This is a genomic window from Nocardioides sp. (assembly GCF_014360585.1).
Classification (GTDB): Bacteria; Actinomycetota; Actinomycetes; order Propionibacteriales; family Nocardioidaceae; genus Nocardioides.
This window is the reverse complement of the sequence record NZ_JACIXG010000027.1, coordinates 1-57230: the sequence shown is the minus strand read 5'-3', so window position 1 is coordinate 57230 and position 57230 is coordinate 1. Positions and strand designations below refer to the sequence as shown.

At 68.8% G+C, this 57230-nt stretch carries 57 protein-coding genes (1 of these 57 running past the window's edge); 13 read left to right on the top strand and 44 right to left on the bottom strand.

The genetic code is table 11. The annotated features are described in order from the left end of the window. The 11 genes from H5T77_RS11325 to moeZ all read right to left on the bottom strand — a co-directional run. Positions 1–1327, bottom strand: the beginning of a protein-coding gene (locus H5T77_RS11325; protein WP_292649127.1) for an ATP-dependent helicase. It extends 1904 nt beyond the left edge of the window; only the first 1327 of its 3231 coding nucleotides appear in the window; the start codon lies at positions 1325–1327; its stop codon lies beyond the left edge, outside the window. Between the two features lie 20 nt (positions 1328–1347). After that, complete coding sequence (locus H5T77_RS11320; RefSeq protein WP_292649124.1) at positions 1348–4713, bottom strand: ATP-dependent helicase; 3366 nt, start codon at positions 4711–4713, stop codon at positions 1348–1350. 57 nt (positions 4714–4770) lie between these two features. Next, complete coding sequence (locus H5T77_RS11315; protein WP_292649121.1) at positions 4771–5061, bottom strand: DUF1905 domain-containing protein; 291 nt, start codon at positions 5059–5061, stop codon at positions 4771–4773. A gap of 5 nt (positions 5062–5066) precedes the next feature. After that, a complete protein-coding gene (locus H5T77_RS11310) occupies positions 5067–5516 on the bottom strand; it encodes a cupin domain-containing protein (protein WP_292649119.1) in 450 nt (149 codons plus the stop codon). Then, a complete protein-coding gene (locus H5T77_RS11305; protein WP_292649116.1) occupies positions 5497–6195 on the bottom strand; it encodes a hypothetical protein in 699 nt (232 codons plus the stop codon). Before H5T77_RS11305 ends, H5T77_RS11310 begins: the two co-directional genes overlap by 20 nt. A gap of 70 nt (positions 6196–6265) precedes the next feature. Next, entirely contained in the window at positions 6266–6931 is a 666-nt protein-coding gene (locus H5T77_RS11300; RefSeq protein WP_292649130.1) for a lysophospholipid acyltransferase family protein, read from the bottom strand. Next, on the bottom strand, positions 6931–7251 hold the full coding sequence (locus tag H5T77_RS11295; protein WP_292649113.1) for an MGMT family protein: 321 nt from the start codon (positions 7249–7251) through the stop codon (positions 6931–6933). Before H5T77_RS11295 ends, H5T77_RS11300 begins: the two co-directional genes overlap by 1 nt. Before the next feature lie 142 nt (positions 7252–7393). After that, on the bottom strand, positions 7394–8263 hold the full coding sequence (locus H5T77_RS11290) for a serine protease family protein (RefSeq protein ID WP_292649111.1): 870 nt from the start codon (positions 8261–8263) through the stop codon (positions 7394–7396). Positions 8264–8328: 65 nt separating this feature from the next. Further along, positions 8329–8991, bottom strand: a complete 663-nt coding sequence (locus H5T77_RS11285; protein WP_292649108.1) for a class F sortase — start codon at positions 8989–8991, stop codon at positions 8329–8331. Beyond that, positions 8988–9278: a hypothetical protein gene (locus H5T77_RS11280; RefSeq protein WP_292649105.1), complete on the bottom strand. Its 291-nt coding sequence runs from the start codon at positions 9276–9278 to the stop codon at positions 8988–8990. The genes H5T77_RS11285 and H5T77_RS11280 overlap by 4 nt, the downstream gene beginning before the upstream one ends. A gap of 174 nt (positions 9279–9452) precedes the next feature. After that, entirely contained in the window at positions 9453–10667 is a 1215-nt protein-coding gene (moeZ, locus tag H5T77_RS11275) for an adenylyltransferase/sulfurtransferase MoeZ (RefSeq protein ID WP_292649103.1), read from the bottom strand. A 127-nt stretch (positions 10668–10794) separates the two neighbouring features. On the opposite strand from moeZ, the gene H5T77_RS11270 reads away from it, so the two are divergent. The 3 genes from H5T77_RS11270 to H5T77_RS11260 all read left to right on the top strand — a co-directional run bounded on the left by H5T77_RS11270 (position 10795) and on the right by H5T77_RS11260 (position 12204). Beyond that, on the top strand, positions 10795–11427 hold the full coding sequence (locus tag H5T77_RS11270) for a TetR/AcrR family transcriptional regulator (RefSeq protein WP_179659520.1): 633 nt from the start codon (positions 10795–10797) through the stop codon (positions 11425–11427). 105 nt (positions 11428–11532) lie between these two features. After that, positions 11533–11754, top strand: a complete 222-nt coding sequence (locus H5T77_RS11265; protein WP_292649100.1) for a DUF3107 domain-containing protein — start codon at positions 11533–11535, stop codon at positions 11752–11754. A 138-nt stretch (positions 11755–11892) separates the two neighbouring features. After that, positions 11893–12204, top strand: a complete 312-nt coding sequence (locus H5T77_RS11260; RefSeq protein WP_292649098.1) for a hypothetical protein — start codon at positions 11893–11895, stop codon at positions 12202–12204. A gap of 113 nt (positions 12205–12317) precedes the next feature. Here H5T77_RS11260 and H5T77_RS11255 read toward each other — a convergent pair whose 3' ends face one another. Both H5T77_RS11255 and H5T77_RS11250 read right to left on the bottom strand, forming a co-directional pair. Further along, a complete protein-coding gene (locus H5T77_RS11255; RefSeq protein ID WP_292649095.1) occupies positions 12318–13391 on the bottom strand; it encodes a C39 family peptidase in 1074 nt (357 codons plus the stop codon). Continuing rightward, positions 13381–14082, bottom strand: a complete 702-nt coding sequence (locus tag H5T77_RS11250; protein ID WP_179659524.1) for a ferritin-like fold-containing protein — start codon at positions 14080–14082, stop codon at positions 13381–13383. The genes H5T77_RS11255 and H5T77_RS11250 overlap by 11 nt, the downstream gene beginning before the upstream one ends. A gap of 174 nt (positions 14083–14256) precedes the next feature. On the opposite strand from H5T77_RS11250, the gene H5T77_RS11245 reads away from it, so the two are divergent. Further along, positions 14257–15735: a DEAD/DEAH box helicase gene (locus H5T77_RS11245; protein ID WP_292649091.1), complete on the top strand. Its 1479-nt coding sequence runs from the start codon at positions 14257–14259 to the stop codon at positions 15733–15735. Positions 15736–15769: 34 nt separating this feature from the next. On the opposite strand, the gene H5T77_RS11240 is transcribed toward H5T77_RS11245, so the two are convergent. Then, entirely contained in the window at positions 15770–16387 is a 618-nt protein-coding gene (locus H5T77_RS11240; protein WP_292649088.1) for a L,D-transpeptidase, read from the bottom strand. A gap of 223 nt (positions 16388–16610) precedes the next feature. Here H5T77_RS11240 and H5T77_RS11235 point away from each other — a divergent pair, with 223 nt between their 5' ends. Beyond that, the gene (locus H5T77_RS11235) at positions 16611–17375 is read left to right on the top strand and encodes an SDR family NAD(P)-dependent oxidoreductase (protein ID WP_292649085.1); all 765 of its coding nucleotides are present in this window, start codon (positions 16611–16613) and stop codon (positions 17373–17375) included. Between the two features lie 11 nt (positions 17376–17386). On the opposite strand, the gene H5T77_RS11230 is transcribed toward H5T77_RS11235, so the two are convergent. From H5T77_RS11230 to H5T77_RS11175, 12 genes are all read right to left on the bottom strand, one after another. Further along, positions 17387–17986 (bottom strand): MarC family protein, encoded by a 600-nt coding sequence (locus H5T77_RS11230; RefSeq protein WP_292649082.1) that lies wholly within the window; start codon positions 17984–17986, stop codon positions 17387–17389. Continuing rightward, entirely contained in the window at positions 17983–18858 is an 876-nt protein-coding gene (locus H5T77_RS11225; protein WP_292649079.1) for a PHP domain-containing protein, read from the bottom strand. The genes H5T77_RS11230 and H5T77_RS11225 overlap by 4 nt, the downstream gene beginning before the upstream one ends. Positions 18859–18867: 9 nt before the next feature. Further along, positions 18868–19518, bottom strand: a complete 651-nt coding sequence (locus H5T77_RS11220) for a DUF6758 family protein (protein ID WP_292649076.1) — start codon at positions 19516–19518, stop codon at positions 18868–18870. A 31-nt stretch (positions 19519–19549) separates the two neighbouring features. Next, positions 19550–20734, bottom strand: a complete 1185-nt coding sequence (locus H5T77_RS11215; protein ID WP_292649073.1) for a hypothetical protein — start codon at positions 20732–20734, stop codon at positions 19550–19552. A gap of 94 nt (positions 20735–20828) precedes the next feature. After that, the gene (locus tag H5T77_RS11210) at positions 20829–21383 is read right to left on the bottom strand and encodes a histidine phosphatase family protein (RefSeq protein ID WP_292649070.1); all 555 of its coding nucleotides are present in this window, start codon (positions 21381–21383) and stop codon (positions 20829–20831) included. A 36-nt stretch (positions 21384–21419) separates the two neighbouring features. Continuing rightward, on the bottom strand, positions 21420–22211 hold the full coding sequence (locus tag H5T77_RS11205) for an SDR family oxidoreductase (protein WP_292649067.1): 792 nt from the start codon (positions 22209–22211) through the stop codon (positions 21420–21422). A 10-nt stretch (positions 22212–22221) separates the two neighbouring features. Further along, the gene (locus tag H5T77_RS11200) at positions 22222–23256 is read right to left on the bottom strand and encodes a MaoC family dehydratase (RefSeq protein WP_292649064.1); all 1035 of its coding nucleotides are present in this window, start codon (positions 23254–23256) and stop codon (positions 22222–22224) included. A 51-nt stretch (positions 23257–23307) separates the two neighbouring features. After that, the gene (locus tag H5T77_RS11195) at positions 23308–24243 is read right to left on the bottom strand and encodes a glycosyltransferase family 2 protein (protein WP_292649061.1); all 936 of its coding nucleotides are present in this window, start codon (positions 24241–24243) and stop codon (positions 23308–23310) included. Positions 24244–24269: 26 nt separating this feature from the next. Beyond that, a complete protein-coding gene (locus tag H5T77_RS11190) occupies positions 24270–25421 on the bottom strand; it encodes a hypothetical protein (protein WP_292649059.1) in 1152 nt (383 codons plus the stop codon). A 103-nt stretch (positions 25422–25524) separates the two neighbouring features. Further along, the gene (locus H5T77_RS11185; protein WP_292649056.1) at positions 25525–25695 is read right to left on the bottom strand and encodes a DUF5302 domain-containing protein; all 171 of its coding nucleotides are present in this window, start codon (positions 25693–25695) and stop codon (positions 25525–25527) included. A 109-nt stretch (positions 25696–25804) separates the two neighbouring features. Then, positions 25805–26998 (bottom strand): acyl-CoA dehydrogenase family protein, encoded by a 1194-nt coding sequence (locus tag H5T77_RS11180; protein ID WP_292649054.1) that lies wholly within the window; start codon positions 26996–26998, stop codon positions 25805–25807. 136 nt (positions 26999–27134) lie between these two features. Further along, entirely contained in the window at positions 27135–28532 is a 1398-nt protein-coding gene (locus H5T77_RS11175; RefSeq protein WP_292649052.1) for an endonuclease/exonuclease/phosphatase family protein, read from the bottom strand. A 273-nt stretch (positions 28533–28805) separates the two neighbouring features. On the opposite strand from H5T77_RS11175, the gene H5T77_RS11170 reads away from it, so the two are divergent. Beyond that, a complete protein-coding gene (locus tag H5T77_RS11170) occupies positions 28806–30134 on the top strand; it encodes a magnesium transporter MgtE N-terminal domain-containing protein (protein ID WP_292649051.1) in 1329 nt (442 codons plus the stop codon). After that, positions 30127–30642 (top strand): DUF1003 domain-containing protein, encoded by a 516-nt coding sequence (locus H5T77_RS11165; protein ID WP_292649048.1) that lies wholly within the window; start codon positions 30127–30129, stop codon positions 30640–30642. The genes H5T77_RS11170 and H5T77_RS11165 overlap by 8 nt, the downstream gene beginning before the upstream one ends. A gap of 25 nt (positions 30643–30667) precedes the next feature. On the opposite strand, the gene H5T77_RS11160 is transcribed toward H5T77_RS11165, so the two are convergent. After that, positions 30668–32272 (bottom strand): sulfatase-like hydrolase/transferase, encoded by a 1605-nt coding sequence (locus H5T77_RS11160; protein WP_292649045.1) that lies wholly within the window; start codon positions 32270–32272, stop codon positions 30668–30670. A 185-nt stretch (positions 32273–32457) separates the two neighbouring features. On the opposite strand from H5T77_RS11160, the gene H5T77_RS11155 reads away from it, so the two are divergent. The 3 genes from H5T77_RS11155 to H5T77_RS11145 all read left to right on the top strand — a co-directional run bounded on the left by H5T77_RS11155 (position 32458) and on the right by H5T77_RS11145 (position 34654). Next, on the top strand, positions 32458–33603 hold the full coding sequence (locus H5T77_RS11155; RefSeq protein ID WP_292649041.1) for an Mrp/NBP35 family ATP-binding protein: 1146 nt from the start codon (positions 32458–32460) through the stop codon (positions 33601–33603). An 18-nt stretch (positions 33604–33621) separates the two neighbouring features. After that, on the top strand, positions 33622–33951 hold the full coding sequence (locus H5T77_RS11150; RefSeq protein WP_292649039.1) for a sec-independent translocase: 330 nt from the start codon (positions 33622–33624) through the stop codon (positions 33949–33951). 133 nt (positions 33952–34084) lie between these two features. Then, entirely contained in the window at positions 34085–34654 is a 570-nt protein-coding gene (locus H5T77_RS11145; protein ID WP_292649036.1) for an Rv3235 family protein, read from the top strand. A gap of 57 nt (positions 34655–34711) precedes the next feature. Here the strand turns inward: H5T77_RS11145 and secA are convergent, their stop codons facing one another. From secA to ahcY, 10 genes are all read right to left on the bottom strand, one after another. Beyond that, positions 34712–37615: a preprotein translocase subunit SecA gene (secA, locus tag H5T77_RS11140; RefSeq protein WP_292649034.1), complete on the bottom strand. Its 2904-nt coding sequence runs from the start codon at positions 37613–37615 to the stop codon at positions 34712–34714. Positions 37616–37681: 66 nt separating this feature from the next. Then, positions 37682–38893: a winged helix-turn-helix domain-containing protein gene (locus H5T77_RS11135; RefSeq protein WP_292649031.1), complete on the bottom strand. Its 1212-nt coding sequence runs from the start codon at positions 38891–38893 to the stop codon at positions 37682–37684. 51 nt (positions 38894–38944) lie between these two features. Continuing rightward, positions 38945–39415: a hemerythrin domain-containing protein gene (locus H5T77_RS11130; RefSeq protein ID WP_292649028.1), complete on the bottom strand. Its 471-nt coding sequence runs from the start codon at positions 39413–39415 to the stop codon at positions 38945–38947. Between the two features lie 111 nt (positions 39416–39526). After that, positions 39527–40207 carry a response regulator gene (locus H5T77_RS11125; protein ID WP_292649025.1) on the bottom strand — a complete coding sequence of 227 codons (681 nt, stop codon included), beginning with the start codon at positions 40205–40207 and terminating at the stop codon, positions 39527–39529. A gap of 118 nt (positions 40208–40325) precedes the next feature. Further along, positions 40326–40967, bottom strand: coding sequence for a ribosome hibernation-promoting factor, HPF/YfiA family (gene hpf, locus H5T77_RS11120; RefSeq protein ID WP_292649023.1), 642 nt, complete (start codon positions 40965–40967; stop codon positions 40326–40328). Between the two features lie 391 nt (positions 40968–41358). Continuing rightward, a complete protein-coding gene (locus tag H5T77_RS11115; protein ID WP_292649021.1) occupies positions 41359–42084 on the bottom strand; it encodes a ComF family protein in 726 nt (241 codons plus the stop codon). An 80-nt stretch (positions 42085–42164) separates the two neighbouring features. Continuing rightward, positions 42165–43883 (bottom strand): LpqB family beta-propeller domain-containing protein, encoded by a 1719-nt coding sequence (locus H5T77_RS11110; protein WP_292649018.1) that lies wholly within the window; start codon positions 43881–43883, stop codon positions 42165–42167. Further along, the gene (gene mtrB, locus H5T77_RS11105; protein ID WP_292649016.1) at positions 43880–45499 is read right to left on the bottom strand and encodes an MtrAB system histidine kinase MtrB; all 1620 of its coding nucleotides are present in this window, start codon (positions 45497–45499) and stop codon (positions 43880–43882) included. The genes H5T77_RS11110 and mtrB overlap by 4 nt, the downstream gene beginning before the upstream one ends. Next, complete coding sequence (mtrA, locus tag H5T77_RS11100; RefSeq protein WP_292649013.1) at positions 45496–46203, bottom strand: MtrAB system response regulator MtrA; 708 nt, start codon at positions 46201–46203, stop codon at positions 45496–45498. The genes mtrB and mtrA overlap by 4 nt, the downstream gene beginning before the upstream one ends. Positions 46204–46372: 169 nt before the next feature. After that, complete coding sequence (gene ahcY / locus H5T77_RS11095; RefSeq protein WP_292649010.1) at positions 46373–47812, bottom strand: adenosylhomocysteinase; 1440 nt, start codon at positions 47810–47812, stop codon at positions 46373–46375. 175 nt (positions 47813–47987) lie between these two features. Here ahcY and H5T77_RS11090 point away from each other — a divergent pair, with 175 nt between their 5' ends. Both H5T77_RS11090 and H5T77_RS11085 read left to right on the top strand, forming a co-directional pair. Next, on the top strand, positions 47988–49142 hold the full coding sequence (locus tag H5T77_RS11090) for a serine hydrolase domain-containing protein (RefSeq protein ID WP_292649008.1): 1155 nt from the start codon (positions 47988–47990) through the stop codon (positions 49140–49142). Further along, complete coding sequence (locus tag H5T77_RS11085; protein WP_292649005.1) at positions 49139–50473, top strand: flavin-containing monooxygenase; 1335 nt, start codon at positions 49139–49141, stop codon at positions 50471–50473. Before H5T77_RS11090 ends, H5T77_RS11085 begins: the two co-directional genes overlap by 4 nt. 24 nt (positions 50474–50497) lie before the next feature. Here the strand turns inward: H5T77_RS11085 and H5T77_RS11080 are convergent, their stop codons facing one another. The 7 genes from H5T77_RS11080 to H5T77_RS11050 all read right to left on the bottom strand — a co-directional run bounded on the left by H5T77_RS11080 (position 50498) and on the right by H5T77_RS11050 (position 56565). Further along, a complete protein-coding gene (locus tag H5T77_RS11080; RefSeq protein WP_292649002.1) occupies positions 50498–51457 on the bottom strand; it encodes a DUF808 domain-containing protein in 960 nt (319 codons plus the stop codon). A 27-nt stretch (positions 51458–51484) separates the two neighbouring features. Then, on the bottom strand, positions 51485–52303 hold the full coding sequence (locus H5T77_RS11075; RefSeq protein ID WP_292648999.1) for a substrate-binding periplasmic protein: 819 nt from the start codon (positions 52301–52303) through the stop codon (positions 51485–51487). 115 nt (positions 52304–52418) lie between these two features. Next, positions 52419–53234: a substrate-binding periplasmic protein gene (locus H5T77_RS11070; protein WP_292648996.1), complete on the bottom strand. Its 816-nt coding sequence runs from the start codon at positions 53232–53234 to the stop codon at positions 52419–52421. A 214-nt stretch (positions 53235–53448) separates the two neighbouring features. Beyond that, a complete protein-coding gene (locus H5T77_RS11065; RefSeq protein WP_292648993.1) occupies positions 53449–54480 on the bottom strand; it encodes an SIS domain-containing protein in 1032 nt (343 codons plus the stop codon). A gap of 7 nt (positions 54481–54487) precedes the next feature. Further along, a complete protein-coding gene (locus tag H5T77_RS11060; protein WP_292648990.1) occupies positions 54488–54715 on the bottom strand; it encodes a Trm112 family protein in 228 nt (75 codons plus the stop codon). Then, complete coding sequence (locus H5T77_RS11055; protein WP_292648988.1) at positions 54712–56094, bottom strand: phosphomannomutase/phosphoglucomutase; 1383 nt, start codon at positions 56092–56094, stop codon at positions 54712–54714. The genes H5T77_RS11060 and H5T77_RS11055 overlap by 4 nt, the downstream gene beginning before the upstream one ends. 18 nt (positions 56095–56112) lie before the next feature. After that, entirely contained in the window at positions 56113–56565 is a 453-nt protein-coding gene (locus tag H5T77_RS11050; protein ID WP_292648986.1) for a DUF3499 domain-containing protein, read from the bottom strand. Here H5T77_RS11050 and H5T77_RS11045 point away from each other — a divergent pair. After that, positions 56564–56980, top strand: a complete 417-nt coding sequence (locus H5T77_RS11045) for a metallopeptidase family protein (RefSeq protein ID WP_292648984.1) — start codon at positions 56564–56566, stop codon at positions 56978–56980. The two genes, H5T77_RS11050 and H5T77_RS11045, sit on opposite strands and share 2 nt — an antisense overlap. Positions 56981–57230 lie beyond the last annotated feature (250 nt).

The following is a 57230-nucleotide window of genomic DNA, read 5'->3' as shown; positions in this document are numbered from 1 at the left end:
GCGAGTTGTCCCTGGTCAGCACGCCGATCTCCTTCCACTCCCCGACCGACTCGTGGGCCTCGATCACCTTGTCGGCGAGCCAGAGCAGCTCTTCGTCGTACGTCTCGTGGACATGCACCCGCACCTCACCGTCGCGCGCCCCCTCGGCGGCGACAAGCCGCTCCTTCTCGCGCCCTTCGTAGAGCTGGGCGGCCAGATGGTTGGCGGTGTCGAGGATGCGGGCGTCCGAGCGGCGGTTGACGGTCAGGGAGTACCCGGTGGTCGAGCTTGTCGAGGCCCCCTTGGGAGGGAAGTCCCTGCCGAACTCGAGAATGTTGCTCACCGAGGCACCGCGCCACCCGTAGATCGCCTGGTTGGGGTCGCCGACGGCGGTCACCGGATGCCCGTCGCCGAAGAGACGAGCGAGCATCTTGGCCTGGGCCACCGAGGTGTCCTGGTATTCGTCGAGCAGCACCACCTTGAACTTCCCACGCTCGATCTCCCCGACCTCGGGGGTCTCCTCGGCCAGGCGGGCTGCGAGAGCGATCTGGTCGGAGAAGTCCATCAGCCCGAGCCGGTCCTTGAGGCGGCGGTAGCCGTCGACCAGATCGAGCAGCTCGTAGCGCTTGTCGATCGCGTCGATCGCCTTCTCGACCTTGTTCAGCTTCGTCTTGACCCGCTTCCCGTCGGCGAGCTGCGCCTTGAGATCAGCCACCTCGAGGGCGAACAGCGCTCGCTCGTTGCGGTCGTAGGCACGCAACGTGGCGGGATCGACGAGGTGCTCGGACAGCTCGGAGTCGAGCGCGAGCAGCTGCTGGACGGCCAGCTTCGGGTAGTCGGTCAGCTTCTCCACCGGGTTGGGGTGCCGGGCCACGGCCCGCGCCGCCAGCTGGTAGCGGGTCGCATCGGCGATCAGCCGGGTGTCCGGCTCGTGCCCGATCCGCAGGCCGTGCTCGGAGAGCAGCCCGGAGGCGTAGGAGTGGTAGGTCGAAACCGTCGGCTCAGCGGGCTCCTCGTCCTCTTCCCCGGGCCGCGGTGGACCTTCGCGTCGCTCGGGCCACAGACCTGCCTTCTGCAGCGACTCCCGGATCCGGGTGGCCAGCTCGGCGGTCGCCTTCGTGGTGAAGGTCAGACCGAGCACCTCCCCAGGGAGTACGCGACCGGTGGCGACCAGCCAGACGACTCGAGCGGCCATCACCGCGGTCTTGCCGGAGCCGGCGCCGGCGATCACCACGGCCGGCTCCAGCGGAGCCGTGATCGCGCGGAACTGCTCCTCGCTGTAGAGCCAGTCGTGGCCCATCAGCTTGGCGAGCTCTTCGGGGGTCTCGACCGTCATCGCGGAGTTCATCGCTGGATTCGTCTCCGGGCTCACGACAGCACCGATCCCGAGGTCTGCGCCGGACAGAGCGCGACGAACTGGCACCGGTCGCACTGCTTGCCGGGCCTGGCCACGAACTCCTCGGCCCGCACCGTCGCCACCGCCTTCTCCAGCTGGGCGATGATCTCGGGCGGCTCGGGCGCCTGCACCTGCACCTTCGGCAGCCCGCTCCCCGAACCCGCCGGATGGCGCAGCTGGATCAGCTCCGCTCCCCCGGAGGTCGCACCCGGCGCCAGCGACGAGGCCGCGCCGTGCTCGACCGCCAGCTGGTAGAGGCCGAGCTGGCCGTGCTCCTTTACCTCCTGTGCGGTGGGCGGATACTTCCCGGTCTTCAGGTCGACCACCACGATCCTTCCGCTCTCGTCGAGCTCCAGCCGGTCCGCGTAGCCGTTGAGCCGCACCGTCTCCCCACTGGGAAGCGATATCTTCGCGGTCAGCTGCTCCTCGAACCCGATCACGGTCCGCGCACCGGGGCGCCGATGCCAGGTCAGGAACCGGGCGAGCACCTCGCGGACCGCCTCGCGCTCGCGGGCAGCCGACCAGGGCGTACGGAACTCGAGGCGGCCCCACACCTCGTCCACGAACGGCATCAGATCCTCGACCGTGGCAGCGTCGAGGACGCCGCGGGCGAGCTGCTCGGCGATCGCGTGCACCACCTTGCCGAATCCCTGCGAGGAGGAGTCGGTGACCGCGCCGCCTGCCTCGCGAGCCAGGAACCACTGCGCCGGGCAGGTCAAGATCGCCTCCAGCGCCGACGCGCTCAGCGTGATCGGACGGTCCTCGGGCCGGACCGGAGCCGAGGCGTACGTCGGGGCTCGCAGCCCCCACCAGGTCGACGGGTCGGCGGCGAGCGCGATCCGCTTCCCGCGCACCTCGGTGGCAGCCAGCTTCTGCAGCCGCCTCGCGGCCGCTTCCCGCAGCGCGTCGGGTTGAGCCGGGTCTGCCGCGGTGCGGCGCAGCTCGGCGACCAGACCGGCCAGCGACAGCGGTCTTGCCGGCCGGCCGATGCGGTGACGGATCTGGTCCTCGCGCAGGCCGAGCTCGTTGATGAACCGCGACGGCTGGTCGCCGTCGTCGTCGGGAGACTTCACCGCGGTCACGACGAGCCGGGACCGGGCGCGAGTGGCGGCGACGTAGAAGAGTCGGCGCTCCTCGGCGAGCATCGCCGAGCGGGTCAGCGGAGGCAGCAGCCCACCGTGATGACCGTCCGGGAGCGCCGGAGCGATCCGGTCGGGGCCGAGGAGCGAGTCGCGACGCCGCAGGTCGGGCCAGGCGCCCTCCTGGACGTGGGCGACCACCACGAGCCCCCACTCCAGCCCCTTGGACCGGTGGGCGGTGAGCAGCCGCACCGCCGAGCCGCGCACACCCTTGTCGGCCAGGGTGTCGGCCGGGATCTCCTGGGCGCGGAGAGTCGCGAGGAAGGTCTCCACCGAGGTGAACTCCTGACGGCCCTCGATCTTGGCAGCGGTGTCGAACAGCGCCACGACCGCATCCAGGTCTCGATGAGCCAGCCGCGCCGCCGAGCCACCCGACTCGACCTGCGCCCGCAGCCGCTGGCCCCAGTCGGCGCCCTCCCACAGTGTCCAGAGAACCTGCTCCGCCCCGGCACCGCCTGCCAGCACACGGCGCGCCTCGACAAGAAGGGCCGCAAGCCGGCGTACGCGCCCCAGCACCCGTTCCTCGCCGCGGCTGGTCGAGCCACCCCCGCTGGTCGAGCCGGATTCGTGAGGTACGAACGAATCCGTGTCGAGACCAACACGGTCCCCTGTCGCGCTCGAGGGGACTGTGTTGGTCTCGACACCGGCTCGCTGGCGCTCGCCGGGCTCGACCAACGGGAAGGTCCCGGGCTCGACCAGCGACGACGGATCGAGCACGGCGCGGCGTACGAGATCGCTCGCAGACACGTCGGGAAACCTTGCCCTGAGCGTGCGAGTCAGCGCACGGACGTCGGTCGCGTCGAGCCCGCCGAGCGGGCCGGTGAGCAGCTCCTCGCAGCGCTCGGAGCGTACGTAGCGTTCGTCGAGCTCCGACTCGACGGCGGCGTCGACGACGATCCCGAGCGCGTCGAGGAGGACCGCGGCGGCCGGCTCACGGACCAGCGGGGTCTCGTCGGAGGCGACCTCGACCGGGACACCGGCTGCGGTCAGCGACCGGCGCAGCTGCGGGATCGAGGTGCGGCCCGAACGCACCAGGACGGCCATGTCGGACCAGTCGATGCCGTCCTCGAGGTGAGCCCGGCGGAGCAGGTCGGCGATGTGCTCGGTCTCGGCCCGGTCGGTGTCGAAGGTGAGCACCTCGGCCCTTCCCGGGTCCTGGGCCAACGGGTGCGGGTTGCGGAAGGTGTCGTAGGCAGCGACCGGGATCGAGCCGCGCACGGAGATCCCCGCGGCGATCGACCGCGAGGTCCGCAGCAGCCGTGACCCGAAACGACGGGTCGTCCCCAGAGCCACCACCGGCGCATGCCGGCGTTCCCGGGTCAGGAACTGAGCGGGGAAGTCGAGGATTCCGTTGACGTCCGCGCCCCGGAAACCGTAGATGGACTGGTCGGGGTCGCCGACGACGATCAGGTCGCGGCCGTCGCCGGCCAGCGCCTGCAGCAGCGCGACCTGGCTCGGGTCGGTGTCCTGGTATTCGTCCACGAACACGCACGTGAACTCGGCCCGGAGCTCGGCCGCATGCCGCTCGGCCTCGATCACCCCGCGCATGATCAGGTCGGGGTAGTCGATGGCCGCCTGGGCGCCGAGCACGTCGAGATACTGCTCCAGGAACCATCCGGCCGCGACGAACTCCTCGATCCCCTCGTCACGGCCGAGCGTCACCAGCTGGTCGGGATCGAGCCCGCGCTCGCGTGCCCGCGCGATCACGGTCTGCACCTCGCGCGCGAACCCGCGGGTGCCGACCGCCATCCGGAACCGCTCCGGCCATCGCACCGACTCCGGGTGGTCGGACAGCAGCTCCTGCAGCACCACGTCAGCCTCGGGCGCGGAGAGCAGCGTCAGCGGCGCCGTGTAGAGCTCGGCCGGCGCATAGCGCCGCACCAGCCCGTAGGCGAAGGAGTGGAACGTCGAGGAGACCGCCCCCGAGAGGGTGCGCCCCAGCCGCGCCGTCACCCGGTCGCGCAGCTGCTCGGCGGCCTTGCGGGAGAAGGTCAGCGCCAGCAGCTGGTCGGGCCGTACGCCTCGGTTCTCGATCCGGTCGACGACCGCCTCCACCAGCGTGGTCGTCTTGCCCGTCCCGGGTCCGGCCAGCACCAGGAGCGGCCCGCCGGCGTGCTCCACGACCGAGCGCTGGTGCTCGTCGAGCACCGGCACGGCGGCTGCGCTCGGCGGCGGGGCTAGGCGGTAGGCGACACTCACGGGCCCTACCTAATCAGACGACACCGACAGTTTTCAGAGGTCCCTTCAGACGCCCGATCAGACGTCGTGACCCAGCCGCATCCGGACCCCCACGACGTCGTCGAGATCGATCCCTTCGGCCCGCCGGACGACGGCTTTCAGCGGAAGCAGGTAGGTGCCGTCCTTGGGGAAGAGCGCGGTGGTGAAGGTGGTCGCACCGATGGTGGCGGTGACGGCGACCTGACCCCAGTACTCCATCCCACGAGCGTCCTCCTTGAGGTCCTGGGCGTCCTCGACGGGCATGGGCACGTAGTAGAACGGCGCCGGACCGCGCCACTCGATGACGGCCCCTTCGAAGGTGTACTCCATCGGGCCTACTCCGCGCTTCCTGATTCTGAGGCGAGCTCGAAGTCGTCGAAGTCGAAGCCAGGCGAGACCACGCAGGAGACGAGCGCGTCATCGGACGAGGGGACCGTACGCTGCCACACCCCCGCCGGCACGACGGCCTGCGGCACCTGGCCGCCCGCGACGTCCACCCCGACGAGCACGGTCTCGCCCTCGACGGGGGCCGTGGCGGAGCCACCGAGCTGCAGTGACACCACACCGGTGTGCGCCAGCCAGATCTCGTCGGAGGTGACCCGGTGCCACGCGGACGACTCCCCCGCCAGGAGCCGGAAGTAGATCAGGGTCGCGGTCGGGCGAACCCGCCCGTCGGGCAGGGCGACGGTCTCGGCAGCAGCCCAGGTCTGCCGGAACGAGCCGCCTTCGGGGTGCGGCGCGAGGTCGAGTGCGGAGGTGATGGAGTCAGCGGTCACCCGGCTCATTGTGCCGGGTCTCTTTGGCCGGATCGTCGGGGAAGCGCGGGTCGCCGAGCAGGTACTGCCAGAACAGGCCCGGCTTCTTGTGCGGCAGCGGCTTCGGACCGCCGACCGAACGGTTCTCGAGCGCGTCGCAGATCGCGTCGACGGGACGGGCCACGCGGCGTACGACCTTGCCGGGCAGGCCCGTGTGCGGGAGGCGGGGATGGGGACGCGAGGGCGCCCTGCGCTCGGCCGCCATGAGCCGTTCGGCGACGAGCAGGAGCACGTCGCCGGAGGCTTCCTCAGCGAGGTGCGAGACCAGCTCGTCCTCCTTCTCGCGCTGAGCGTCGAGCGCCTCCTCGACCGCGCCCCACAGCGTCGGCCACGAGTGGGCGGTCTCCCAGGTGGAGCCGTACTCGTGCGCCTTCACGTGGAAGACCAGCACCTCCAGGTGCCGCGCGGTGGGGAGATAGGCAAGGACCAGACCGTCGCCGCCCTCGCAGTTGGCGGAGACCGCGGGCAGCAGCGCCTCGTCGACAGCGTGCAGATGTCGAGACGTGCTGGCGTTGAACCGGTCGATCGGTGGACAGCCCCGACGGGTCTGCTCCGGCCTGGCGATGATGCTCCGAGCGTGGGCCAGACGCTCAGCGAGCTCGTCGTGCTTGCGGCGCAGCTCGTCCTGCAACACGGTCGTGGTGGCCATCTGCCTCACCTCGGCGGCTAGGGGTCCACCTTCCAGGATGCGCCCGTTCGCCGCGCGACGCAATAGGCGATCAGACGTCGGCGGGCCGCTCGTTGTAGACCCCGGCCGCTTCCTGGCCGCTCAGCACCGCGATCGCCGCCATCACCTCGTCGGTGATCACCCGGCGGGCCTTGCCGAGAGGTACGCCGTCGAAGCGTCCAGCCACCTGGATCGGCTGTCCGAACGCGACGGTGACCTTCGCCAGGCGCGGCAGGCTCGATCCCACCGGCTGGAGCTGTGCGGTCCCGCGCAGACCCACCGGCACCACCGGGACGCCGGCGGTCAGCGCCAGGTGCGCCACCCCCGTACGGCCGCGATAGAGCCGGCCGTCGCGGGAGCGGGTGCCCTCCGGATAGATCCCGAACGCCTCGCCCTTGCCGAGGACCTCCAGGGCCACCTCGAGCGAGCCGAGCGCCGCCTGCGGGTCGTCGCGGTCCACCGGCAGCATCCCGAGCCCCTCGAACCACGCCTTCTGGGCCCCGCCCTTGAGCCCGGTGCCGGTGAAGTAGTCGGACTTGGCCAGGAAGTGCACCGGCCGGGGCGAGACCGACGGGATCACGATCGAGTCGGCGAAGCTGAGGTGGTTGCTGGCCAGGATCACCCCGCCGGTGCGCGGGACGTTCTCGGCCCCCGTCACCGTGGGGCGCCAGACGGCCCGGAGAAGGGGTGGCACGACGGCGTGGAGGACGCGATACATCACGTGATCATCGTAGGTGGCAGCCACAGCGCCTCGCGCAGGTCCACCGCCCCCGAGACTCGACGCGGGGTGCCCTCCTCGAGATAGGCCTGGCGGGCCTCCTCACCGTGGGAGGCGGGGAGCGAGCCGTCGGCCCGCACCACGCGCCACCACGGCATTCCGGCGCCTTCGCGTGCCATCACCGCGCCGACCTGCCGCGGACCGCCCCCGAACTCGTCGAAGAGGGCGTCCGCGATCGCGCCATAGGTCGTCACCTGCCCGCGTGGGATCTGCTCGACGAGACGCAGAACGGCTTCAACGTACGCCTCCCGGTCGGTCATACCCCTACTTTCGCTGGTCGAGCCCCGCGAGCGCTCGCGAGCGGGAGCCGAGACCAACACGGTCCCATCGGCACTCGACAGGACTGTGTTGGTCTCGACACGCTCGGCCGCAGGCGGCCTCACGGCTCGACCAGCGGTGTGCTCAGAGGATGGCGCTGAACGGCTCGGTGCCGTTGACCAGACGCAGACCGGAGATGCCCGAGTTCGCCTGGGCGTACTTCAGCTCGAGGTCCATGTCACCGATGTTGTTGGAACCCGCCAGCGGAGCCAGTCCCAGCGTCGACAGGGTGCCGACGGCCTTGCCCTCCGCGTTCAGGAAGCCGGAGCCGGAGTCACCGGGGATGCCCGGGGTGAGGTTGTAGAGCGGGTGCGACCACCGGGTGCCGTTGACGCTGTCCCCGAGGGAGAGACCGATCTTCGGCGAGAGCAGGTCGATGTCGGCACGGATCGAGGAGTTGCCGTAGGAGTAGACCTTGTCACCGGCCACGGTGCCGTCGGTGTCGATGCCCGTGGGGCCGCCCCAGATCGGCACGGTCGGGTTGACCTTGCCCGCGTCCGCGGCGTCCACCTTGACCAGCGCGAAGTCGTTGTAGGCGCACGTGTTCTCGTCCGTGGTGCCCTGCCTCTTCATGGTGAGCCAGGAGGAGTACGCCAGCTTCCCCTTCCCCAGGACGGTGCCCGCGCTCAGCAGCGAACCGCCCTCGTTGAAGGTCACCGGCGTGCCCAGCGGAAGCGACTCCGCGGCGCAGCCGTTGGTGTCGGTGGCCTCGCCGAGACCCGCGCAGTGAGCGGCGTAGCCGACGTAGACGTTCGCCGCCGAGTCGGCGAAGACGAAGTTGGCGGTGCACTGGGCACCGTTGGTGTACATCTGCACGCCAGGAGTGATGGTGGCCGTGTCGGCCGGCGCCCAGGCCTGGGCGGGAGCCGGGATCAGCGCGGGGACGAAGGCGGCGGCGAGAGCGCCGGCGGCGATGGCTGCGGCGCGGCGTGTCGAACGGCGGATACGGAGCATGTGGGGGCCTCGTTCGTTTCTATAGGTGATGTGACTCACAAGTAACGACGCTCCGGGGCTGCGGGTTACGGCACCGCAACGACCACGGTGTTGCCCTGGAAGGAAGTGCCGTCCCAGTCGTCGCACGTCACCACGACCAGCTTCGGCTTCCCATCGGGATCGAAGAGCTTCGCGCTCCGCTTGGCGACCTCCTCCTTGGAGAGGTCCCGCACCGACCGGACGGTGTAGCTGAACTCGCCCTTCTTGGTCCGCACGATGATCTCGTCGCCCTCGTTCACCTCACCCAGCCGGTCGAGGATGCCGCCTCCGTTGTGAAGGGTGTGGCCGACGATCAGCACCGAGCCGTCCTCGTCCCCTGGTTTGGCGCCGCCCTTCCACCAGCCCATGAGCGAGGCGTCCGCTGGCGGGGTGAGCGTGCCGCGTTCCATCGCCAGCGGCACCACGTCGGCGTGCACGTTGAGCGTGGGGATGGAGACGCCGCGTACCTTGCCCTTCTTCTTCGGCACCTCGGCCAGGGCCTCGGCCGGGATCGAGGAGGTGGTCCCCGGCGGGGTGGAGGTGCTCTTCTTCGCCTCGTCGAGCCTGGTGTAGTAGTCGTAGGCGGCATAGCCGAGCACCGCGACCGCGACCACGAGGACGACGACGAAGATCTCCCCGATGAAGGTCCTCAGGCTCGGCTGGCGCCGGCGAGGACGGGGAGGCTCGTGGTGGTTGTAGCCGTGACTCACTCGGCCGAGCGTGCCACAGCCTCAGCCCGCCGTCGTCGGACGGCCAGCCCGATGCCCGCTCCCATCAGCAGCGCACCGACCCCGGCGAAGACGTACGACGGAGGTACGCCGCGGGTCGGGTCCGCCACGTTCGACTCCAGCCGATCCGGGTCGATCGCCGATCCGACAGCCACTCCGGAGACAGGCTCCGGGGCTTGGCCGCTCGCGTTGGCAGGGGCTCCGAGAAACAGTCCGCCGGCCAGAGTGGCACCGGCGAGCGTCGCGCTGAGACGAGCGCGTGTGGACAACGTCGATCCTCCGGGGTTCGTGCACTTGTGCAACTCCGCCCCCCGCAGCTGCGCGGCAAAACTATCGGGTACGCCCTGCACATAGAAAGCCAGCGGCGGCCCCAGTGGGGCCACCGCTGGCCTACAGTTCAGTAACCCGGCCTCAGGCCTGTCCAGACCCACCGGGAGCGCCGATCAGTACGACGGCTGGCTGGGGTCGATCTGGTTGACCCACGCCACCACGCCACCGCCGACGTGGACCGCGTCCGCGTAGCCGGCGCCCTTGGCGATCGCGAGCACCTCGGCGCTGCGTACGCCGCTCTTGCAGTGGAACACGAGCGGCTTGGCGCCGTCGCCGGTGAGCTCGGCGACCTGCGGGATCGCGTTGCCGTTGAGGAAGTCGCCCTTCGGGATGAGCACGGCGCCGGGGATCTTGTTGATCTCGTACTCGTTCGGCTCGCGCACGTCGACGAGCACGAAGTCGCGGCTGCTCTCCTCGCGCTCCTTGATCATCTCGGCGAGCTGGGTGACCGAGATGGTGGAGCCGGCCGCGGCGTCCGCCGCCTCGGTCGAGAGCGCACCGCAGAAGGCGTCGTAGTCGATCAGGTCGGTGACGGTCGGGTTCTCACCGCACAGTGCGCAGTTGGGGTCCTTGCGGACCTTCAGCTTGCGGTACTCCATCTCGAGTGCGTCGTAGATCATCAGCTTGCCGACGAGCGGCTCACCGATGCCGGTCAGCATCTTGATGGCCTCGTTGACCTGGATGGACCCGATGGAGGCGCAGAGCACACCCAGTACGCCGCCCTCGGCGCAGGACGGAACCATGCCCGGGGGCGGGGGCTCCGGGTAGAGGCAGCGGTAGCAGGGGGCGTCCTCACCGATCGTCGGCGCGAAGACCGAGGCCTGGCCGTCGAAGCGGTAGATCGAGCCCCAGACGTAGGGGATGCCCAGGAAGTAGGCAGCGTCGTTGACCATGTAGCGGGTCGCGAAGTTGTCGGTGCCGTCGACGATCAGGTCGTAGCCGGCGAAGATCTCGCGCACGTTGTCGTTGTCGAGGCGCACGTCGTGCAGCACGATGTCGACGTACGGGTTCACCTCACGGATCGCAGCCGCGGCCGAGTCGGCCTTCGGCTGGCCGACCGTCGACTGCTTGTGGATGATCTGGCGCTGCAGGTTGGACTCGTCGACCTCGTCGAACTCGGCGATGCCGAGGGTGCCGACGCCGGCGGCGGCCAGGTAGAGCAGGGCGGGCGAGCCGAGACCGCCGGCACCGATGACCAGCACCTTGGCGTTCTTCAGGCGCTTCTGCCCGTCCATACCGACGTCGGGGATGATGAGGTGGCGGCTGTAGCGGCGCACCTCGTCGATCGTCAGCTCGTCAGCGGGCTCCACGAGCGGGGCTAGGGACACAACGGCTCCTCAGTTCGGACGTACGTATGCCTGCTTGAACACCGCGGGCACTTCTCCATGTTCCCTCATCCGTGGAGGAGGCGACGACGCGTCCCGCGATCCGAGTACCAGCGGGTAGGCTGCTCGGGTGACCACGCACCAATCCGAGCTCGACCCCACTCGACCGCGAGGGGCGCGACTGCCCCGGACGGAGCGACGAGCCCAGCTCCTCGATTCCGCTCTCGAGGTCTTCGTCGCCTACGGCTTCCACGCTGCTGCGATGGACGACATCGCCGAGAGGGCCGGGGTCTCCAAGCCCGTTCTCTACCAGCACTTCCCCGGCAAGCTCGACCTCTATCTCGCCCTGCTGGAGAAGTCCGCGAACGAGATCATCGATCGCACCCGGGAGGCGCTGGCCTCGACCGACGAGAACAAGGAGCGCGTGGCACGCACCGTCGAGGTCTTCTACGACTACGTGGCATCGGAGTCCGGTGCCTTCCGGCTCGTCTTCGAGTCCGACCTGACCAACGACCCTGCCGTGCGCGAGCAGGTCGACCGGGTCACCAACGAGTGCGCCGAGGTGATCGCCGAGATCATCGCCGAGGACACCGGTTTCGCCCCCGCTGCCTCCCACCTCCTCGCGGTCGGCCTCGTCGGCCAGATCCAGGTCAGCGCCCGCTACTGGCTCCACGACAACGGCAACCTGTCCCAGGCCGACGCGGCCCGCCTGGTCGCCGGGCTCTCCTGGCGCGGCATCGGCGGCTACCCGAAAACCGACTGAGCGTCGTCACCCGACATCGTTTCGCCCACAGCGCAACGACGGGGTTCCTCACCTTCCGTGTGAGAGGATTCCGAAGCATTGATCGACCCATCGCAAGGAGGACCCGTGGAGGTCAAGATCGGCGTCCAGCAGGCCGCCCGTGAGCTCGTCGTAGAGACCGAGGAGTCCAGCGAGTCGGTGGAGAAGCTCATCGCCGACGCCCTCGGCGGCGGTGCCGTGCTCGCTCTGACCGACAGCAAGGGCCGCAAGGTCATCGTCCCGACCGACAAGCTCGCCTACATCGAGCTCGGCCCGGCCAAGGTCGGCAAGGTCGGGTTCGCGGGCTGAACCGCTAGGGGATGACCCTGATTCCGGGAGCGAACTTCCCGTTTTGGGCCATGTTGCCCGTGCATTCGGGTACCAACAGGTGCAGTATCGAGTGATCGGCGCATTCTTCGCGTCGCTTACAACCTGAAGGGATTGGGCATGATCGGGACCATCATCACCGTGCTTGTCGGTGGGGTCATCATCGGGCTCCTCGGCAAGTTCCTCGCCCCCGGCAGTCGGGACAACATTCCGTTCTGGCTCGTCGTGGTCTGCGGAATCGTCGGCATGCTCGTCGGCGGCTGGATCTACTACGCCATCTTCGGCGTGGCCGGCAACGTCGCGGGCAACCCGAACTACGACATGTGGAACACGTCCAAGGGAATCGACTGGTGGCGTCACCTCTGGCAGGTCGGCGTCGCCGCCATCGCGGTCGTCGTGGCCGCAGGTGTCACCGGAAAGACCAAGGCCTGAGCCTCGCCCAGGTCATAGCGAAGCGGTCCCGCCCCTCTGGGGTGGGACCGCTTTCGTTTGGTTGGAGTGCTCTGCACAGGGCTCGAACTCGTGTAACACGTCCGGCGACGGCGTCACCAGTTCGGTTGCGCGGGTGGCTCCGGCGGGGCAACCTCCGGCGGCCGGACGACGTAGACGACGCGCCCCGAGCGGGCCCAGGCTCGATCGAGCTCGCCGAGGTCGTACGTCGTCCGCACCTCCGTGTCGCTGGCGATCTTGTGGGAGGCAGGGTCGTGGACGATCGGGGCACCGTCGTCACCGAAGCCGATCAGCACCAGCAGATGGCCGTTGGTGACGTACCCGGCGCCGGTCAGCTCGCCCTCCTGGTGGGAGACGGCGAGCACGAGCGGGATCCCGGCCTCGACGAACTGCGCGGCCTCGGCGAAGGATCGGAGCCTGGTGACGTACGCGACCAGCCCCCGCGCGCCCGCATAGGCGGTGTTGAAGGCCCAGTTGCCGGCTCCGCCGAAGGACTCGTCGTAGACCTCCCGGACGGTGAACGGAACCTGCGGGTCAGGGGTCTCGTAGTCCACCCAGGCCGTCTCTTCGACGGTCGGGCCGACGCCCCAGAAGTCGGCGATCATCGCCGTCGACGCGGCGCTGCACCAGGACTGGCCGCCGCCGTCCCAGTGCGGATAGCGGTCACGATGGAGCTGCTGCGAATAGGCCGGTACGCCCCGCACCACCGTCCCACGAGCCACCGGCCCCGCCCCTGGCGCCGAGTCCCGGGCGTTCGCCGAGACCATCGCTCCGAGCAGGCTGACCCGCGGCAGGCTCCCAGCCGGACCGTGCAGGCTCAGCCGCAACGAGAACGCCGCGAACCTGCGCCCGTCCCGGCCCAGGATCGTGTCGTCGGCAGCGTCCGCGATCGCGTCGTCCTGGCCAGCGACGGAGTTGGAGGTGAAGGCCGGGTCCGAGGACCAGCGAGCCAGCACCAGCCAGCCGCTCCGCTCCCCCGACTCGGCAACCACCCGAGCCGCGACCTCCAGCCACGTCCCCGGCGGGGTCACGACGTTCCAGGAGGCGATCAGCTCGCCGAAGGAGAAACCGGGGCTGACCTCGGGCGACGTCCACACACCGGTGGCATCGGGAGCGATCTGCGCTCCCTGCCAACCGGTCCAGAGGATCTCCGGGCTCTCAGTGTTCAAGTCCGAGCTTGCCCATGCGCTCGATGTGACGCTGGGTGAGGCGGGTGAGCATCTCGCCGATCGAGCCGAGGTCGAGACCGGGAAGGTGATCGCCGGTGATCAGCTCGCTGAGCCCCTCGCGGGTGGCTGCCACCTGCTGCGCCTGGGTGAGGGCCTCCCCCATGAGGCGACGACCCCACAGAGCCAGCCGTCCGCCGATGAGATGGTCGGCCTCGATGCCGGCGCGGACCCGGTCCACGACGAAGTCGGCCCGCCCGGCGTCCTCGAGGGTGGTCACCACGAGCTTGTGGGTCTCCTCGTCGAGGAAGCCGGCGATCTCACGGTAGAAGTCGTTGGCGAGACCGTCACCGACGTACGCCTTGACCAGCGACTCCCACCAGTCCGCCGGACTCGTGTGGATGTGGAACTCGTCGAACCCGGCACGCAGCGACTCCATCGCCGCGTAGGAGTCGGCGCCGAGCTCCTCCAGCCGGTCGAGCACCGGCTGGATCTTGGCGTGCTGGGCAGCCGCCATCGCGAGCAGAGCCGTCTTGTCCTCCAGCGACGGCGCCATCTTGGCGTCGTCGGTCAGCCGCTCGACGGCCGAGACCTCGCCATAGGCGACGGCTCCCAGCAGGTCGATGACAGCGGCCTTGTAGACGGGATCCTCGAAGGGATCCTGAGGACCCGTGAACTCTGACGATGCAACCACGGGAGAACCCTACCGATAGAATGAATTTTGACCGACCCAGCACCGCTGATACTCAGCTCTGTATCGCGGCGGTCTGGATCCCGTATGTGCGCGGCGTGGCACTCGCTTGGCAAGCTCGAGACACCCGTGAGTCGCTCGCCGCATTCGATGAGACAAGCGAGTAGCGACGAAATCATGACCACGTTCAAGGACCTCGGTGTTCACCCCGAGATCTGCGCTCCGCTCGAGCGCAAAGGCATCACCACCCCCTTCGCCATCCAAGAGATGACGCTCTCGGTCGCCCTCCAGGGCACCGACATGATCGGCCAGGCCCGCACCGGCTCCGGCAAGACGCTGGCCTTCGGTATCCCGGTCGTGCAGCGCAGCGTCTCCCCCAAGGACCCCGACTACGTCGACCTGCCCCAGGGCAAGCCGCAGGCGCTGATCGTGGCACCGACCCGCGAGCTGGCCATGCAGGTCTCCGCCGAGATCTCGATGATCTCCGTGGACCGCGGTCTGCGCGTGCTGACCGTCTACGGCGGCGCGGGCTACGACACCCAGCTCGACGCGCTGGAGAAGGGCGTCGACATCGTGGTCGGCACCCCGGGTCGCCTGATCGACCTGGCCAACCGCAAGGTCCTCGACCTCTCCCACGTGCACGCTCTCGTCCTCGACGAGGCCGACGAGATGCTCGACCTCGGGTTCCTGCCCGACGTGGAGAAGCTGGTCACCCTCACCCCGGAGACCCGCCAGACGCTGCTCTTCTCGGCCACCATGCCGGGTGCGATCGTGGCGCTGGCCCGCTCCTACATGCGCCACCCGATGAACATCCGCGCCGAGTCGGCGAGCGAGCGCGAGACGGTGCCCGCCACCGCACAGTTCGTCTACCAGGCCCACGACCTGGACAAGCCCGAGATGATCGGTCGCCTGCTGCAGTGCGAGGACCACGACAAGATCGTCGTCTTCGCCCGCACCAAGCGACAGGCTCAGCGGGTCGCCGACGACCTCGCCGACCGCGGCTTCCCCGCCTCTCCTCTGCACGGGGACATGCAGCAGGCCGCCCGTGAGCGAGTGATGCAGAAGTTCCGTGACGGCAAGGTCGAGGTCCTGGTTGCCACCGACGTCGCCGCTCGTGGCATCGACGTCACCGGCGTCTCCCACGTGGTCAACTACACCACGCCGGACGACGAGAAGACCTACGTCCACCGCATCGGTCGCACCGGCCGCGCCGGCGCCTCCGGCGTCGCGGTCACGTTCGTCGACTGGGCCGACCTGCACAAGTGGAAGATGATCAACAAGGCTCTCGACCTTCCCTTCGACGAGCCGCAGGAGACCTACTCCTCCTCGGAGCACTTCCTCCACGACATGGGCATCCCGAAGGGCACCAAGGGCCGGATCAAGGCCGCCGCGCCCCCCAAGCCCAAGGAGAAGGACTCCGAGAAGGACGGCGAGAAGCGTGAGCGCGCACCGCGCAACCGCGACCGTCAGCGCACCCGCTCCCGCGGCGGCCAGACCGTCGACAAGGCCGCTGCTCCGGCTGCCGCCGAGTCCGCGACGAAGCCCACCGACGGCGAGACCGAGGGCTCCGCGCCCCGGCGCCGCCGTCGCCGCCGCCCTTCGACAGGCTCAGGACAAGCTCCTAACGCGAGCAGCTCGGCGACGAAGACGGACTGAGATCGCCGAGCCGGTTCCTTCATCAAGGGCCGCGCTATTCGGTGACGACCACCTTGGTGCCGAGCCGCGCGAAGCGCCACATCGCCTTCGCGTCCGGCTCCGCCTGACGGATGCACCCGTGCGAGAGCGGGGTGCCGAGCTGGGCGCGGGACTGCACGCGCTTGCCCTTGTCGACCGGGATGTTGTGGAACCCGATCGCGGCGTTGGGGCCCTTGGTGAAGCGTACGAACCACTTCATCCTGCCCGAGTCGTCGATCCCTCTGGCGTGCTTGGAACGGGAGAAGACGCGGTAGGTGCCGGGCTTCAGGTTGTCGTAGACGCTGCCCGAGACCGGATAGGTACGCCGCGGCCGATCGGCCGCGGAGACGATCCAGACCCGCTGACGGCTGATCGAGAAGACCGCCCGGCGTCCGCTGCCGGAGTCGGCCGGCAGCATCTTCTCCGCAGTGGCGATCCAGGCGGCGACGTGGCGCGTGGTGTCCTCCTCGCGCTGAGCGTCGGGCGGCATGACCGGGGCGCGAACCTCATCGCCGGCGCCCATCTTCACACCGCCGGCGGTCATGCTGGGCCGACCGTCGGCCGGCGGCTCGGCGACCACCTCGATCCCGCCGTACAGACCGGCTGCGGTCAGCAAGGATGCGGCGAAGAGCATCTTGGCGCGCCTGAGAGGCCGAGGTCTCGTCCGGTGCCGCCCGCCGCGGCTCACTTCTCCACCGCGCGTCCGAGTACGCCTGCGAAATCCACGTCGAACATCATCCAAACTCCGGTGACCGCAAGTCAACTGTCACATGACAGACAGAAACCCCGGTTCCGCCGGTGGAAGGTCGGTCTGATGCCCGGGTTCGCCGCGCGCGTCGTGGTGGCAGGATTGCCCCATGTCGAAACCCACCTCCCTGATCACCGGCGCGACCGCCGGCATCGGTCTGGCCTTCGCCCAGCAGCTCGCCGCCCGCGGTCACGACCTCGTCCTCGTCGCCCGTGACGAGGAGCGTCTCAACGGCGTCGCGAAGGACCTGACCGACGCTCACGGCGTCGGCGTCGAGGTGCTCCGCGCCGACCTGATCGACAGCGCCGACCTGGCCCGGGTCGAGGCGCGCCTGGCCGACGCCGACCATCCGGTCGACCTGCTGGTCAACAACGCCGGCCACGGCCTCAAGCACCGTTTCCTCGACAACACCGCCGATGAGGAGACCGCCATGGCACAGGTGCTCGTCATCGCACCGCTGCGCCTGTCCCACGCCGCGCTGGGCGCCCAGGTGGCCCGCGGCCACGGCGGCATCATCAACGTCGGCTCCGTCGCCTCCTACCTGCCCCGCGGCACCTACTCGGCCGCGAAGGCGTGGATCAACTCCTTCACCGAGTGGGCCCACAACGAGTACGCCAGCAAGGGGATCAAGGTGATGGCCCTGCTCCCGGGCTTCACCAAGACCGAGTTCCACGAGCGTCTCGGCTCCGGCTACGACTCCGCCCCGGCGTGGATGTGGCTCGACGTCGACGACCTGGTCCGTGAGGCGCTCGAGGACTACGAGAGCGACAAGATCTTCTCGATCCCGAGCAAGCGCTACAAGGCTCTCGCCACCCTCGCGCGAGCGGTCCCGACCGGCGTACTCCAGAAGTTCCAGTCCCTGGGCCGCAGGTAGCCGGGCCGGTCTCAAGCGTTCGCGACGAAGGTCATGACCGCGTCTGCGACCATCTGGACGGCGATCGCCGAGAGCAGCAGCCCGGCGATCCGGGTGATGAGCAGGACGCCGGACTCCTTGAGGACCTTCAGGATCGGGATGGAGAAGACCATCGCGACGAGGAGAGCCAGGTGGACGACGATGAGTCCGAGGCCGAGCCCGAAGGCGGTCCCGACCGAGTCGACCTCCTGGGTGAAGACCATGGTCGCGACGATCGCGCCGGGGCCGGCCAGGAGCGGGGTGCCGAGCGGCACCAGGGCCACGTTGGCTCCGGCGGCGGCGACAGGATCGTCGAAGTTGTCGGTGAGCAGCTCGAGGGCGACCAGCAGCAGGAGCAGGCCGCCGGCGCACTGCAGCGCCTCGAGGGAGATGTGCAGGAAGTGCAGGATCGCCTGTCCGAACAGCGCGAAGATCGTGATCACCAGGAACGAGACCGCGACCGCGAGCAGCGCCGCGCGACGCTGCTTGGCCGGCGACTGTCCCGCGGTCAGCGACAAGAAGATCGGGATCGTGCCGACCGGGTCCATGATCACGAAGAGAGTCACGAACGTGGAGACGAAGATCTCGGTCAACGTACGACCTCGGGGGTGACTCGTCCGGAGGCTGCCGAGGCGGCGGCGGCGCGCTCCAGGAGCCGCTCGTACTCGGCTGGTGCAGTGGTGTTCACTCCCAGATGGTGACCCACCTTTCCGGTGCCGTGGTAATCGCTGGAACCGGTCACCACGAGGTCGAGATTGCGGGCGATCACCCGCAGCTTCTCGCGCGTTTCCGGGGTGTGGTCCTGGTGGTCGATCTCCAGCCCGGACAGGCCCGCGTCGACCAGTGAGGAGATGGCCGCCTCGTCCGGCTGCTGGCGTCCGGAACGCCCCCACGGATGGGCGATCACGGTCACTCCCCCGGCGGCGGCGACGGTGCGGATCATGGGCTCGAGCGGGGCGGCGTAGCGGCTGACGTTGGCAGGTTTCCCGGCCCCGAGGTAGCGGTTGAAAGCCTCGTCCCGGCTGCGCACGAATCCCTTGGCGACGAGCGCGTCGGCCAGGTGCGGGCGCCCGGAGGCGGCGGCATCACCGGAGACGGCTGCGACGTCCTCGAGCGACACCTCGATGCCGAGACGCGCCAGCCGGTCCAGCATCAGCGGCAGCCGTCCGTCACGGCCCGCCAGAACACGGGCGAGCTCCGCGACCAGCGGCGGGTGGGTCCGGTCGGGCAGGTAGGCCAGCAGGTGCACGCTGTGGCCGAGGTGGTCGGTGCTGATCTCCATGCCCCGCACCAGCCCGATGCCCACCTCCGCGGCAACCGTGGCCGCCTCGTCCCAGCTGGCGGCGGTGTCGTGGTCGGTGATCGCGACGACGTCGAGCCCAGCGGCCTTGGCGGCCTGGATCAACTCGGTTGGCGAATCGGTCCCGTCACTCACTCGCGAGTGAGTATGGAGGTCGATGCGCACTCCACCATTCTAGTGGTCCCACCAGGATCCATTGGTGCCGCCGAAGGGCAGCTCGACCATCTGGACACCGAGATCGCCGACCTGGCGCAGGTGCCAGCCGTCCTGGAGCGTCAGCATCGCCGTGGCCGGCCGGAAGACAAGCCACAGCCAGCGGCCGGCGGCCTCGCCGACCAGCACCGACCGCTCCCACTCCTCGGCCCCGTTGGTCCACTGGGTGACCGGCCACAGCGGGACCATCTGCCCGGCGACGCGGACCTTCGTGGTCGGTGGCCCGGCGCAGGCGTCGACACCGGGATCGGGGCCTTCCGTACGCGCGCACCGAGCGCCCAGCCCGACCCCGGCCTCCTCGGTGACGATGGTCAGCTCGACCGGTCCGTCGTCGGGGGTCACCCCGGTCCACGTGAGCATTGTCGCCGAGCCCTTGGCCTCGTCGCCGACCACGGCGAGGTCGGTGATCGACCAACCCGTCTCGACCGGCCAGGGAACATAGGTGGGCACCTCACCGGCCAGCGCGAGAACCTGCACCAGGTCCTCGTAGGACGCCTCGTCCGTACGCCACACCGGGGTCACCACGCCGTGCTCCGGGCAGGACCGGCTGCCGCCGGCGCCTAGGCGCGCCACCGGCGTCGCGCAGCGTGGACAGCCAACTGCTAAAGCCACCCCACAACGGTGACTCCTACTGCCGGTTCGGTCAAGCGCGGGCCGCGTGTCTCGCGCGGGTGCGGCGGACCGCCCACTCGACCAGGTCGGCGAGCGCCTCGACCGCGTCAGCACACGCACGAGCGGCAGGAGCGGCGTCGTCGGGCTCCCACGCCGGGACCGTCTCCGGCCCCCAGCCTCCGCGCGGGTTGGTCTCCGCCCGATGGACCAACCACGTCCGCAGCTCCACGTGGGTGGCCGCCGCCGCGGCCGCGGTCCGGTCGTCGGTGACCGTCGAGGGATCGGCACCGTCGACCTCGACCGGGGTCAGATCCGACCAGTCCCCGTGCAGACTCACGCCCAGCTTCCGCAAACCTTCGACCTGGTGGTTCGCAGCTCTCTCGACCCACGGCTCGACCCTCAGCCCGATCCGTTCGTCCGCGACGTCCAGGCCCGGCATCAGCTTCTTGGCGAGCACGTGCTTGCGCAGCCGGATGCCGGCCGGGAAGCTCAGCTCACGCGCGTCGAGCACCAGGTTGAGGCGGCGCAGCAGGTCCGTGCGTACGACGCCGAGTGAGGCGTTCTGGGGCCGCGGGGTCCTGACGTCGTCGAAGGAGAACCCGATCACCTCGCCGAACCGCTCCAGCAGGGCTTCGCGGGGCGCGTCCGGCCCAGGGACGGTCACGACGTGCACCTCGCCGGCCACGCTCCACCGTCGGGCGATCCCGACCACGTCCTGCTCGCTCCAGAACCGGCTGGAGGCGGTCAGCCGGTCTGGGAAGAGCAACCGCGGTCGTCTCGCCCGGGCCGCGGCGACGAAGCCGGACCATGACCAGACCTCGCCGTTCTGGACGACCTCCTGCCACATCGCGGGCAGGTTGCGGTTGAGGTCGCGTACGGACAGGACGACCTCGGGCGAGGGCAGGCTCTCGAGGAGCTTCTCCACGACGTCGTCGCCGACCGGCGCGAGCAGCTCGGCGGAGATGACCGCCGTTCCGTGCCAGGCGTCGATCTCGTCGACGAGCCGTTGCCACGAGCCCTCGATCGAGCGGTCACCGGCCAGCGATGTCTGGCGACCGCGCAGGTTCCAGGCCGCGTCCGCCTGGTCTCGCCACGTCCTGCCGGGGACGAGGACGCCCAAGTCGGTCAGGTGCTCCCGATGCGCGTAGAGCGCGTGCTGCAAGGACGTGGTGCCGGACTTCATCGCGCCGACGTGGACGATCACACGACGTGCCACAGCTGCCCTCCTCGCGCGGCCGCGGACGTCACGGCCACCTGATCAGGGGACCACACCAGCCTGTGCCACACCACCCGAGCGGGCTATGGACGAGCTATGTATTCCAATGCTTCACCACGGGTTGGCCGTGGTGGGTGTCGAGCATCGAGACGGTCGCGGTGTCCAGCCTGAAGAGCCGTCCCTCGCTGACCGGGAGTCCCAGCCACACCGCCGCCAGCGCACACAGCGAGTGCCCGTGGGAGAAGGCCAGGGTGTCGCCGTCCCGCTCACGGGCAGCCGTGGCGACCCGGGTCAGCCGCTCCTGGACGGAGGCGGCGGCCTCTCCCCCGGGCGTGACCGAGGTCCACAGGCTCCAGTCGGGGTCGGTCCGGTGGATCTCCGGGGTGGTGATGCCCTCGTAGTCGCCGTAGTCCCACTCGACCAGGTCCTCGGTGACGGTGGCGTCGGGGAAGCCCGCGAGCACAGCCGTATGCCAAGCCCGCTGTCGCGGCGAGGTCAGCACCGCGGCGTACTTCTGGTCCTGAAGCCGCGACGCGAGCAGCTTGGCTGCCTCCTCGCCCTCGGGCAGGAGGGGGAGGTCGGTGCGGGAGGTGTGCCGACCGTTGAGCGACCACTCGGTGGTGCCGTGCCTGACGAGGTAGAGGGCCATGGCCCCATCAAACCAGCCCCCGTCCGGGACGGCGGATCAGGCCCGCGTGATGAACCGGTTGACCTCGCGGGAGAGCACATTGGGCGCCAGGTCGGCGGCGGTCGAGAGCAGCTTGGCCGGGAACCCGACCGCGGTGTGCACCTTCGGCAGCCGGAACAGCCCCGTGCGCGGCTGCGCCATCTCCCAGATCTGGTCGGCCACGTCCTCGACGGTGAGCCGGACGCCCAGGGTCTCGTGGGACGAGGCGACGTTGCCGTCGAGCAGCGCGGTCTTCACCCACAGCGGCCAGACCGCCTGCACCCGGATGCCCTCCTTGCGCCACTCCAGCTCCAGCGCCTCGGTGAGCCCGCGCACGGCGTACTTCGACGCACTGTAGGAGGCGATCTCCGGCTGCCCGTAGATCGCGCTCGCGCTGCAGACGTTGATGACGCCCGAGCCGGGGGTCGCCCGCAGGTAGGGGTAGGCCGTGTGGCAGCCGTTGATCACGCCGTTGACGTTGATCTCGATCGTCTGGTGGTGCTTGGCCAGGTCGACGTCGGCCAGGCGACCGGCACGCAGGATGCCGGCGTTGTTGACCAGCAGGTCGAGACGACCGCCGGCGGCGGTGGCGAACTCCTCGAGCGCCGCCTTCCAGGAGTCGGGGTCGGTGACGTCGAGCGCCCCGCCGATCGCGAGCTCCGCCCCCAGGCTCGCGGCGACGTCGCGGGCCAGGTCGGCGTCGATGTCGTAGACGCCGACGAACCAGCCCGCTGCCGCGAACTTCTCGACGATCGCCTTGCCGATGCCCTGTGCGGAACCGGAAACGAAGAGAGACTTCCTGTTGGCCATGACGTGCTCCTTACGCCGGGATGAGCGTCCAGTAGTCGAGGTCGAGCAGCACCCCGGGGGCGTATTTTCCGTCCTCGCCGCGCAGGGTCATCGACTCGTCGCGACCCTTGGTGGCGACCAGGCGCAGCCTCAGGGCGCCGACACCCGGGGCGTCTGTCTCGGCTCGGTCGAGCACCTCGGACCAGGCATAGACGGTGTCGCCCGCGAAGGCCGGGGACGTGTGCGCGCCGGCGTTGATCGCCGCGATGAGCTGGGCGTTGGCGAGACCGTTGAACGACAGGGCACGGGCCAGCGAGATGATGTGTCCGCCGTAGACGAGGTTGCGGCCGTCGGGCCGCGCCTCGACGTTGAAGTGCACCTTCGCGGTGTTCTGCCACAGCCGCGTGGCCTGCTGGTGCTCGGAGACGGTCAGGGTGACGCCGTCGACGTGGTCGATCTTCTCGCCGACCTCGTAGTCGGCCAGCCGGTGCGGCTCACCGGCGGCGGTGAAGTCGTAGGACGAGAAGTCGAGGCCCTCGGGCACGATCAGGTTCTTGGCGTCGACCGCCTTCGCCAGCTCCGGGATCACGGTCTCGGGAGCGGCAGCCTCCTGGTCCCGTTTGTGCACCATCACCCAGCGCGCCCAGTCGATGGCGACCTCGCCACGCTGGTTGATGGCCGTGGAGCGTACGTAGACGACACCGGACCTGCCGTTGGAGTTCTGCTTGAGCCCGATGACTTCGGACCTCGTCGAGAGCGTGTCGCCCGGCACCACCGGCTGGTGGAAGCGGCACTCGGCGTAGCCGAGGTTGGCGATGGCGTTCAGCGATACGTCGGGGACGGTCTTGCCGAACGCGATGTGGAAGCCGATCAGCTCCTCCACGGGGTGCTGCTCGAGCCCGACGGAGGCCGCGAACGCAGCGCTCGAAGGCACCGCGAAGCGAGTCGGGTAGAGCGAACCGTACGCAGCCCGGTCGCCCTCGGTCACCGTGCGCGGCGTGGCGTGCTCGATGACCTGGCCGACCTGGAAGTCCTCGAAGAAGTTGCCGGGGTTCGTCTTGCTCATCTGCGGCCTCTCGTCCGTGATTCTGCATGGATTACCGGACAGTAACCTAGATCAGACGATCCCATGGAGACGTTCCGGGATGCGTAGCAGCGGGTGGTTGCGGAGGTTGTCGATGTGTCCGGGGCCATCGGCTCGATACACGCCGTTCTCCTTGCGCACCAGCCTGGCCGGCAGGACCGTGGTCGGGTCGAACTCCTCGACATCGGTGCCCACCGAGGCGGTCGCCTTGGTCAGCAGGGCGGCGAGGTCGTCGCCGGAACGTCCCCAGGAGCTGCCCTTCCCGCGCCCCACCGACTTGGCGAGCTGGTTGCGTCGGTCTGCCTGCCGTCGCAGCAGGTCCACGTCGGCGAACTTCATGTGGAGCATGAACAGCCCCGTATCGGGAACGTACGGCGCCTCGATCCCGTGGGAGGCGTTCGTCCAGGCGGCCGGCACCCGTTTGACCGACGGCTTGCACATCAACGGCGCGAACTGGGCGAACGCCCGCTGTCCGACGATCGGCTTGCCGCTGACCATCGGCCCCTCGACCGCGGTGTGGTGGACGATGTTGAGGGCGAGCGGAGCGATCACCTGGTCGGGTCGCCTGGCCAGATAGTCGGACAGGCCGGCATACCTCGCCGGGTCGGGGACGAGGAACTCGTCGACGTCGGTGAAGATGACCACGTCGTAGATGCCCAGCAGGCCGTGGGCCACCCCGCTGGCCAGGCCCATCCGACCGGACTCGAAGCTGCCCTTGCGGAAGCCGGGTAGACGCTGGACCGTGCAGCCCAGGTCGTCGGTGGAGCCGTCGGTCGAGCCGTCGTCGAAGACGATCAGGTTCTCGTGGCCCGCCGCTCGGCCGTAGTGGTCGACCCAGCGGGCGAGCATCTCGCCCTCGTCGCGGGCGATCGTGAGCACCGCGACCAGCGGCGGTGTGGCCGTGGCCGCGGTCTCGCGTGCCTCATCGGCGAGACTGCGCCTTCGGCGCAGGCTCCAACTGCTTGACAAAGAATCCCCCGATTGTGAATGCGGCCCTACGTGCGGACCAGCTCCTCTCGCCGGACGGACCACTCCACGAGGTCGGCCAGGGCGGAGACGGCGCGCGCCGGAGCCTTGCGGCCCTCCCCCGGGTCGATGCCTTCACCAGGGATGGTCGGGTCGGCGAGCTTCTTGTTGAGATCCGTACGCAGCGAAGCTGAGGTCGCCACGGCGGCGTCTCGGACCTGTGTGTCGGTGACCTTGCGCGGGTCGATCCCGCTCACGTCCACGGGGGCCAGGTCGTCGAGATCCCCGTGGATGGTCGCGTCCAGACCCCGCAGCTCGGCTGCCTGGTCGCGAGTGAACGACTGTGTCCAGCGCGGCGCCGGGAGCCCGATGCGTGGGTCGTCGACTGTCAGCGCCGGCATCAGGCGCTTGCCGAGGACGTGCTTGCGCAGGCCCATGGCCGCCGGATAGGCCAGGTCGCGCTGCTTCAGCTCTGCGTTGAGCCCTCGCAGCACCTCGACGGTGGCGGCGCCGAGGGAGGTGTTCTTCGGCGGCGGGCTCTGCATCCCCGCCGGGTCGAAGCCCATCGCTGCGCCGAAGCGCTCCAGCAGCAGCGTCGCCGGGCTGCCCGGGGGCGGCACGGTGACCAGGTGGAGCGGCCCGGCCTGGCTCCAGCGCCGGGCGATGGCGACCATGTCCTGCTCGGACCAGAAACGTCTTCCGGGCTTGGTCCGGCGACGCTCGGGCGAGCCGGGCCTGCTCTTGTTGACCGCGGTGAGGAACTCGGCCCAGGTCCAGTCCATGCCGTTCTGGATGAGTTCCTGCCACATCGACGGGATCTGCCGGTTGATGTCACGCAGCGACAGCACGATCTCGGGGGTCACCCCGTTGAAGCTCGACGCCACTCGCTCGACCGTCGCCTGGCCGACCGGCGCCAGCAGCTCGACGGAGACCAACGCCGTCCCGTCCCACGCGTCGACCTCGGCGACCAGGCGGTCCCAGGCACCGGCGACCGGGTCACCCTGAGGGTGCCTCTGGTGGCCCTTCACGTCGAGAACGGCCTCGATCTGGTGACGCCAGCGCGCGCCGGGGACCAGGAATCCACGCTCGGCGAGGAGGGCCTTGTTCTTGTACAAGGCACCCTGCAGATACGTCGTCCCGGACTTCATCGCCCCGACATGGAGCACTACGCGGCGCGCCAACGTTCAATACCTCTCGACCAGACTGACCCATGACCCATCGGGCCCCGAAAATTGGACCCAGCAAATCGGACCCAGAAAATTGGGCTCAGTCTAGAGCCAGATCTCAGGAGCCGCCGCCACCGGCCTTGCGGCGGTGCATCTTCGGCGCGCCGCCGACGACCTCGGAGCCGTGCGTCTTCTCCTTGGCGCCGGCGCCCTCCGCGTGTGCGTGGTCCTGGTTGTTCTTCTTCTCCAGCGCTTCGCGCATCTTGGCTTTGAGATCGTCGTTCGCCATCGCTCCCCCTACATGTGTTGCTGAGTCATTGGTCGGGCAACGCCCAACCTACGGCAACGACCCTGCCGAGACCATCGGTTTCGGCAGGGTCGGCTCGTCCCTCGCAGGGTCAGGACTTGTAGTCCTTGAGGAGGCTGCGGCCGATGATCATCTTCTGGATGTCGCTGGTGCCCTCGCCGATGAGCATGAACTTGACCTCGCGCATGATCCGCTCGATCTCGTACTCCTTGGAGTAGCCGTAGCCGCCGTGGATCCGGAAGGAGTCCTCGACGACCTCGTTGGCGTACTCCGAGGCGACCATCTTGGCCATGCCGGCCTCGACGTCCATCCGCTTGCCGGTGTCCTTCAGCCGCGCGGCGCGGACCATCATGTTGTGGGAGACCTCGACCTTGGTGCCCATCTCGGCGAGACGGAACAGGATGGCCTGGTGCTCGGCGATCTTCTTGCCGAAGGTCTGGCGCTGCTGGGAGTAGGCGATGCCGAGCTCGAAGCCACGGATCGCGAGACCGCAGGCGCGCGCGGCGACGTTGACCCGGCCGACCTCGACGCCGTCCATCATCTGGAAGAAGCCCTTGCCCGGGGTGCCGCCGAGGATCTGGTCGGCCGAGATCTTGTGACCCTCGAAGATCATCTCGGTCGTGTCGATGCCCTTGTAGCCCATCTTGTCGATCTTGCCGGGCACGGTCACGCCCTGGGCGGTCTCGCCGAAGCCGGGGGTCTTCTCGACCAGGAAGGTGGTCATGTTCTTGTAGACGCTCTCGGCGCCCTCGTCGGTCTTGGTAAGGACCGCGACCAGGGTGGAGGAGCCACCGTTGGTCAGCCACATCTTCTGGCCGGTGATCTCGTACGACCCGTCGGCCTGCTTGGTCGCCTTGGTGGACACCGCGCTCACGTCGGAGCCGAGACCCGGCTCGGACATCGAGAACGCGCCGCGTACCTCACCGGTCGCCATCCGCGGCAGGTACTTCTGCTTCTGCTCCTCGGTGCCGTGCTGCATCAGCATGTAGGCCACGATGAAGTGGGTGTTGATGACGCCGGAGACCGACATCCAACCGCGGGCGATCTCCTCGACGCACAGCGCGTACGTCAGCAGGGACTCGCCCAGCCCGCCGTACTCCTCCGGGATCATCAGACCGAAGATGCCGAGCTCCTTGAGACCCTCGACGATGTCGGTCGGGTACTCATCGGCGTGCTCCAGCTCCTGGGCCACCGGGATGACCTTCTCGTCCACGAACTGGCGGACGGTCTTCAGGATCTCTTCCTGAATGTCGGTGAGACCCTCGGTCTCGGCAAGGCGACCCATGCTTCACTCCTAAACTCGGTGGTCGGGGCCACAACGTTTCAGACCCGTCGAGACCACGCTGACGTCACTGCGGCAGGTTACCAATCAGTAACCATCAGCGACAGGTGACACCCGCCACACCGTGATCCTACGACCCTCAGCGCCGCCGTCCGACAGCCGAGAAGACGGGCGCGAGCATCTTGTCGTACGACGTCCCGCTGACGCTCACGTAGCCCGATCGCTTCCCGGAGCCGGCCAAGCCCGACATCTGGGTGCTGGAGCTGAAGGCGAAGGTCGGGGTGGCGCCGGTCTTGCTGACCAGCAGGACGGTCGCGCGGAGGCCGGTGCGGTCGTAGCCGCGCGGACGCGTCACCGCCCAGGTGTCCTCGTTCACGTCCTTGCCGAGGACCTTCTGCAGCGATCGCATCTCCGCGGTCGTGGTCTTCTCCGCGGTGACGACCCGAACCCGCACGCCGCGCGTGTTCGCCCGCTTCAGCGCCCGGACGACCCTGCCGTTGGTCAGGGCGCGGGTGGCCAGGTGCACGACATGACCTCTCTTGGCGCTGTTGACGGCCTTCAGCACCGTACGCAGCACGCTCTGCTCCTCGGCGACGCTCAGCCCCGGGTCGGTGACCACGACGCCCGGCCCGAACCTGGTCCGGGCGGAGCTCGCCATCGAGGTGACCGGCAGCGGCGAGAAGTCGACGCTGACCGCGTTGTGGTCCGACTCGAGCCCGAAGGCGCGCTGGTTGCCGGTGGCGAAGCGCGCGATCCCGCGGGCGAGCACGTAGTCGATCGTCGACGCCCGGCCGTGCGTGACCGGTGCCTGCTGCGTGACGTCGTAGGTCGGGACCAGGTGCTTGGCGGCGAAGATGTCGCGCGGGTAGCGCGAGCCCTCGTACTGCACGTTCAGGTCGCCGCCGACCACTACCGGCCCGCGTCCGGCCAGCGCCTTGACGAGCGTGTTCAGCGCGCGGGCGGAGGGACGGACCAGGTCGCCGTAGTGCTTGGACTTGGGCGCGAAGTGCACCGCGACCACCGAGACGTTGCGACCGGTCGCCCGGTTCTCGAGGGTGACCCAGTTGGCGTACCTGACCCCCCAGTGCAGCCGCTGGCGGGCGGGCTTGCCGCGCTTGTTGCTGATCTGATGGATCCCTTTCGAGGTCGCGGCCCACCTGTCGTTGTCCCACGCCACCGCCGTCGCCGACCTGTAGGGGTCGCCGCCCTTGCGCCACACGCGGTAGCGCCCGGGCTCGAGATCCGCGGTCCGCCGGCCGTTCACCTCGTTGTAGGTGATGAAGTCGGGCGAGGTCCCGACGACCTCGCGGACGTCCTTCTTGAACCTCGCTGTCCCCATGCTCGCCCTGAGGTTCGCCTGGACCATCCGATAGCGCGGCGGCGAGTAGGCGACGGTCTCCACGTCCGTCTCGGCCGGGGCGGACGAGTCGTGCACGGCGACGAGCGCCCCGCCGAAGAGACCGATGACAAGACCCGTGGAGAGCAGAGCCTTGGCCGCCCGAGCTCCGCGAGACCTGGCTCGAGGTTGTGTACGCATCCGTCCGGGCCCCTCTCCCAGCAGTGGTGACCGATCACACTGGTCACTTGGAAAACTTTTGTAACACAGGCCTCAGCCAGATCCCGGGTCCCGTTCCGGAGCGAGTTCGGATAGATCATCGAATTCATGCCCCGCGCCACCCGGTGAGCGTCGAAGCCCCGTACTGGGGTCGATGTCATAACGTTGGCCCGTGAGCGAGCGTCAGCGAGTGAACCAAACGGCCGTCACGCCGCCACCTTCGTATACTGGCGTCTGCGCTACGGAGGTGGTGGCGTGAGTTCCTCGCCCAACCGCGTCTACGCGGCACGCCTGGTCGGCCTCCCGATCTTCGACCCGCTCGGTGAGCAGGTCGGCAAGGTGCGAGATCTCGTGGTCACGGTCCGGACCGACGCCCGGCAGCCACGCGTGCTGGGCCTGGTCGTGGAGGTCTTCGGGCGTAGGCGCATCTTCGTGCCGATGACCCGCGTGACCAGCATCGACTCCGGGCAGGTCTACACGACCGGTCTGCTCAACATGCGCCGTTTCCAGCCGCGTTCGACCGAGACCCTGGTGATCGGGCAGATGTTCGACCGGCAGGTCACGATCCGCTCGACCGGGGTCTCCGGGACGGTCTACGACGTCGGCATGGAGCAGGCACGCAACCGCGACTGGCTGCTCTCCCGGGTCGCCGTGCAGGAGCCGTCCAAGGGGCTTCGCCGCCGCGGCCAGACCCACGTGATCGAGTGGGACGACGTCGAGGGACTGGCCCGCCGCTCCCCCACCCAGGCCGCGACCCACCTGGTCCAGGCGATCCACGAGATGCGTCCGGCCGACGCCGCGACGATGATCCACGAGCTCCCGCCCGAGCGCCAGCGTCAGGTCGTCGCCGCGCTGGACGACGAGCGCCTCGCCGAGGTGCTCGAGGAGCTTCCCGAGGACGACCAGGTCGCCATCGTGCGAGCCCTGGACTCCGAGCGTGCCGCCGACGTGCTCGAGGAGATGTCACCCGACGACGCCGCCGACCTCATCGCCGAGCTGCCCGAGGAGACCGCCACCCTTCTGCTCGACCTGATGCGGCCCGAGGACGCCAAGGACGTCCTCCGGCTGATGTCCTACGAGGAGGACACCGCCGGCTCGATGATGACCCCGGAGCCGGTCATCGTCGGCCCCGACGCGACCATCGCCGACGCGCTCGCCCTGGTCCGCAACCCCGACCTCACCCCGGCCCAGGCGGCCCTGGTCTACGTCTGCCGTCCGCCGCTGGAGACGCCGACCGGCAAGTTCCTCGGCATCGCCCACATCCAGCGCCTGCTGCGCGAGCCACCCTCGACGCTCGTCGCCGGCGCTCTCGACGACTCCCTGGAGCCGCTGCGCCCCGAGGACAGCACCGAGCAGGTCGCTGCCCACCTGGCCACGTACAACCTGGTCGCCGCCCCGGTCGTCGACGAGAACGGCCACCTCGCCGGCGCGGTGACCGTCGACGACCTGCTCGACCACCTGCTCCCGGAGAACTGGCGCGAGAACCTCGCTCGCCAGGAGTCGGCCACCGAGCCCCGGCCCGACACCCGCCCCGACACCCGCCCGAACAAGGTGATCACCCCCGAGATGGTGCGCCGTGGCTGACACCCGCACCGCCCGCGGCCGCCTCGACACCCCGCGCGAGCTGCGCCGCCCCCTCGTCAAGCGGCCCGCCCTCCGGGCCGACGCGTTCGGCTCCTTCGCCGAGGCCTTCGCCCGCTACATGGGCACCGCCAGGTTCATCGCCTGGATGACGATCATCGTGCTCATCTGGGTCGCCTGGAACATCCTGGCGCCGAGCGAGTGGCGCTTCGACACCTTCCCGTTCATCTTCCTGACCCTCGCGCTGAGCCTGCAGGCCTCGTACGCCGCCCCGCTGATCCTGCTCGCGCAGAACCGTCAGGAGGACCGCGACCGCGCGATCAACGAGCAGGACCGCCGCATCGCCACCCAGTCGAAGGCCGACATGGAGTTCCTCGCGCGCGAGACCGCCTCTCTCCGGATGGCCCTCGGCGAGGTCGCCACCCGCGACTACCTCCGCTCCGAGCTCCGCCTGCTCCTGGAGGAGCTGGAGGAGCGCGACCGGCTCAGGGACGACCAAGCGCCTGAGTGACCTCAGGTCCCGATGACTCTCGGTGTCATCGGGACCGATCGGGGCTCGGCGTGGCCAGGGTGGCTGCGTACGTCTTGGGGCAGGTGCTTCCCGAGCAGCTTCGGTACCTCGCCTCGAGCGTCTTCAGCTGGGCCACGACCTTGGCGTAGCTCGGGTCGCGGGCCAGGTTGCGGGTCTCGTACGGATCGACGGCGCGGTCGTAGAGGATCGGCACGCCGCTCGCGGTGAGAGTGGCGTAGGTGTAGCGCCCGTAGCGGATGCCGCGATACTTGCTGGCCGTCCCGCCCTGGATCGGCCAGGCGGCGACCGGGATCGGCCGGTGGAGCGTCCTGCCCGCCTTCACGCTCGAGGCGAGCACCCGGGTGATGTCGACCCCGTCCTGGCTCCGCCCCGGTGTCGCCCGCCCGAGCGCGGCGACCGTGGTGGCGATGTCCGGGTTGCCGACCGTGGAGCCGACCTTCACGTTCTTCGGGATCCCGGGGCCCACCACGACCAACGGGATCCGCGAGGCCTGCGAGGTCTCCCAGAACTTGTTGAGCCGGTTGTGCTGGCCGGTGGTGTAGCCGTTGTCGCCGGAGAAGATGATGACGGTACGCCGGTACTGCCCGCTGCTCTTCAGGTGAGCCACCGTCTTGGCGACGGCCCGGTCCACCGACTGCGCCGACTCGATCCGCTGCTGGTAGACGTAGCGCATGACCCGCTTCTGGGCGGCGGAGTAAGCGGGCCCGGCAGTGACCTGCCCCGGCCCGGCATGGAACATGTTCGGAGTCCTGGGCAGGTCGAGGTCGCGGAAGCGGCCCTTGTCGACGGGCATCGGCCTGGTGTTCTCGAACCACAGCGAAGGCTGCTTGGGGTAGCGCTTCCTCGGGTCGCTGGCCTCGACCGGACCACCCGAGTGCGGGGCCACGTAGTTGACCCAGAGGAACCAGGGCTTCTTGCCGCCGACGTTGGTCCCGGCCCTCTTGATCAACTTGACCGAGCGGCTCTGCAGGGCGACCGAGCTGTAGACGCCGGGGCTCTGGATCGTGCCGTTGTTGTTGAACTTCGGGCTCAGCAGGTTGTAGGTCGACGGGTCGATCGTCGCCTGCCAGTCGTCCCAGCCCGGCTCGCCGGCCGAGGTGCGCTCGGGGCCCTTGCCGTAGCCGTTGAGGTACTTCCCGAGGAACATCGTCCGGTAGCCGGCCCTGTCCATCCACACCGGAAGCGTGTTCCGACGCCCCTTGAAACCCTTGTAGCCCCCGTTGGTCCCCGAGATCGACCAGTTCTTGTGGTTGTGGGCGTACTTGCCGGTCAGCAGGCTCGCCCGCGCCGGCACGCACAGCGGTGTCGGCGCCACCGCGTCGGTGAAGGTCGTCCCCTGCTGGACCAGCAGCCTCTGCACGTTGGGCATGTACTTGATGTCGGTGGCCGCGAGGTCGTCGACGTTGATCATCAGCACGCTCGGCCGCCCGGAATCCAACCGACCCGGAAGCGCCGCCGCCTCCGCCATCGAGGTCGGCCCGCACAGGACGGCGACGGTGCTCGCCACCGCCACGGTGGCGAGCGAGTTCCGGCCCCGCCGGAGCACCCGGCTCAGAGCGTTGCCGGCAAGAGGGGCCGGGCGGGAGGGCAGAGCGGTGAGACGAGACAAGCGGAGACTCCCGGCGGTACGGCCGCCTCCGCGGCCCAGAACGAAGCAGGAGGAATTTATTGCCCGCGTCGGTATCGGACAATAGCCCATCCGGGCCCCCACGAATGGTCCACGATCCGAACGGCGCGCTTCCACGGATTGGTCGATGCAGGGGTCTTTCAGCCCACGACGTAGGCTTCTTTCTTGTGAGTAGCCCGCTTCTCGACCGCGTCAACGCAGCCTTGGCGACCGTGCAGGACCCGGAGATCAAACGTCCCATCACCGAGCTGGGGATGGTCGACTCCGTATCGATCGACGACGCAGGCGTCGTCAGCGTCAAGGTGCTGCTGACCGTCGCCGGCTGCCCGCTCAAGGACACGATCAACCGCGACACCACCGAAGCGCTGGAGAAGGTCGACGGCATCACCGGCGTCGACCTCGAGCTCGGCGTGATGACCAACGAGCAGCGCACCGAGATGCGCAACGGGCTCACCGGCGGCCAGGCGCAGCGGGAGATCCCGTTCGCCCAGCCGGGCTCGCTGACCAAGGTCTTCGCGATCGCCTCGGGCAAGGGTGGTGTCGGCAAGTCGTCGGTCACCGTCAACCTGGCCGTCGCGCTGGCCCAGCAGGGGCTCAAGGTCGGCATCGTCGACGCCGACATCTACGGCCACTCCGTGCCCGCCATGCTGGGCGTGGCCGACTCCCGGCCCACCCAGGTCGACGACCTGATCATGCCGGTCCCGACCGCCTCGGGCGTCTCGGTGATCTCGATCGGGATGCTCAAGCCGCGTCGCGACCAGGTCGTCGCCTGGCGCGGACCGATGCTCGACCGGGCCCTGGTCCAGATGCTCTCCGACGTCTACTGGGGTGACCTCGACGCGCTCCTGCTCGACCTTCCTCCCGGCACCGGCGACGTGGCGATCTCGCTGGGCCAGCACCTGCCCAACGCCGAGATCCTCGTGGTCACCACTCCGCAGGAGGCCGCCGCGGAGGTGGCCGAGCGGGCCGGCACGATGGCCGAGATGATGCACCAGCGCGTCGTCGGCGTCGTGGAGAACATGTCCTGGCTCGTCCTGCCCGACGGCTCCAGGATGGAGGTCTTCGGCTCCGGCGGTGGTCAGCGGGTCGCCGACACCCTCTCCCAGCGGTTCGGCTCGAAGGTGCCGCTGCTCGCCCAGATCCCCCTTGAGCAGACCCTGCGCGAGGCTGGCGACGCCGGGAAGCCGATCGTCGAGTCCGACCCGACGGCGGAGTCGGCCAAGGTGCTGGCCGAGGTGGCACGTACGATCTCGGGCCGCGGACGCGGGCTCGCGGGCATGCAGCTGGGGCTCACTCCCACTTCCAAGCTCTGAGCCTGTAGGTTCACCCCCGTGTTCGGCATCGGCTTCGCGGAGCTCGCCGTCATCGTCGTGATCGCCATCCTGGTCTTCGGGCCGGACAAGATCCCCGAGATGGCACGGCAGATCGCCCGCCTCCTCCACCAGGTACGCAACCTGGCCAACAATGCGCGCGACGACCTGCGCGGGGAGCTCGGACCCGCCTACCAGGACCTCGAGCTGCGCGACCTCGACCCTCGTCGAATCGTCAGCAAGCAGATCCAGGAAGCCCTCGCCGAGATCGAGCAGGAGGAGGCCGTCGCCAAGGCGCCCAAGCCCCTGATCGCCGGCGAGAAGCCGCCCTACGACGACCAGGCGACCTAGGCACACTGGATCCACTGAGGACCGGTCACTTCCGTTTCCTTTCGTCACAGTAGAACCATTTTGTTACCCGTCGGTTTAGAACCGAACAATTCGGGTATGAGGGGTTCGACTGCGTAGAAAGGAGTTGGCGCCCATGAGCGCTCTACGATCTCGGGACCCCGATCCCCCCGCGGAGCCGAATCCGCAACGCCTCACCGAGGTGCCCTTGGCCGATGTCCAGGGCATGCTCGCCTTCGACCTCCAGCCCCGCCTGGACCCACCGCGACCGTGCGACGACGATGCCGGCGACGAGTCCGGGGACGCCTCCGTGGACGGCGACATCCCACCTCCGGTCCCGATCGTCCCGGCCAACGGCCATCTTCACGGCTGGATCCCGCAGTTCGCCCAGAAGGCCGCCGAGGTCGTCGGCGGCGACCGCCCGGCCAGCCAGCTGGTCCGCTGGACCACCAAGGACGTCCACTCCGAACTGAGATACCGCGCGAGCCTCACCGCGCGCTCAGGAGCGTACGAGCCCGGCACCGGCCGCAACCAGCCGGTCCGCCCTCGTGTCCATCGCTGTCACGTCTACGAGGTCTCCGACGACATCGTCGAGGCCACCGTCACGATCCGCTTCGGCGCGGGCCTGCGCGCTCTCGCCGTCCGCTTCGAGCGCAACGGCGAGAACTGGATCTGCACGGTGCTCAACTTCGGGAGCTACGACTAGAGAACCGCCGAGTCGGCGCGTCATGACGCGCCGACTCGGCGGGTTGCTGTGGCTGTCTCAGCCGTTGACGCGGGTGGTGAGCCCGGTCGGGCCGCCGGGGCGGCCGTGGCACTGCTTGAACTTCTTGCCCGAGCCGCAGGGGCAGCTCTCGTTGCGGCCGACCTTGGCGTAGGGGTCGTCGGCGTTGTTGACGGTGCCCTGCGCCTCGGCCTGCCCCTGCTCGTCCGGGCCGGAGAAGGCCAGGTGCTTGGGCGTGGCGGGCCGCTGCAGGCCCTTGGCGTGGATCTGCGGCGTGCTGCCACCGGCGGCGGGGGCCGGGGCCGACTGGGCCTTGAGAGCGGCGGAGATGTCCTGGAGACCACCGGTCTGTCCGACACCGACCGGCGGCTCGGCGAGCGCGCCCTCGTGCATCGGACCGGCGTGACGGGTGCCGTCGGGGTGGTAGTGGAACTCGGGCTCGCTCTCCTCGACCTGGACCTCCAGGTTGAACAGGTAGCCGACCGTCGCCTCCTTGATGCCGTCCATCATCGCGGTGAACATGTCGTAGCCCTCGCGCTGGTACTCGACCAGCGGGTCGCGCTGGGAGTAGGCGCGCAGCCCGATGCCCTCACGCAGGTAGTCCATCTCGTAGAGGTGCTCACGCCACTTGCGGTCCAGCACCGAGAGGACGACCTGACGCTCGACCTCGCGCATGCCCTCCTCGCCGATCTCCTCCTCGCGGCGGTCGTAGGCCTCCTGGGCGTCCTTCTTGAGGACCTCGATCAGCTCCTGGCGGTCGAGGTCGGCCTTGCTGCCGCCGGCGTCCGCGATCAGCTTCTTCGGGTCGACCGAGACCGGCCAGATCTGCTTGATGTCGGTCCACAGCTGGTCGAGGTCCCACTCCTCGGCGAAGTCCTGGGTCGCTCCGGTGACGACGCCGGTGACGACGTCGTCGATGAAGGTCCGGATCTGGTCCTCGAGGTCGGCGCCCTCGAGCACCTCACGGCGCTCGGCGTAGATCACCTTGCGCTGGCGGTCCATGACGTCGTCGTACTTGAGGACGTTCTTGCGGGACTCGAAGTTCTGGCCCTCGACCTGGGTCTGCGCGTTGGCGATCGACTTGGTCACCGACTTGGCCTCGATCGGCACGTCGTCGGGGATCTTCAGCGTGGTCAGGATGCGGTCGACCCACTCGCCCTTGAACAGGCGCATCAGGTCGTCCTCGAGCGACAGGTAGAAGCGGGACTCGCCCGGGTCACCCTGACGGCCGGAACGACCGCGCAGCTGGTTGTCGATGCGTCGGGACTCGTGGCGCTCGGTGCCGAGGACGTAGAGGCCACCGAGCTGGGCGACCTCGTCGTGCTCGGCGGCGACCTGCGCCTTGATCCGCTCGACGGTCGGCGCCCAGGCCTGCTCGTACGCGTCAGCCGTCTCGCCCGCGGGCTCCAGGCCCTGCTTACGAAGCTCCTGGTCAGCCAGGAAGTCGACGGAACCACCGAGCATGATGTCGGTGCCTCGGCCAGCCATGTTGGTGGCGACCGTGACCGCACCCTTGTGACCGGCGAGCGCGACGATCTTGGCCTCGTCGGCGTGGAACTTCGCGTTCAGGACGGTGTGCGGGACGCCGCGCTTCTTGAGGAGGTTGCCGAGGTACTCGGACTTCTCCACCGAGACGGTGCCGACCAGCACCGGCTGGCCCTTCTTGTGGCGCTCGACCAGATCGTCGGCGACGGCCTCGTACTTCGCCTCCTCGGTCCGGTAGACGAGGTCGGGCTGGTCCTTGCGGATCATCGGCTTGTTGGTCGGGATCGGGACCACGCCGAGCTTGTAGATCTTGTCGAACTCCGACTCCTCGGTCATCGCCGTACCGGTCATGCCGGAGAGCTTCTCGTAGAGACGGAAGTAGTTCTGCAGGGTGATGCTCGCGAGGGTCTGGTACTCCTCGCGGACCTTCACACCCTCCTTGGCCTCGATCGCCTGGTGCAGACCGTCGTTGTAGCGGCGGCCCGCGAGCATGCGGCCGGTGTGCTCGTCGACGATCAGGACCTCGCCGTCGGCGACGACGTACTCCTTGTCGCGGCGGAAGAGCTCCTTGGCCTTGATCGAGTTGTTCATGAACGAGATCAGCGGCGTGTTGACCGCCTCGTAGAGGTTCTCGATGCCGAGGTGGTCCTCCACCTTGGTGATGCCACGCTCGAGGACCGCGATGGTGCGCTTCTTCTCGTCGACCTCGTAATCGACGTCCTTGGTCAGCGACTTGGCGATGGTGGCGAACTCGTCGTACCACTTCACGTCGTCCTCGGTCGGGCCCGAGATGATCAGCGGCGTGCGGGCCTCGTCGATGAGGATCGAGTCGACCTCGTCGACGATCGCGAAGAAGTGGCCACGCTGGACCAGGTCCTCCATGGCGGAGGCCATGTTGTCGCGCAGGTAGTCGAAGCCGAACTCGTTGTTGGTGCCGTAGGTGATGTCGCAGCTGTAGGCCTCACGGCGCTGGGCCGGGGTCATCTGCGGCAGGATCACGCCGACGGAGAGGCCGAGGAAGCCGTAGATGCGGCCCATCATCTCGGCCTGGAACTTGGCCAGGTAGTCGTTGACCGTGACGACGTGGACGCCCTTGCCGGCCAGCGCGTTGAGGTAGGCCGGCAGCACCGCGGTCTGGGTCTTGCCCTCACCGGTCTTCATCTCGGCGATGTTGCCGAGGTGGAGCGCCGCCCCGCCCTGGATCTGGACGTCGTAGTGACGCTGGCCCAGGACGCGCTTGGTGACCTCACGGACGGTGGCGAACGCCTCGGCCATGATGTCGTCGAGGTCCTCGCCGTTCTCCAGGCGTTGCTTGAACTCGTCGGTCATCCCGCGCAGCTCGTCATCGCTCATCGCGACGAACTCGTCCTCGATCGAGTTGACGGCCTTCGAGATGGCCTCGAGCTCGCGAAGGATCTTACCTTCGCCGAGGCGAAGGATCTTGTCGAGAATTGCCACGGTGGCGGGCTCCTACTAGCGGCAGACAGATAGCACGCTCACTCTACCCACCTGCCGGTCGCTGGCTCACACCAACGGCGCAAGGAGAGGCGCCAGGTCGCCCGAAGGCGCGACCTCGATGGCCTCCAGGCCCAGCCAGCCGGCGAGTCGCTCGAGCTCGGCGGCCAGCTCGATCGCCGTCTCCACCGGCGCGCCGTGCTCCGCATATGCGCCCTTGACCTGGAGTCTTCGGTTCTTGCGATCGGCCTTCAGGTCGACGCGGCCGACGATGCGCTCACCGAGGAGGAACGGCAGCACGTAGTAGCCGTGGATCCGCTTGTGGGCCGGCGTGTAGATCTCGATCCGGTAGTGGAAGTCGAAGAGCGCCTCGGTGCGCTCCCGCTCCCACACGAGCGGGTCGAACGGGCTCAGCAGCGCCCGCGCGTTGATCCGCCTCGGGAGGCGGGACCCAGAAAAGAGGTACGCCTGCCTGCGGATGCCCTCGACCGCGACCGGCTCCACCTCGCCGGCGTCGATGAGCGAGCCGAGCGCGCGCGTCGTGTCGTCGACCCGCATCCGGAAGTAGTCGGCGATGTCCTTGGCGGTGCCGACCCCGTGGGACCTGGCGGCGCGGCGTACGAGCTCGAGGTGGGCCTCCTCCTTCGACGGCGTCGGCGCGTCCAGATGGACGCGCGGGATGACCCGTTCGGGAAGGTCGTAGGCGACCTCGAACTGGTCGTTGCGGTGCGAGATCGCCAGGTCGCCGAACATGTAGAGGATGTCGAGAGCCTTGCGGGAGTCGGACCAGTTCCAGCCCCAGTGGTCCTTGCTCTGCGGGCCGGCGTCGTCGAGCGCCCTGGCCGCCTCGCGGGCGGTGAGCGCCCCCTGCTCGGCCACCAGCGCCAGCACCTTCTCCTTCATCCCGTCCGGCACTCCGCCCCACCACTTGGAGTCCTTCTGGGCGCGGTACTGGTCCATCCGCCACTGCATGTGCGGCCAGAGCTCGACCGGCATGAACGCCTGCACGTGAGCCCAGTACTCCACCATCCGGCGGTCCCGCTGGCCGCTGCTGGCGCGGTGCAGGAGTCCCGTGTCGTACGCCCCCATCCGGCTGTAGAGCGGCATGTAGTGCGCACGCTGCAGGACGTTGACCGAGTCGACCTGGAGCACCCCGGTGCGCTCCAGCGTGCGCTGGAAGGTGCGCATCGTGGGTGTCGTGTGGGGCTTGTCCGCGAAGCCCTGCGCCGCCAGCGCGATCCGGCGGGCCTGAGAGCGGCTGAGTGTCTGAGAGCTGGGCACGAGTCCGACTCTAGGGCCGGTTCCGGACAAGTCTCGTCCGGAACCGGCTTCTCAGAGCGGCCCGAAGACCTGGCCGGGATCGGTCCCGAGTTCCAGAGTCTCCAACACCCCGAGCAGCTTGCGCTCCTCGTAGCGGAAGTGGGACTCCATGATCGCGGCAATGCCCTCGAGGTGCTTCCCGAGGTCTTCGGGGGTGGCGGCCTGGTCGACGGCGGCCTGTAGGCCGCCGAGGAGATAGCCGATCATCGAGTGGTCCTGCTCGAGGTAGCGGATCGTCTCGCGCAGCTCGGGATGGGCTCGGGAGATCGCCGGGAAGAGCTCTCGGTCCTCACCCGCGTGATGGCCGGTCAGGGCCTCACAGAACCCATGGCAGAACAGCAGCAGGTCACGGGCCGCGGGTTCGGCAGGGTCGCCCGCGTCGATGGCCTCCTGCGTCACTCGCAGTGCCTTGCGCAGCCGGTCATGGACCCGCCGCATCTCGTCTGCCCAGGCGATCAGCCTGGTCTTCTCGCCCTCAGTCACGTGAGGGCGAAGGGAACGACAACATCAGTCGTGCTCCTTCGTGTCCGGCGCCTCCATGCCTGACACGGTCTGTCACCGGCACGCGACGCTGGCGTCAGCCTAGCGCTCGACTCACTCGACGTTGAGGAGCTTCTGCCGCACGGCGTACATGACCGCCTCCATGCGGGAGTGGGCCTGGAGCTTCTCGAGGATGTTGCGGACGTGGTTCTTGACCGTGTTCTCGGAGATGAACAGCCGCTTGGCGATCTCGCGGTTGTTGAGCCCCTTCGCGACCAGGCCGAGGACCTCGAGCTCGCGGTCGGTGAGCTTGGGACCGGGGACCGGGGAGCGGTCAGGCTTCGACATCTGCTTGAACTCCTCCATCAGCTTGACCGCCATGGAGGGACTGATCAGGGACTGGCCGTCGGCGACGACGCGGATCGCCTGGGCGACCTGGTCGATCGAAGAGTCCTTGAGGAGGTAGCCCATCGCGCCGGCCTTCACCGCGTCGTAGAGGTCGGCCTCCTCGTCCGAGACGGTCAGCATGATGATGTGAGCCGAGGGGACGGCGTCCTTGATGGCGACGCACGCCTCCAGGCCGGTCTGCTTGGGCATGCGTACGTCGAGCAGCACGACGTCCGGCGCGGAAGCCGCGGCGCGCTCGGTGCCCTCGATGCCGTTGGTCGCCTCACCGATGACCTCGATGCCGGGCTCGCTCGCCAGCAGCGCGACCAGTCCCCTCCGAAAGAGCTCCTGGTCGTCGACAACCAGGACGCGGACCGGCTCACGATCGGCACCAGATGTAGATGACACGAATGCATCATGGCATGTATCCCATGATGACAAAGAGAATGGCCGGGACTCATCCATCTGAGGGATGGAAAAGTCCCGGCCGACGTGCCTAGCCTCGGTGGTCGAGCTTGTCGAGACCTCAGACGAGGTCTGCGCGGTTGAGCGCGATCACCCCGTAGTCGTACCCCTTCCGGCGGTAGACGACCGACGGCCTCGTCGAGTCCTTGTCGATGTAGAGGTAGAAGTCGTGTCCGACCAGCTCCATCTCGTAGAGCGCCTGGTCGAGCGTCATCGGCTCCGCTGTGTGCGACTTCTCGCGGACCACCAGCGGCCCCTCCCCCGTCACCGTGATCGGACCGACCTGGTGCTCGCGCACGGTGTCCTCCTCGAACTGCTCCGAGTCGTTCGCCGAGGCCAGGCCGTCGGGCTCGATGCCCGCCAGCGCCTGACCGACCGACACCGGCGTACGGCGTCCGCGGTGGACTCTGCGGCGGTCTGCGGCACGGCGCATCTGGGATGCCATCTTGTCGACAGCCAGGTCCAGCGCCCCCATCTTGTCCTCGGCACTCGCCTCGGCCCGGATGACCGGACCCTTCGAGTACGCGGTGAGCTCGACGTGTACGGCGCCCTTGTGCTGACGCGGGTTGGGCTCGTTGTCGACCTCCACGTTGATCCTGATGATGCGGTGGTCGTGCTTCTCGAGCTTCGCGAGCTTCTCGGCTACGTGAGCGCGATAGCGGTCTGAGACCTCAGCGTTGCGGGCCGTGACGACAACTTCCATGGGTACCTCCCGGTGTTTCGGGGTTGGCGGATTCCCGGACGATCAGCGCATGTGACCGCCGGGGTACGGAGTCCGCCTGGCCGACCTGGTCTTCGACCCCACAATCGCCTGCTGAGGCTTAGCAGCTTGGTGCCACTCCACCTTCTCCTTGCCGGTTCCCGTATCTGACGGGAGGGCGAGGGCAGGACTTATCTCTAAGCCGCACCGTGATCCCCTTGCCCCAAAATCTGGGTGCACAGGGTTACGTGGACCGTTTTGCCTGCGACTGGCATCGGCTTGCCGCTCGGATGCCCGCGATGCGGACCTCTCTGCGACGCAACCACGGACCCAGACGGACTCCATGTAGTGACGGTAGTTCGCCGATGTGCCCCACGAAAGCCCTTCAACAGAATTACATGACGGTTTCCTGCATTTGAACGCGAGACCGACGCTGGGTGGCCGCCACGGTCGCGATCGCTTTCACACCGAGCCCGACCGATTCCAGCGCTCGTTGCGCCTCCCGCGCGGTCGCGCCGGTGGTGACCACGTCGTCGCAGACGATGAACGTCGCCCGCGAGATCGTTCTGGCGAGTGTCCGGATGCCGGACGCAGGGCAGGTGATCGAGCCCTCCAGGTTGGCCTGTCGCTGCCTCGAGTCGAGGCCGGCCTGGTCCACGACGCCGGGCCTGGTGCGGAGCAGCCGGTGATGGCGTACGCCGAGGCCGTGCCGCCGCAGCATGACGGCTGCTCCGCGCGTGATCGCCGCGGTGCTGTCGAGACCGCGCTCGCGCACAGAGGCGCGCCGGGAGGGGACGGGGACGAGGATCGTCGGGCCGGCACCGGTCTCTGCCATCGCCTCGAGGACCGAGAGCGCCAGCAGACCGGACAGGGCTCCGCGGAGCCCGAGGAGCTGATGCTCCTTGAGACCGATCACCAGCTCCTTGAGAGTGCCTTCGTAGGGCCCGGCCGCGAAGACGGGGGCGAGGCCGGGTGGCGCCGGGGTGGGCGGGCTCAGCCGAGCGCCGTCCGGGAGGCCGGCGCGACAGTCGTGGCACAGCAGCCTGCCCGGTCGCCGGCAGCCGACACATCGGCCGCCGACGACCAGGTCGTGCCAGGCGTCGGCGAGACGGTTGCTCATGACCGTCAGTCGATCAGGGTCACCGGCCGCGGGCAACCAGAGGCAGTGCTCCTGTGGAGAAGACTGTGGATAACTCGCCGTCAGCCTTGGTAGGTGACGTCGGAGAGGTCGGAGGGCAGCGCCAGATCGAACCTGTCGAGGGGATCCAGCAGGGTCCAGCCCGAGATCGCGTAGAGGCGGGCCGAGGCCACCGAGGAGCCGACGACACCGGTGACCCGATCGCTGAGGGTGTAGCGCTCGCCGCTCGGCGCCCCGTCGAGGGAGACCGACTGGAAGAGCGCGGTCGAGCCGATCTTCTGGACCGCGACGATGGTGGTCGGCGAGGTCCAGGCGATGTCGGTGATCTGCATCGTCGCCGCATCCGGGTGCGGCAGCATGATGGCGGAGGTCGCGGTCGTGATCTCGCCCTTCGGGCTGGCCCGCAGTCGACTGACCACGATGCGGTCCGAAAACTCACCCTTGATCACGGCGACGAAACGGGTGCCGTCTCGGGAGACCAGGAACCGGGTGACGTTCTCGCCCGTCACGCCGGGTACGGCGACGCGGACGACGCGGTCCCCGGCGACGTACATCACCCGGGCGCCGGTCGAGTCCTTGTCGACAAGCCAGAGCCGCTCGGCGAGATCCCACGAGGGCCGCAGCAGCCGAGTGCCGTCCACCGGCGCGTCGAAGAGCTTGCCGTCGCTGGTCAGCTCGCCGACGACGACTCCGGTGCGGTCGGCGGTGATCGCGGCGGCGGTCGAGCCGTTGGCGTCGACGGCGACGTCGGTCACGCCGTGGGGCTCCGCCCAGTCGCCGAGCACCGGCACCCACGGCTCGCCGTTCTCGCCCGTGCTGGTCACCAGCGCTCCCCCGCGCAGCGCGAAGAGGTCGACCCTCGCCGAGGTGCCGTTGGGGTCGTAGCCGCTGCCGTTCTCGACGCTGAACGTCTCGCCGTATCCGGGCAGCACCACCGGCTCGCCGTCGATCGTGAGCCGGATGCGTTCCACGCTGGTGTCCTGGCGCAGGGTCCAGGCCAGCTGGGCACCCATGAGCTGGAGGTCCTCGGAGCTCTGCTCGCCCAGGTCGCCGGCGAGGTCGACCTCGGCCACCCCGTCGCGTACGTCCACGGAGCGGGGGCCCTCCGCCGCGGCCGGAAGGGCGCTGCGGATCACCCCCTCCGCCTCCTCCCCCGGACCGCTCAGCAGGCTGGAGACGAGAGTGGTGGCGTAGGAGGTGCCCTTGGGGGCGAAGATCGGCTCCGGCACCAGGGTGCGCCCGGTGGGTTCGACGTAGTAGAGGTTGCTGCGGGCGAAGTGGGTGAGGAACCAGTCCTCCTCGACCACCAGGGCGTCCGGCGCCGAGCTGATCCGCCACTCGCCCTCGGTGCGGGTCAGCTCGAAGTCGAGGATCGCCTGCGAGGCGGCCAGCGCGCCACGCCACACCCCGCGCTCGTCGAGCCAGCCGGCGTCCTCCAGCTCCACCGAGACTCGCGGTGAGGAGCCGACGTGGCTCCCGAGCTCGCCGTAGACCAGCGTGCGGGCGGCGGGCGCCCAGTCCCTCGCCGCGTCCTTGGTGAGGTATCGACGGGCATAGGCCGTGCTCATCGGGGTCGCCTTCATGGCGTCGAGGAAGCCGTCGACGATCTCGCCCGGGGACGCCCCTGCCCGCGGAGCTCCGGGGTTGTACGGGATGAGCTCGTCCTGGGCGTCCGGCGCGGCCAGCTCGGCCCGCTGGACCGAGCCGGAGTCCGGCACGCTCGAGCATGCCGACACGAGCAGCGCGACCGCTGTCAGGACTGCGGCGAACACGGTTCTCACGATGCCTCCAGGGTGTCACGGGCATCGGCCGGGACCAGCGGGAGCGGGCTGTGCCGCAGCGCCGCGCCGGCGTGGCGGGGAAGCGTGAGCCGGAACTGCGCCCCCTGGTTCGGACGACCCCAGGCCTGCAGCCAGCCGCCGTGGAGATGGGCGTCCTCGAGCGAGATCGACAGGCCGAGGCCGGTGCCGCCGCTGGAGCGGTCGCGGGCCGGGTCGGCGCGCCAGAACCGGTTGAACACCAGGGCCGTCTCCCCCGGCGCGAGCCCGACACCGTGGTCGCGCACCGTCAGCGCGGCGGCGTGCTCGTCGCTGTCGACCCGGATGGTGACGGCCTGGCCGACGAGAGCGTGGTCGGTGGCGTTGGCCACCAGGTTGCGTACGATCCGCTCGACCCGGCGATGATCGACCTGGGCCGTGCACGGATGGTCCGGAGCGACGACCTTCAACTCGATGTCTCGCTTCTCGGCGAGCGGCGTGTAGGCCTCCACGACCGCCCGGGTCAGCGCGGTCAGGTCGGTGTCGTAGAGATCGAGCACCGCCGCCCCGGCGTCGAATCGACTGATCTCGAGCAGATCGCTCAGGAGCGTCTCGAACCGGTCGAGCTCGGTCTGCAGCAGCTCGGCCGCACGGGCCGTCGGGGCGTCGAAGGTGTCTCTGGCCTCGTAGAGGACGTCGCTGGCCATGCGGACGGTGGTGAGCGGCGTACGCAGCTCGTGGGAGACGTCGGAGCTGAACCGTCGCTGGACGCGGGAGAGGTGCTCGAGCTGCCGGATCTGGTTCTGCAGGCCGCTGGCCATCTGGTTGAACGAGATCGCCAGGCCGGTGAGGTCGTCCCCGCCGCGGACGACCATCCGCTCCTCGAGGCGGCCGGCGGCGAGCCGCTCGGCCGTCCTGCGAGCGATCCGGATGGGTGTGACGACATGACGGGTCACGATCCAGCTGCCGACACCTATCAGCAGGATCAGGATCGCGCCGGCGGCCAGGAGCCCGCGGGTGATGATCGCGAGCGTCTCCTGCTCCTGGTCCATCGGGAAGAGGAAGTAGATGTTGTAGGTGTCGTCGTGCAGCTCGATCTGCGACCCGATCACGATGCCCGGGGTGGAGGAGGTGCGCTCGCCGTCGTCGAAGGAGACCCGGGTATAGGTCCAGGCCGGCTCGGCGCGGATCGTCTGGAACCGGTCCTCGAGCGTGTTCGGGACGCTGCGTACGTCCAGACCGGGCGTCCACTCGACACCGTTGTCGCTGATCCGGCCGGAGGTCGAGGTCACCGGACCGGCCATGACGACGCCGTAGCCGCGCGAGAGGCTGCGCTGGATGATCGGGTCACCGAGATCGTTGCGCTGCAACGGGGTGCCGCCGTTGGCCCCCGAGGTCTCGGCGATGCTCGAGCGCGCTGCGGAGAGCTCCTCGGAGGCCTCCGCCTTCGCCGCCGCGACGCGGTCCTGGACCAGCTCGTCGCTGATCTGCTCGAGCAGGACGAGCCCGACCAGGCTCACTGCGGCCGCGGTGAGCAGCATCGTGTAGACCACGACGCGGGTCTGGATCGACCGGCGCCACGTGGTCAGGAGCTTCTTGGGCACCCGAGCTGCGGCGCGGACGACCGGCTGGAGGGTCACACGGGCCCTGCCTTGTAGCCGACACCGCGGACGGTGAGGACGATCTCGGGGTTCTCCGGGTCGTGCTCGACCTTGGAGCGAAGGCGCTGGACGTGCACGTTGACCAGGCGGGTGTCGGCGGCGTGGCGGTAGCCCCAGACCTGCTCCAGCAGCACCTCGCGGGAGAAGACCTGATGAGGCTTGCGGGCGAGGCACTCCAGCAGGTCGAACTCGAGCGGCGTGAGCTGGATCCGAACGCCGTCGCGGACCACCTGGTGACCGGCGACGTCGATGGTCAGGTCGCCGATCTCCAGCACCTCGGGCACGGCGTCACCGTGCCTGCGTACGCGGGCCCGGATCCTCGCGATCAGCTCCTTGGGTTTGAATGGCTTGACCACGTAGTCGTCGGCACCGGACTCGAGACCGACGACGACGTCCACCGTGTCGCCCTTCGCGGTGAGCATGACGATCGGCACGCCCGACTCGTTGCGGATCTGCTTGCACACCTCGATGCCGTCCATCCCGGGAAGCATCAGGTCGAGCAGCACCACGTCGGGCTTGTAGTCGCGGAAGGCGGGCAACGCCAGGTCACCGCGGGCGACCAGCCGCGAGTCGAATCCCTCTTGTCTCAGCACGATCGCGAGCATCTCGCTCAGCGAGGCGTCGTCGTCGACGACGAGGACCTTTCCCTTGGCGGGCTGGTCGGAGGTGCTGCGATCGGCCATGTGTCCGATTCTGTCACCCCGTGCGTGCGACGCGTCACATGAGCCACCCCACAACGCACGAGTCGGCCCATCCTGACCCGATTCATTGCCGAGTCGGCTCGTCATGACGAGCCGACTCGGCGAGATTCTCGGTCAGAACGAGCCGACTCGGCGAGGGTTCAGACAGGGCTCAGTAGCGGTACTGGTCCGACTTGAAGGGACCCTCGACCGGGACCCCGAGGTAGTCGGCCTGGGCCTGGTTGAGCTCGGTGAGCTCGACACCGAGGGCGTCGAGGTGGAGGCGGGCGACCTCCTCGTCGAGCGCCTTGGGCAGGACATAGACGCCGATCGGGTACTCGTCGGTCTTGGTGAAGAGCTCGATCTGCGCCAGCGTCTGGTTGGTGAAGGAGTTCGACATCACGAAGCTCGGGTGACCGGTGGCGTTGCCCAGGTTGAGCAGGCGACCCTCCGAGAGCACGATGATCTTCTTGCCGTCAGGGAAGATCCACTGGTGGACCTGCGGCTTGATCTCGTCCTTGACGATCCCCGGGATCTTGGCGAGGCCGGCCATGTCGATCTCGTTGTCGAAGTGACCGATGTTGCCGACGATGGCCTGGTTCTTCATCTTCTCGAAGTGCTCGACCCGGATGATGTCGAAGTTGCCGGTCGTGGTGATGAAGATGTCGGCGGTCTCGACGACCGACTCCAGGCGGCGGACCTCGTAGCCGTCCATCGCCGCCTGCAGCGCGCAGATCGGGTCGATCTCGGTGACGATGACGCGCGCACCCTGGCCGCGCAGCGACTCCGCCGAGCCCTTGCCGACGTCGCCGTAGCCGCACACGACCGCGACCTTGCCGCCGATCATCACGTCGGTGGCGCGGTTGATGCCGTCGATGAGCGAGTGGCGGCAGCCGTACTTGTTGTCGAACTTCGACTTGGTGACCGAGTCGTTGACGTTGATCGCCGGGAAGAGGAGCGAGCCCTCCTTGTACCGGTCGTAGAGGCGCAGGACACCGGTGGTGGTCTCCTCGGTGACGCCCTTGATGCCGCCGGCGACGTTGGTCCAGTAGGTCGGGTCGTTCTTCAGGCTGCGGTCGAGGACGCGCAGGACCTCCTTGAACTCCTCGTTGTCGGTGGAGTCCTGGCCCGGCACCTCCCCTGCCTTCTCGAACTCGACGCCCTTGTGGAGGAGCATCGTGATGTCGCCACCGTCGTCGAGCAGCATGTTGGGGCCGACCTGGTTGCCCTCGGCGTCGGTGAACTGGAAGACCTTCTCGGCCTCGTCCCAGTACTCCGCCAGCGTCTCGCCCTTCCAGGCGAAGACCGGGGTGCCCTTCGGGTCCTCGGGAGTGCCCTCGCCGACGACGACCGCCGCGGCGGCGTGGTCCTGGGTGGAGAAGATGTTGCAGGTGGCCCAGCGTACGTCGGCACCGAGAGCGGTCAGCGTCTCGATCAGTACACCGGTCTGGATGGTCATGTGCAGAGACCCGGCGATGCGAGCACCCTTGAGCGGCTGGTCCTTGCCATAGCGCTCGCGCATGGCCATCAGGCCCGGCATCTCGTGCTCGGCGAGGGAGAGCTCTTTGCGGCCGTACTCGGCCAGGCTCAGGTCGGCAACCTTGTAGTCCATGGTTATTCCTTACCGAAGTGTTGCGGGCCTGCGTCGCGCATCTGCGCACCAGCGGGATCTCCCACGCAGGGTCCCTCCAGAGTACAAGCGCTGGTTGACGGCGACGGTAATCCGCAACCAACAGTTCTGCCGTAACCCTGTCGAAAACTAGAACGAGTTCCTATTATTGGCGGGCATGACGGCAACGACACCCGACCCGCACACGGTCCAGGGCGACTGCACCCCTGCGTACGCGCCCCTGCGCGACCTGCTCGCGCGAAACCTCTCCTCCGGAGCCGACCTCGGTGCCTCCGTCGCGGTGATCCGTGACGGCGAGCTCGTGGCTGACCTGTGGGGCGGTGAGGCGCGGCCGGGCGAGGCCTGGCAGGAGGACACCATCGTCCGGGTCTGGTCGGTGACCAAGACGATGGCTTCGCTGACCGCGCTCGTGCTCGCCGACCGGGGTGAGCTGGACCTGGACGCGCCGGTCGCGGACCACTGGCCCTCGTTCGCCGACGAGCGGATCCTCGTACGCCACCTGCTCTCGCACACCTCCGGGATGTCCGGATGGACCGAGCGGCTCTCCACCGAGGCGCTCCTGGACCTGCCTCTCGCCAACGAGATGCTGGCCAGGCAGAAGCCCTGGTTCGAGCCGGGCTCGGGGTCGGGATACCACATGGTCTCCTACGGCCACCTGGTCGACGGCCTGGTCCGTGGTGTCACCGGGAAGCCGCTCTCGGAGGTGTTCGCCGAGCTGGTCGCGGGGCCGCTGGGGGCCGACTTCCACCTGGGCGTCCCCGAGAGCGAGCTGGGCCGCTGCGCCGACCTCGAGGCGCCCCCGCCCGGGGGCATCGACGTCTCCGCGCTGCCCGAGGGCAACCTGATGATCCCGACGCTGGTCAACCCGAAGCTGGATCCAGCCGTGTTCAACACGGCCCCGATGCGTACGGTCTCGCTGGCCGGGATCAATGGGCACGGCAACGCCCGTTCGATCGCCCGGGCCCAGTCGGTCGTCTCCCACGGCGGGGAGGTCGGCGGCGTACGTCTGCTGTCACCGGCCACCGTCGAACGGATCTTCGAGGTGCAGGCCGACGGTGTCGACCAGGTGCTGCTGACGCCGATGCGGTGGGGAATCGGCTACGGGCTGCCGCAGCCGGTCGCGGCGCCGGCGGTGCCCGAGGGACGGGTGTGCTGGTGGACCGGCTACGGCGGCGCGATCGTGGTCAACGACCTGGAGCGGCGGGTGACGGTGGCGTACGCGATGAACCGGATGACCCAGCACATGACCTCCTCGCAGCGCACCGACGCCTACGTGCGCACCGCGTTCGAGTGCGTGGAGGCGGCAGGATGAACGGGCTGAAGGTCTGCATCATCGGCGCGGGCTGCTCGGGGATCACGACGGCCAAGCGGCTCAAGGAGTTCGGGGTCGCCTACGACCAGTTCGAGCTCTCCGACGACGTCGGCGGCAACTGGTACTTCCGCAACCCCAACCAGATGTCCGCGGTCTACGAGTCCCTGCACATCGACACCTCGACCTCCCGGCTGGAGTTCGAGGAGTTCCCGGCGCCGGAGTCGTTCCCGCACTTCCCGCACCACACCCTCATCCACCGCTACTTCCGCGACTACACCGACCACTTCGGGCTGCGGGACCGGATCACGTTCAACACCGGCGTCGAGCGGGCCACGCAGCGCGAGGACGGCTCGTGGGAGGTCACCCTGTCGACCGGGGAGACGCGCTCCTACACCGACCTGGTGGTCGCCAACGGCCACCACTGGTCGCCGCGGCTGCCCGACTGGGAAGGCGAGTTCGCGGGCGAGGTCATCCACAGCCACGCGTACGTCTCCCCGTTCGAGCCGATCGAGATCCGCGGCAAGCGGGTGATCGTGGTCGGGATGGGGAACTCGGCGATGGACATCGCCTCGGAGCTGTCCTCGCCATGGATGGCGTCGAAGCTGTACGTCTCGGCGCGCCGCGGTGTGTGGGTGCTACCGAAGTACCGCAACGGGCAGCCTGCCGACAAGGTGATGGCGCCGCCCGACATCCCCAAGGAGCAGGCGCTGGCGGCCTCCCGCGAGCTGATCCGTGGGCTGGTCGGGTCGATGTCGACGTACGGACTCCCGGAGCCCGACCACGAGCCGCTGTCCGCGCATCCGTCGGTCAGCGCCGACTTCCTGACGAAGGCCGGCTCGGGCGACATCCACATGCTTCCCGAGATCGCACGCTTCGAGGGGTCGACGGTGCACCTGGTCGACGGCTCGTCGGTCGAGGCGGACGTCGTCATCGCCGCGACCGGCTACAACATGTCGTTCCCGTTCTTCGACGCGGGCGAGGTCTCGCTGCACCCCGACTCCGACCACCGCTATCCGCTGTTCAAGCGGATGATCAAACCGGGCGTCGACCACCTCTACTTCATGGGGCTCGCCCAGTCCTCGCCCACCATCGTCAACCTCGCCGAGCAGCAGTCCAAGCTCCTGGCTCGCCTGCTCACCGGGCGCTATGCGCTTCCGTCCGTCGAGGAGCAGGAGCGGATCCTGAAGGCCGACGAGAAGGCTCACCTGGAGCAGTACTACGCCGTCCCGCGGCACACCATCCAGATCGACTTCGCCCGCTACGTCGTCGACCTGTTGGCCGAGATCGAGGCCGGGGAGGCTCGCGTGGCCGGGGCCGAGCAGGCGGGGTAGCCGGGGTGGGTCAGTGCAGGCGGGTCAGTGCTTCTTCTTGATCGGAAGCAGGTGGAGCACGCCGACCACGATCGCACCGACGATGAGCCCGACGACGGCGGAGAAGAAGGTGTTGACCAGCCAGGCGGCGGCCGCACCGACGGCGCCGAGGGCGTGGTGGACCTCCTCCTCGAGGTGGTGGACGGTGTCGTAGGGCCACGACCAGCCGGGGTGACCGGCGGCGAGGCCGTTGACGTCGTAGACACCGACCAGGAGCAGGTGGCCACCGACCCAGAGCATGGCCACGGTGCCGACGATCGAGATCCCGGTGAGCACCTTCGGCATGGCCGCGACCATGCCCAGGCCGAGCCGCTGGGCACCCGCGCTGGAGCGCTGGGAGAGCGAGAGGCCGGCGTCGTCCATCTTCACGATCAGGGCGACCACGCCGTAGACGACGATGGTGATCAGGAAGGCGACCGCAACCAGGGCGCCGAGACGCATCCAGAACCCCTGGTCGATCACCTCGTTGAGCGCGATCACCATGATCTCGGTGGAGAGGATCAGGTCGGTGCGCACAGCACCGGCGATCATCTTCTTCTCGGCCTCGGGACCCTCCAGGACGACGGGCGTGTCATGGGTCTCGGCGTGCGGCCGGACCCATTCCAGCACCTTCTCGACACCCTCGTAGGCGAGGAAGGCGCCACCGAGCATCAGGATCGGGGTGATCGCCCAGGGCGCCCACTGCGCCAGGATCAGCGCGACCGGCAGGATGAGCAGCAGCTTGTTGCGCAGCGAGCCCAGGGCGATCTTCTTGATGATCGGAACCTCGCGCTCGGCGGCGATGCCCTGGACGTACTGCGGCGTCACCGCGGTGTCGTCGATGACGACACCAGCGGCCTTGGCCGAGGCCTTGCCGGCGGCGGCGCCGACGTCGTCGACCGACGCAGCCGCCAGTTTGGCGATGGCGGCTACGTCGTCGAGAAGTGCGAAAAGACCGGCGCTCATGCCCGGAACTCTAGCGGTTGCGACTCGCTACTCGACGCCCTGCTCGCGGAAGCGCTCGGAGAGCGGATACTCCCGGAAATAGTCGGTCTTGATCCGCAGCCAGTCGCCGTTGACGATCATCTCGTCGATCGCATCGTTGGCCTGCTCCTGGAGCCCGTCCCCCTTGCGGAAGACGAAGGCGATGGGCGCCTTGTCGGAGGGGAAGACGATCCGCTCCTCCATCGGGATTGGAGCGCTCTTGATCAACCCTTCGGTGAACGGTGCGTCGTAGAAGAACGAGTCGGCCTTGCCCGCGGCGACCGCCTCGAGAGCGGCACCCTCGTTCTTCCGCTTCACGATCTCCGCCTTGGGGAAACGCGCCTCGAGAATGCTCTCCTGCGCCGTGCCCTCCACGATGGCGACCCGGGTGCCGTTGACGTCCTTGAGCTTCTTGATCGGGGAGTTCTTCGGCGTCGTGAAGGACAGGTAGGTCACGAAGTAGGGGTGCGAGAAGTCGTACGCCTTCTCACGCTCCTCGGTCACGCTCACCTGGGATGCGATCATGTCGATCTCGCCCGCGTCGAGCGCGGTGAACAGGTCGGCGAAGTCCATCGGTACGAAGGACGGCTTGATACCGAGCGACTCGGTGACGCCGAGGGCCATCTCGTAATCGAAGCCCTTCGCAACGGAACCTTGGGTGTAGTAGACCGGGGCGCTGTTCAGCACCCCGACCTTGAGCTGACCGTCATCGGCGGCACTGCTGCGCTTGGCGGTGGAGGGGCCGGTCGGCTCGACCGTGTTGGAGACCACGATCAGGATCACCAGAATGGTGACCGCGCCCGCGAGGATGAACTTGAGGGATTTCATACGACGTCCTGGTTGGGGGGAGGTTTGCGCCGAGACGCTGCGAACTCGGCTGAGCCGGGCCAGCGGGCATCGTAGGCTACTGGACTTCAAGCGCCCCGAAGAGGGGCGAACGGCATCAGGCGCCCTTGTCCTTGAAGACCTCGGAGAGCGGGTACTCCTTGAAGTACGTCTTCTTGAGCTTCAGCCACTCGCCGTCGAGGATCATCTGCTCCAGGATCCCGTCGATCTGCTCTTTGCGGGGGTCGTCCTTCTGCATGACGAAACCGATCGGGGCGTCGTCCGCCGGATAGACGATCGACTCCTTCAGCGCGATCGGCGCCCGCTTGATGATCGGCGCGGTGTAGGGGGCGTCGTAGAAGAACGCGTCGGCCTTGCCGCTGGCGATCGCCTGGATCGCTCCGTCCTCGTCCTTGGCCTTGATGACGTTGACGTCCTCGTACTGCTCGGCGAGATAGCGCTCGTGGATGGTGCCGTCGACGACCGCGACGTTCTTGCCGTCGATGTCGCCGCGCTTCTTGATGGTCGAGTCCTCGGGAGTGAGGAAGGAGAGGTAGGTGACGAAGTAGGGCGTGGTGAAGTCGTAGTCCTGCTTGCGTTCGGCGGTCTCGGTGACCTGCGAGCCGATCACGTCGATCTCGCCCGCCTCGAGCGCGGTGAAGAGGTCACTGAATGGCATGATCTTGAACTCCGGCTTGGCGCCCAGCCCTTCGGCGACGCCGAGGGCCATCTCGTAGTCGAAGCCCTTGGTGACGCCGTCGACCTTGAAGTAGGCCGGCTCGGTGCCGTCGACGCCGATCCGCAAGGTGCCGCCGGCGGCTGCGGCGCTTGCCCGGTCGGTCGCCTGCGGAGCGGGGTCAGCGAGATAGCCGCCGATGACCAAGACCCCTAAGAGGGCCAGGGCGCCGGCGACGACGAACTTGATGTGATTCATGCGGAAGTCCTGTGGTTTCGGGATGGTGGGGCATGCCCGTCACGTCGGCGCCGAGAATCCGAGACGTGCTGGCCAAGGAGTGGCCGGACGATGTTGCATCAAACACCGGACAGGTCGCCCGCGTCCAGGTTTTCGACCATCATCGACACGTTCCGTGACCGAACTTCCCGCGTGGCGTGTGACTCAGATCACACATCACGCCCACTATTTGGACTCAGCCGTCGGCGACCAGACCCAAACGCAGATATTCGGCCGCATACGTGCCCTGAAGCAGCAGGGACGCGTAGCGGGCGACCTCCGTGGACGCATTCGCCTCCACGACCTCCACCCGTACGCCGCGCGTGTCCGCCGCCCCGGTGAGCGAGCGTCGCTGCTCGACCATGATGGGATCGGTCGCACCGTCGTCGAGGATGACCAGGACGGGGCGTACGGACGACTGCTCCTCGGCGAACGGGTCGTCGAAGACGTTGCGGGGCCGGGCCGCCTCGAGGACCGGGAGCAGGTCGTCGGCGACACCGGCGATCGCACCGCGGCCGCTGGCCCGGCGCAGACTCTCGGCGACACGGCGGGCCGCCCGGGCAGCCAGGACGGAGCCACCCCAGACGACCGGGAGCGAGTCGGCGAGGGAGAGCGCCAGGATCTTGCCCGGGTTGACCGAGATGTCGCGATGCGGCGAGCAGGCCGTGGCGACGTCGTCGAGCGCGTCGGCAACCTTGTCCGCGTCGGCCTCCGGGCCGAGGCCGATCGAGTTGAGATAGGTGAGCATCAGGATCGACATCGCGAGCGTGTCGCCGCCCTCGACCGGGAGCAGCGTGCTGTCGCGGCCCTCGGCGTGCTGGGCGACCAGGGACTTCTCCGGGGCCGCCACGACCAGCTGGGCGCCACGACGGACGGCCTCGGCGGCGGCCGAGGCCTCCCCCGGGTCGGAACCGGTCGGTGCCAGCACGACCACGAGGTCGAGGCTGCCGGCCCAGCCGGGCAGGCCCGGGGCCGGCCAAGCCACGAACGGCACCGGGCAGTACGGCTCGAGGACCGCGCGCAGCAGGCGCGAGTCCGGACCTGCCGCGACGACTGCCCGGGGACGCCCGGTCTCTGCCGCGCGGCGTACGGCCTCCTGCAGGGGCTCCAAGGCGCCCGCGGCCTCGCGCCGGACCCGGGCCCCGGACGCCGCCAGCGACCGCAGCAGCTGGTCGATCCCGGCCAGCGCCCGCTCGTCGTCCAGCCTCGACTCGTCGAACCAGGTCATCGTGGCCTCACCCCTCCGTCGGCTGAGCCTTGGTGGAAGAACCCTTGGTGGGACGGCCCTCGTCGATGAGCAGGACGGGGATGCCGTCACGGACGGGGTAGGCCAGGCCACACTCCCCTTGGCAGACCAGCTCGCTGTCTGCCTCCACCGGCAGCAGATCGCCATGGCACTGCGGGCAGACGATGATCTCCAGCAGCTTCTCGCTGAGGCCCAGGGGGGTCGTTGCGCCATTCATCGTGCATTGTCCTTTCGGATGATCGCGAGCGCCTCGTCGCGCACGCGCTCCATGGTGAGTATGTCCTTACCCTCCGCATTGAGCCGCAGCAGCGGCTCGGTGTTGGAGGCTCGGACGTTGACCGTCCAGTCGGCGTGGGCGAGGGTCAGCCCGTCGAGCCTGTCGACGGTGACGCCGTCGCGCTCTGCGTACGTCCTCTCGATCTCGGCCACGGTCGCGGCCTGGTCGGGGACGGTGGAGTTGATCTCGCCGCTCATCGGGTAGCGGGCGTACGCCGCCAGCAGCTGGCTCAGCGGCTCGTCGGTCTCGGCGAGGGCGCCGAGGACGTGCAGCGCGGCGAGCATGCCGGAGTCGGCGCGCCAGAAGTCGCGGAAGTAGAAGTGGCCGCTGTGCTCGCCGCCGAAGATCGCCTCGGACTCGGCCATCACGGCCTTGATGTAGGAGTGGCCCACCCGGGTGCGCACCGGGATCCCGCCGAGCTCGGTGACGATCTCGGGGACCGCGCGAGAGGTGATCAGGTTGTGGATGATCGTCGCGCCCGGCTCCTTGGCCAGCGCACGCTCGGCGATCAGGGCGGTGATCGCGCTCGGGTTGACCACCTCGCCCTTCTCGTCCACCAGGAAGCAGCGGTCGGCGTCACCGTCGAAGGCCAGGCCGGCGTCGGCACCGGTCTCGCGCACCTTGGCCTGCAGGTCCACCAGGGTCGTCGAGTCGAGCGGGTTGGCCTCGTGGTTGGGGAAGGAGCCGTCGAGCTCGAAGTACATCGGGATCAGTTCTACGGCCTCCTCGCCGAGGCGGCCGAAGACCGCCGGGGCGGTGTGGCCGGCCATGCCGTTGCCGGCATCGGCGACGATGGTGAGCCTGCGACCCTCGACCGGAGCCAGACTGAGCAGGTGCGCGGCGTACGCCTCCAGCACGTCGGTCTCGCTGATGCTGCCGGCGACCCCGGCGATCGGAGCCGCACCGGAGATGACCAGGTCACGGATCTCGTCGAGACCGGTCTCCGCGCCGACCGGGACCGCGTTGGCCCTGCAGAGCTTGATGCCGTTGTACTGTGCCGGGTTGTGGCTCGCGGTGAACATCGCGCCCGGCAGACCGAGGTGGCCGGAGGCGAAGTAGAGCTCGTCGGTCGAGGCCAGCCCGATCATCGTCACGTCTGCGCCGGCCTCGGTCGCACCGTCGGCGAACGCTCCCGAGAGCGCCGGGGAGCTGGGGCGCATGTCGTGGCCGACCACGACATGCGACGCGCCGACGACGTGCACGAAGGCCCGTCCGGCGAGCCGGGCCAGGTTCTCGTCGATCTGGTCAGGGACGGTGCCACGGACGTCGTACGCCTTGAACACGGCGTTGGCGATGTCGGGGTCAACTCTCTCCGGCATGTCCGGAACTCTAGTGCCCTACTCCGACGTCAGCACGCGGAGGTGGCCGCGGCGGGTGCCGCCTGGGCGGGGCTGACCGTCGTTCGGCCCGGACTCGTCGGGAGCCTTCTGTCCGGGAGCGCCGGTGGGGCCTCGCGGGGCGGGAGCGGGCGGCCGCGCTGCCTCACGGACGGCATCGGCCAGCGCGAGCAGATCGTCACCCTTCGGCTGCGGGTCGACCGGCTCACGGGCCAGCCTGACGACCTCCCAGCCCCTCGGCGCGGAGAGGCGCTCGGCGTGCTCCTCGCACAGGTCGTAGGCGTGCGGCTCGGCATAGGTCGCCAGCGGGCCGAGAACGGCCGTCTGATCGGCGTACACATAGGTGAGCGTGCAGACGGCTTGGCGCTGGCAAGCGGTACGCGAACAACGACGAGCAGTCACGGGTGAACCGTACTCCCCTGAGGCCAGCCGCGCAGTTAGGCTCGCGTACATGATCAGGCACAGGGATCGGCACGGCCGTGGACGACGTGGTCCGATGGCGGTGCCGGCCGACCCCAAGGTGCCGACCCTGCGCACTCGCCGGGAGCGTTTCGACGACATCGCGCTCGCCATCGTCACCGAGATCGACGCCCGCTGGCAGTCGCGGCTCGGCCTGATCGAGTACGCCGTCGAGGAGTCGCCGGACATCCCCAAGGAGTGGACCGTCGAGGACCACATCCCGCTCGGTTCGCTGGAGCGCGGCTCCGGCGCGACCCCGGCTCGCCTGGTGATCTATCGGCGGCCGATCGAGCACCGCTGCCAGACGCGTTCCGAGGTCGAGGCGATGGTGCTCATGGTCGTGGTGGAGCAGGTTGCCGATCTGCTCGGGATCGCTGCCGAGGATGTTGATCCTCGTTATCAGCCTTGAGGGCTGGCGTTCATTTCTCGTTTCGGCACGCCTTTGGCACCGGTATTATTTCGGGGTTGGCGTGGGCCGCCGACCCGATCTCTACGGTCTTCTCGACCTGCCCCGGAGTCAAGGACGGCCTGCGGCCGCCGGCTACGCCGGCCGCTTACGCGGTCCTTGACACCGGACCACGTCGAGAAAAGATTTGGCTGGCTATCGGGGCGGCGGCCCGGGTGTGTCCGCGGAGCACTTCCCTACGGGAGGTAGCTGT

Bases quoted from the DNA above. Each gene is read 5' to 3' on its own strand.
- H5T77_RS11315 (WP_292649121.1), bottom strand. From the start codon at position 5,061: ATGGAGTACACCTTCGAAGGGGCCGTCATCGAGTGGCGCGGTCCGGCG.
- H5T77_RS11310 (WP_292649119.1), bottom strand. From the start codon at position 5,516: ATGAGCCGGGTGACCGCTGACTCCATCACCTCCGCACTCGACCTCGCG.
- H5T77_RS11305 (WP_292649116.1), bottom strand. From the start codon at position 6,195: ATGGCCACCACGACCGTGTTGCAGGACGAGCTGCGCCGCAAGCACGAC.
- H5T77_RS11300 (WP_292649130.1), bottom strand. From the start codon at position 6,931: ATGTATCGCGTCCTCCACGCCGTCGTGCCACCCCTTCTCCGGGCCGTC.
- H5T77_RS11295 (WP_292649113.1), bottom strand. From the start codon at position 7,251: ATGACCGACCGGGAGGCGTACGTTGAAGCCGTTCTGCGTCTCGTCGAG.
- H5T77_RS11290 (WP_292649111.1), bottom strand. From the start codon at position 8,263: ATGCTCCGTATCCGCCGTTCGACACGCCGCGCCGCAGCCATCGCCGCC.
- H5T77_RS11260 (WP_292649098.1), top strand. From the start codon at position 11,893: ATGATCGGGACCATCATCACCGTGCTTGTCGGTGGGGTCATCATCGGG.
- H5T77_RS11245 (WP_292649091.1), top strand. From the start codon at position 14,257: ATGACCACGTTCAAGGACCTCGGTGTTCACCCCGAGATCTGCGCTCCG.
- H5T77_RS11240 (WP_292649088.1), bottom strand. From the start codon at position 16,387: ATGCTCTTCGCCGCATCCTTGCTGACCGCAGCCGGTCTGTACGGCGGG.
- H5T77_RS11235 (WP_292649085.1), top strand. From the start codon at position 16,611: ATGTCGAAACCCACCTCCCTGATCACCGGCGCGACCGCCGGCATCGGT.
- H5T77_RS11210 (WP_292649070.1), bottom strand. From the start codon at position 21,383: ATGGCCCTCTACCTCGTCAGGCACGGCACCACCGAGTGGTCGCTCAAC.
- H5T77_RS11205 (WP_292649067.1), bottom strand. From the start codon at position 22,211: ATGGCCAACAGGAAGTCTCTCTTCGTTTCCGGTTCCGCACAGGGCATC.
- H5T77_RS11200 (WP_292649064.1), bottom strand. From the start codon at position 23,256: ATGAGCAAGACGAACCCCGGCAACTTCTTCGAGGACTTCCAGGTCGGC.
- H5T77_RS11185 (WP_292649056.1), bottom strand. From the start codon at position 25,695: ATGGCGAACGACGATCTCAAAGCCAAGATGCGCGAAGCGCTGGAGAAG.
- H5T77_RS11180 (WP_292649054.1), bottom strand. From the start codon at position 26,998: ATGGGTCGCCTTGCCGAGACCGAGGGTCTCACCGACATTCAGGAAGAG.
- H5T77_RS11175 (WP_292649052.1), bottom strand. From the start codon at position 28,532: ATGCGTACACAACCTCGAGCCAGGTCTCGCGGAGCTCGGGCGGCCAAG.
- H5T77_RS11145 (WP_292649036.1), top strand. From the start codon at position 34,085: ATGAGCGCTCTACGATCTCGGGACCCCGATCCCCCCGCGGAGCCGAAT.
- hpf (WP_292649023.1), bottom strand. From the start codon at position 40,967: ATGGAAGTTGTCGTCACGGCCCGCAACGCTGAGGTCTCAGACCGCTAT.
- H5T77_RS11115 (WP_292649021.1), bottom strand. From the start codon at position 42,084: ATGAGCAACCGTCTCGCCGACGCCTGGCACGACCTGGTCGTCGGCGGC.
- mtrA (WP_292649013.1), bottom strand. From the start codon at position 46,203: ATGGCCGATCGCAGCACCTCCGACCAGCCCGCCAAGGGAAAGGTCCTC.
- ahcY (WP_292649010.1), bottom strand. From the start codon at position 47,812: ATGGACTACAAGGTTGCCGACCTGAGCCTGGCCGAGTACGGCCGCAAA.
- H5T77_RS11090 (WP_292649008.1), top strand. From the start codon at position 47,988: ATGACGGCAACGACACCCGACCCGCACACGGTCCAGGGCGACTGCACC.
- H5T77_RS11085 (WP_292649005.1), top strand. From the start codon at position 49,139: ATGAACGGGCTGAAGGTCTGCATCATCGGCGCGGGCTGCTCGGGGATC.
- H5T77_RS11080 (WP_292649002.1), bottom strand. From the start codon at position 51,457: ATGAGCGCCGGTCTTTTCGCACTTCTCGACGACGTAGCCGCCATCGCC.
- H5T77_RS11075 (WP_292648999.1), bottom strand. From the start codon at position 52,303: ATGAAATCCCTCAAGTTCATCCTCGCGGGCGCGGTCACCATTCTGGTG.
- H5T77_RS11070 (WP_292648996.1), bottom strand. From the start codon at position 53,234: ATGAATCACATCAAGTTCGTCGTCGCCGGCGCCCTGGCCCTCTTAGGG.
- H5T77_RS11065 (WP_292648993.1), bottom strand. From the start codon at position 54,480: ATGACCTGGTTCGACGAGTCGAGGCTGGACGACGAGCGGGCGCTGGCC.
- H5T77_RS11060 (WP_292648990.1), bottom strand. From the start codon at position 54,715: ATGAATGGCGCAACGACCCCCCTGGGCCTCAGCGAGAAGCTGCTGGAG.
- H5T77_RS11055 (WP_292648988.1), bottom strand. From the start codon at position 56,094: ATGCCGGAGAGAGTTGACCCCGACATCGCCAACGCCGTGTTCAAGGCG.
- H5T77_RS11045 (WP_292648984.1), top strand. From the start codon at position 56,564: ATGATCAGGCACAGGGATCGGCACGGCCGTGGACGACGTGGTCCGATG.
- H5T77_RS11050 (WP_292648986.1), bottom strand. From the start codon at position 56,565: ATGTACGCGAGCCTAACTGCGCGGCTGGCCTCAGGGGAGTACGGTTCA.